Source organism: Pseudomonas sp. URMO17WK12:I12 (assembly GCF_000514395.1).
GTDB classification, from domain to species: Bacteria; Pseudomonadota; Gammaproteobacteria; order Pseudomonadales; family Pseudomonadaceae; genus Aquipseudomonas; species Aquipseudomonas mucoides.
The window spans coordinates 173,015-230,685 of the sequence record NZ_AZVV01000014.1 but is presented as its reverse complement, the minus strand read 5'-3'; the positions used below and the strand labels follow the sequence as shown (position 1 = coordinate 230,685).

The 57,671-nt window shown below is 58.5% G+C and carries 56 protein-coding genes and 1 pseudogene (2 of these 57 running past the window's edge); 14 read left to right on the top strand and 43 right to left on the bottom strand.

Features of this window, described 5'->3' with window-relative positions; translation table 11 throughout:
- From D882_RS0120820 to tsaA, 4 genes are all read left to right on the top strand, one after another.
- Positions 1-290, top strand: partial view of an rRNA pseudouridine synthase gene (locus tag D882_RS0120820; protein ID WP_027925014.1) — the end only. 421 nt of this gene lie to the left of the window's left edge; 290 of the gene's 711 nt are visible here — the last part of the coding sequence; the start codon falls outside the window, past its left edge; it ends in the stop codon at positions 288-290.
- Between the two features lie 76 nt (positions 291-366).
- Complete coding sequence (locus D882_RS0120815) at positions 367-837, top strand: DUF1456 family protein (RefSeq protein WP_008010137.1); 471 nt, start codon at positions 367-369, stop codon at positions 835-837.
- A gap of 193 nt (positions 838-1,030) precedes the next feature.
- Positions 1,031-1,801, top strand: a complete 771-nt coding sequence (locus tag D882_RS0120810) for an SDR family oxidoreductase (protein ID WP_027925013.1) — start codon at positions 1,031-1,033, stop codon at positions 1,799-1,801.
- A gap of 161 nt (positions 1,802-1,962) precedes the next feature.
- Positions 1,963-2,661: a tRNA (N6-threonylcarbamoyladenosine(37)-N6)-methyltransferase TrmO gene (gene tsaA, locus D882_RS0120805; RefSeq protein WP_027925012.1), complete on the top strand. Its 699-nt coding sequence runs from the start codon at positions 1,963-1,965 to the stop codon at positions 2,659-2,661.
- Between the two features lie 123 nt (positions 2,662-2,784).
- On the opposite strand, the gene fpr is transcribed toward tsaA, so the two are convergent.
- A complete protein-coding gene (gene fpr, locus D882_RS0120800; RefSeq protein WP_003443014.1) occupies positions 2,785-3,564 on the bottom strand; it encodes a ferredoxin-NADP reductase in 780 nt (259 codons plus the stop codon).
- A 122-nt stretch (positions 3,565-3,686) separates the two neighbouring features.
- Between fpr and D882_RS0120795 the strand changes: the two genes are divergently transcribed.
- Positions 3,687-4,613, top strand: coding sequence for a LysR family transcriptional regulator (locus D882_RS0120795; RefSeq protein ID WP_027925011.1), 927 nt, complete (start codon positions 3,687-3,689; stop codon positions 4,611-4,613).
- Here D882_RS0120795 and D882_RS0120790 read toward each other — a convergent pair.
- The 3 genes from D882_RS0120790 to D882_RS0120780 all read right to left on the bottom strand — a co-directional run bounded on the left by D882_RS0120790 (position 4,610) and on the right by D882_RS0120780 (position 6,653).
- Positions 4,610-4,972 (bottom strand): diacylglycerol kinase, encoded by a 363-nt coding sequence (locus tag D882_RS0120790; protein WP_008010143.1) that lies wholly within the window; start codon positions 4,970-4,972, stop codon positions 4,610-4,612. The genes D882_RS0120795 and D882_RS0120790 overlap by 4 nt on opposite strands.
- Before the next feature lie 75 nt (positions 4,973-5,047).
- Positions 5,048-5,698 carry a response regulator transcription factor ErdR gene (gene erdR, locus D882_RS0120785; protein WP_027925010.1) on the bottom strand — a complete coding sequence of 217 codons (651 nt, stop codon included), beginning with the start codon at positions 5,696-5,698 and terminating at the stop codon, positions 5,048-5,050.
- A 196-nt stretch (positions 5,699-5,894) separates the two neighbouring features.
- Entirely contained in the window at positions 5,895-6,653 is a 759-nt protein-coding gene (locus tag D882_RS0120780) for a tRNA-uridine aminocarboxypropyltransferase (protein ID WP_027925009.1), read from the bottom strand.
- Positions 6,654-6,842: 189 nt separating this feature from the next.
- Here D882_RS0120780 and D882_RS0120775 point away from each other — a divergent pair, with 189 nt between their 5' ends.
- On the top strand, positions 6,843-7,268 hold the full coding sequence (locus D882_RS0120775; RefSeq protein ID WP_027925008.1) for a PA3611 family quorum-sensing-regulated virulence factor: 426 nt from the start codon (positions 6,843-6,845) through the stop codon (positions 7,266-7,268).
- On the opposite strand, the gene D882_RS0120770 is transcribed toward D882_RS0120775, so the two are convergent.
- A complete protein-coding gene (locus D882_RS0120770; RefSeq protein ID WP_027925007.1) occupies positions 7,269-7,463 on the bottom strand; it encodes a hypothetical protein in 195 nt (64 codons plus the stop codon).
- Positions 7,464-7,834: 371 nt separating this feature from the next.
- Between D882_RS0120770 and D882_RS0120765 the strand changes: the two genes are divergently transcribed.
- A complete protein-coding gene (locus D882_RS0120765; RefSeq protein ID WP_027925006.1) occupies positions 7,835-8,953 on the top strand; it encodes a TIGR00730 family Rossman fold protein in 1,119 nt (372 codons plus the stop codon).
- Positions 8,954-8,997: 44 nt separating this feature from the next.
- On the opposite strand, the gene recX is transcribed toward D882_RS0120765, so the two are convergent.
- The 7 genes and pseudogenes from recX to D882_RS0120735 all read right to left on the bottom strand — a co-directional run bounded on the left by recX (position 8,998) and on the right by D882_RS0120735 (position 13,599).
- Positions 8,998-9,465 (bottom strand): recombination regulator RecX, encoded by a 468-nt coding sequence (gene recX / locus D882_RS0120760; RefSeq protein ID WP_027925005.1) that lies wholly within the window; start codon positions 9,463-9,465, stop codon positions 8,998-9,000.
- 8 nt (positions 9,466-9,473) lie between these two features.
- Complete coding sequence (recA, locus tag D882_RS0120755; protein WP_007907270.1) at positions 9,474-10,526, bottom strand: recombinase RecA; 1,053 nt, start codon at positions 10,524-10,526, stop codon at positions 9,474-9,476.
- 83 nt (positions 10,527-10,609) lie between these two features.
- Positions 10,610-11,110 (bottom strand): CinA family protein, encoded by a 501-nt coding sequence (locus D882_RS0120750; protein WP_027925004.1) that lies wholly within the window; start codon positions 11,108-11,110, stop codon positions 10,610-10,612.
- A gap of 74 nt (positions 11,111-11,184) precedes the next feature.
- Positions 11,185-11,309, bottom strand: a pseudogene (locus tag D882_RS1000000133235) (lysis protein); the annotation flags it as partial.
- Positions 11,310-11,327: 18 nt separating this feature from the next.
- Positions 11,328-11,891, bottom strand: a complete 564-nt coding sequence (locus D882_RS0120745; protein WP_027925003.1) for a glycoside hydrolase family 19 protein — start codon at positions 11,889-11,891, stop codon at positions 11,328-11,330.
- A 128-nt stretch (positions 11,892-12,019) separates the two neighbouring features.
- A complete protein-coding gene (locus D882_RS0120740; RefSeq protein WP_027925002.1) occupies positions 12,020-12,367 on the bottom strand; it encodes a phage holin family protein in 348 nt (115 codons plus the stop codon).
- A gap of 497 nt (positions 12,368-12,864) precedes the next feature.
- Positions 12,865-13,599: an XRE family transcriptional regulator gene (locus D882_RS0120735; RefSeq protein ID WP_027925001.1), complete on the bottom strand. Its 735-nt coding sequence runs from the start codon at positions 13,597-13,599 to the stop codon at positions 12,865-12,867.
- Between the two features lie 213 nt (positions 13,600-13,812).
- Between D882_RS0120735 and mutS the strand changes: the two genes are divergently transcribed.
- The gene (gene mutS / locus D882_RS0120730; RefSeq protein WP_172825953.1) at positions 13,813-16,380 is read left to right on the top strand and encodes a DNA mismatch repair protein MutS; all 2,568 of its coding nucleotides are present in this window, start codon (positions 13,813-13,815) and stop codon (positions 16,378-16,380) included.
- Between the two features lie 142 nt (positions 16,381-16,522).
- Positions 16,523-16,846 carry a ferredoxin FdxA gene (fdxA, locus tag D882_RS0120725; RefSeq protein ID WP_027924999.1) on the top strand — a complete coding sequence of 108 codons (324 nt, stop codon included), beginning with the start codon at positions 16,523-16,525 and terminating at the stop codon, positions 16,844-16,846.
- Between the two features lie 470 nt (positions 16,847-17,316).
- On the opposite strand, the gene rpoS is transcribed toward fdxA, so the two are convergent.
- From rpoS to D882_RS0120685, 8 genes are all read right to left on the bottom strand, one after another.
- Positions 17,317-18,324: an RNA polymerase sigma factor RpoS gene (gene rpoS, locus D882_RS0120720; protein ID WP_027924998.1), complete on the bottom strand. Its 1,008-nt coding sequence runs from the start codon at positions 18,322-18,324 to the stop codon at positions 17,317-17,319.
- 106 nt (positions 18,325-18,430) lie between these two features.
- Positions 18,431-19,288, bottom strand: a complete 858-nt coding sequence (locus tag D882_RS1000000132190; protein ID WP_027924997.1) for a peptidoglycan DD-metalloendopeptidase family protein — start codon at positions 19,286-19,288, stop codon at positions 18,431-18,433.
- 211 nt (positions 19,289-19,499) lie between these two features.
- Positions 19,500-20,135, bottom strand: a complete 636-nt coding sequence (locus tag D882_RS0120710) for a protein-L-isoaspartate(D-aspartate) O-methyltransferase (RefSeq protein WP_172825954.1) — start codon at positions 20,133-20,135, stop codon at positions 19,500-19,502.
- Between the two features lie 41 nt (positions 20,136-20,176).
- Complete coding sequence (gene surE, locus D882_RS0120705; protein ID WP_027924995.1) at positions 20,177-20,926, bottom strand: 5'/3'-nucleotidase SurE; 750 nt, start codon at positions 20,924-20,926, stop codon at positions 20,177-20,179.
- On the bottom strand, positions 20,914-21,972 hold the full coding sequence (gene truD, locus D882_RS0120700; protein WP_027924994.1) for a tRNA pseudouridine(13) synthase TruD: 1,059 nt from the start codon (positions 21,970-21,972) through the stop codon (positions 20,914-20,916). The genes surE and truD overlap by 13 nt, the downstream gene beginning before the upstream one ends.
- Positions 21,969-22,442 (bottom strand): 2-C-methyl-D-erythritol 2,4-cyclodiphosphate synthase, encoded by a 474-nt coding sequence (ispF, locus tag D882_RS0120695; RefSeq protein WP_027924993.1) that lies wholly within the window; start codon positions 22,440-22,442, stop codon positions 21,969-21,971. The genes truD and ispF overlap by 4 nt, the downstream gene beginning before the upstream one ends.
- Before the next feature lie 53 nt (positions 22,443-22,495).
- A complete protein-coding gene (gene fghA / locus D882_RS0120690; RefSeq protein WP_027924992.1) occupies positions 22,496-23,341 on the bottom strand; it encodes an S-formylglutathione hydrolase in 846 nt (281 codons plus the stop codon).
- A gap of 8 nt (positions 23,342-23,349) precedes the next feature.
- Positions 23,350-24,462: an S-(hydroxymethyl)glutathione dehydrogenase/class III alcohol dehydrogenase gene (locus D882_RS0120685; RefSeq protein ID WP_027924991.1), complete on the bottom strand. Its 1,113-nt coding sequence runs from the start codon at positions 24,460-24,462 to the stop codon at positions 23,350-23,352.
- A 107-nt stretch (positions 24,463-24,569) separates the two neighbouring features.
- On the opposite strand from D882_RS0120685, the gene D882_RS0120680 reads away from it, so the two are divergent.
- Positions 24,570-25,466, top strand: a complete 897-nt coding sequence (locus tag D882_RS0120680; protein WP_027924990.1) for a LysR substrate-binding domain-containing protein — start codon at positions 24,570-24,572, stop codon at positions 25,464-25,466.
- 70 nt (positions 25,467-25,536) lie between these two features.
- Here D882_RS0120680 and ispD read toward each other — a convergent pair whose 3' ends face one another.
- The 23 genes from ispD to rpsB form a co-directional block, all read right to left on the bottom strand.
- Positions 25,537-26,244, bottom strand: a complete 708-nt coding sequence (gene ispD / locus D882_RS0120675) for a 2-C-methyl-D-erythritol 4-phosphate cytidylyltransferase (RefSeq protein ID WP_027924989.1) — start codon at positions 26,242-26,244, stop codon at positions 25,537-25,539.
- Positions 26,241-26,519: a cell division protein FtsB gene (gene ftsB / locus D882_RS0120670; RefSeq protein ID WP_027924988.1), complete on the bottom strand. Its 279-nt coding sequence runs from the start codon at positions 26,517-26,519 to the stop codon at positions 26,241-26,243. The genes ispD and ftsB overlap by 4 nt, the downstream gene beginning before the upstream one ends.
- 328 nt (positions 26,520-26,847) lie before the next feature.
- The gene (gene eno, locus D882_RS0120665) at positions 26,848-28,137 is read right to left on the bottom strand and encodes a phosphopyruvate hydratase (RefSeq protein WP_027924987.1); all 1,290 of its coding nucleotides are present in this window, start codon (positions 28,135-28,137) and stop codon (positions 26,848-26,850) included.
- Between the two features lie 156 nt (positions 28,138-28,293).
- A complete protein-coding gene (gene kdsA / locus D882_RS0120660) occupies positions 28,294-29,139 on the bottom strand; it encodes a 3-deoxy-8-phosphooctulonate synthase (protein WP_007949350.1) in 846 nt (281 codons plus the stop codon).
- 5 nt (positions 29,140-29,144) lie between these two features.
- On the bottom strand, positions 29,145-30,776 hold the full coding sequence (locus D882_RS0120655) for a CTP synthase (RefSeq protein WP_027924986.1): 1,632 nt from the start codon (positions 30,774-30,776) through the stop codon (positions 29,145-29,147).
- 274 nt (positions 30,777-31,050) lie between these two features.
- On the bottom strand, positions 31,051-32,379 hold the full coding sequence (gene tilS / locus D882_RS0120645) for a tRNA lysidine(34) synthetase TilS (RefSeq protein WP_027924985.1): 1,329 nt from the start codon (positions 32,377-32,379) through the stop codon (positions 31,051-31,053).
- A 133-nt stretch (positions 32,380-32,512) separates the two neighbouring features.
- Positions 32,513-33,460, bottom strand: coding sequence for an acetyl-CoA carboxylase carboxyltransferase subunit alpha (locus D882_RS0120640; protein WP_027924984.1), 948 nt, complete (start codon positions 33,458-33,460; stop codon positions 32,513-32,515).
- Positions 33,461-33,611: 151 nt separating this feature from the next.
- The gene (dnaE, locus tag D882_RS0120635; RefSeq protein WP_027924983.1) at positions 33,612-37,133 is read right to left on the bottom strand and encodes a DNA polymerase III subunit alpha; all 3,522 of its coding nucleotides are present in this window, start codon (positions 37,131-37,133) and stop codon (positions 33,612-33,614) included.
- 76 nt (positions 37,134-37,209) lie between these two features.
- The gene (rnhB, locus tag D882_RS0120630; RefSeq protein ID WP_027924982.1) at positions 37,210-37,836 is read right to left on the bottom strand and encodes a ribonuclease HII; all 627 of its coding nucleotides are present in this window, start codon (positions 37,834-37,836) and stop codon (positions 37,210-37,212) included.
- Between the two features lie 11 nt (positions 37,837-37,847).
- Entirely contained in the window at positions 37,848-38,978 is a 1,131-nt protein-coding gene (gene lpxB / locus D882_RS0120625; protein ID WP_027924981.1) for a lipid-A-disaccharide synthase, read from the bottom strand.
- Positions 38,979-38,980: 2 nt separating this feature from the next.
- Positions 38,981-39,757: an acyl-ACP--UDP-N-acetylglucosamine O-acyltransferase gene (gene lpxA, locus D882_RS0120620; protein WP_027924980.1), complete on the bottom strand. Its 777-nt coding sequence runs from the start codon at positions 39,755-39,757 to the stop codon at positions 38,981-38,983.
- A complete protein-coding gene (gene fabZ, locus D882_RS0120615) occupies positions 39,754-40,194 on the bottom strand; it encodes a 3-hydroxyacyl-ACP dehydratase FabZ (protein WP_008154051.1) in 441 nt (146 codons plus the stop codon). Before fabZ ends, lpxA begins: the two co-directional genes overlap by 4 nt.
- Before the next feature lie 108 nt (positions 40,195-40,302).
- Positions 40,303-41,358 (bottom strand): UDP-3-O-(3-hydroxymyristoyl)glucosamine N-acyltransferase, encoded by a 1,056-nt coding sequence (gene lpxD / locus D882_RS0120610; RefSeq protein ID WP_027924979.1) that lies wholly within the window; start codon positions 41,356-41,358, stop codon positions 40,303-40,305.
- Between the two features lie 2 nt (positions 41,359-41,360).
- Positions 41,361-41,864 (bottom strand): OmpH family outer membrane protein, encoded by a 504-nt coding sequence (locus D882_RS0120605; RefSeq protein ID WP_010462812.1) that lies wholly within the window; start codon positions 41,862-41,864, stop codon positions 41,361-41,363.
- Between the two features lie 45 nt (positions 41,865-41,909).
- On the bottom strand, positions 41,910-44,300 hold the full coding sequence (gene bamA / locus D882_RS0120600) for an outer membrane protein assembly factor BamA (RefSeq protein WP_027924978.1): 2,391 nt from the start codon (positions 44,298-44,300) through the stop codon (positions 41,910-41,912).
- Positions 44,301-44,374: 74 nt separating this feature from the next.
- Positions 44,375-45,727, bottom strand: coding sequence for a sigma E protease regulator RseP (gene rseP, locus D882_RS0120595; protein WP_027924977.1), 1,353 nt, complete (start codon positions 45,725-45,727; stop codon positions 44,375-44,377).
- Positions 45,728-45,780: 53 nt separating this feature from the next.
- Positions 45,781-46,971: a 1-deoxy-D-xylulose-5-phosphate reductoisomerase gene (gene ispC, locus D882_RS0120590; protein ID WP_027924976.1), complete on the bottom strand. Its 1,191-nt coding sequence runs from the start codon at positions 46,969-46,971 to the stop codon at positions 45,781-45,783.
- Positions 46,968-47,774 (bottom strand): phosphatidate cytidylyltransferase, encoded by an 807-nt coding sequence (locus D882_RS0120585; RefSeq protein WP_027924975.1) that lies wholly within the window; start codon positions 47,772-47,774, stop codon positions 46,968-46,970. Before D882_RS0120585 ends, ispC begins: the two co-directional genes overlap by 4 nt.
- Positions 47,774-48,529, bottom strand: coding sequence for a polyprenyl diphosphate synthase (uppS, locus tag D882_RS0120580; protein ID WP_027924974.1), 756 nt, complete (start codon positions 48,527-48,529; stop codon positions 47,774-47,776). The genes D882_RS0120585 and uppS overlap by 1 nt, the downstream gene beginning before the upstream one ends.
- Before the next feature lie 13 nt (positions 48,530-48,542).
- Positions 48,543-49,100 (bottom strand): ribosome recycling factor, encoded by a 558-nt coding sequence (frr, locus tag D882_RS0120575; protein ID WP_007949335.1) that lies wholly within the window; start codon positions 49,098-49,100, stop codon positions 48,543-48,545.
- Entirely contained in the window at positions 49,097-49,840 is a 744-nt protein-coding gene (gene pyrH, locus D882_RS0120570; protein WP_003172271.1) for a UMP kinase, read from the bottom strand. Before pyrH ends, frr begins: the two co-directional genes overlap by 4 nt.
- Positions 49,841-50,051: 211 nt before the next feature.
- The gene (tsf, locus tag D882_RS0120565) at positions 50,052-50,915 is read right to left on the bottom strand and encodes a translation elongation factor Ts (protein ID WP_007949329.1); all 864 of its coding nucleotides are present in this window, start codon (positions 50,913-50,915) and stop codon (positions 50,052-50,054) included.
- 191 nt (positions 50,916-51,106) lie between these two features.
- A complete protein-coding gene (gene rpsB / locus D882_RS0120560; protein ID WP_003219330.1) occupies positions 51,107-51,844 on the bottom strand; it encodes a 30S ribosomal protein S2 in 738 nt (245 codons plus the stop codon).
- Between the two features lie 372 nt (positions 51,845-52,216).
- Here rpsB and map point away from each other — a divergent pair, with 372 nt between their 5' ends.
- From map to D882_RS0120540, 4 genes are all read left to right on the top strand, one after another.
- Positions 52,217-52,999 (top strand): type I methionyl aminopeptidase, encoded by a 783-nt coding sequence (gene map / locus D882_RS0120555; protein WP_027924973.1) that lies wholly within the window; start codon positions 52,217-52,219, stop codon positions 52,997-52,999.
- A 49-nt stretch (positions 53,000-53,048) separates the two neighbouring features.
- Complete coding sequence (locus D882_RS0120550; RefSeq protein ID WP_027924972.1) at positions 53,049-55,751, top strand: [protein-PII] uridylyltransferase; 2,703 nt, start codon at positions 53,049-53,051, stop codon at positions 55,749-55,751.
- A gap of 153 nt (positions 55,752-55,904) precedes the next feature.
- Positions 55,905-57,104 (top strand): succinyldiaminopimelate transaminase, encoded by a 1,200-nt coding sequence (gene dapC, locus D882_RS0120545; protein ID WP_027924971.1) that lies wholly within the window; start codon positions 55,905-55,907, stop codon positions 57,102-57,104.
- A 165-nt stretch (positions 57,105-57,269) separates the two neighbouring features.
- Positions 57,270-57,671, top strand: the 5' portion of a protein-coding gene (locus D882_RS0120540; RefSeq protein WP_027924970.1) for a M12 family metallopeptidase. 330 nt of this gene lie beyond the right edge of the window; the window shows 402 of its 732 coding nt (coding positions 1-402); its start codon is at positions 57,270-57,272; the stop codon falls past the right edge of the window.

Sequence of the window (57,671 nt, the reverse complement as noted above, 5' to 3'; positions counted from 1 at the left end):
AAGAGTATGTGGTCGAGGTTGAAGGCGACATGGTGGCTCACGGCCTTAACCGCCTGAACCACGGCCTGACGTACAAGGGCAAGGAACTGCCGCCGGTCAAGGCCAGCTGGCAGAACGAAAACCGCCTGCGCTTTGCGATGAAGAACCCGCAACCGGGCGTGATCGCCCTGTTTTGCCAGGCCGTCGGCCTGAAGGTCGTCGCCATCCGCCGCATCCGCATCGGCGGTGTGTCCATCGGCAAAGTGCCGCTGGGCCAATGGCGCTACCTGTCCGGCAAAGAGAAGTTCTAAGGCTTCTCCCGCCGCCACACATTCCGGCGCCGCTGTTTGCTGCGGCGCCCACTGCTGAATATCAGGATTGCACACCATGATTCATAACGACGTATTGCGCAGCGTTCGCTACATGCTGGACATCAGCGACAAGAAGGTCATCGAGATCATCAAGCTCGGCGGCATGGACGTGTCCATGGAAGACCTGCTGACTTACCTCGACAAGAAAGAAGAAGACGAAGAAGGCTTCGTCCGCTGCCCGGATGAAGTCATGGCGCACTTCCTCGATGGCCTGGTGATCTTCAAGCGCGGCAAGGACGAAAGCCGTCCACCGCAGCCGATCGAAGTCCCGGTGACCAACAACATCATCCTGAAAAAGCTGCGCGTGGCCTTCGAACTGAAAGAAGACGACATGCACGCGATCCTCAAGGCTGCCGAGTTTCCGGTGTCCAAGCCTGAGCTAAGCGCGCTGTTCCGCAAGTTCGGCCACACCAACTACCGCACCTGTGGCGACCAGTTGCTGCGCAACTTCCTCAAAGGCCTGACCCTGCGCGTTCGGCCGCAGTAAGCGCCTCGTCCCCTGTAGGAGCACAGCTTGCTGTGCGATAGCGATCTTCAAAACGCCATCGCCAGCAAGCTGTGTTCCTACAGAAGCGGACTCAGACTGGGCCGAATGGCCCCTCATTCCTCGCAAAAATAGTGGCTCCGCTGACGGCGACTGACGACTAGGGTGTACTGACCCTCAACGCTCAGGATTCGCCATGCACCCGTACTTTTCCCTGCAAGGCCGCACTGCACTGGTGACCGGTGGCACCCGTGGTATCGGCAAAATGATCGCCAAGGCTTATGTCGAAGCCGGCGCAACCGTGTACGTCTGCGCCCGGGATGCTGAAGCTTGCCGGCAAACGGCTGACGAGTTGAACGCATTCGGGCGCTGCCATGGCGTAGCGGCCAACCTGGCCACCGAAGAAGGTGTGCTTCAACTGGCTACGCGCCTGGGCGAGCAGATCACTCATCTGGATATTCTGGTGAACAACGCCGGCACAACGTGGGGCGCTCCGCTGGAGAGCTACCCGGTCAAGGGTTGGGAAAAGGTCATGCAGCTCAACGTGACGTCGGTGTTCAACTGCATTCAGCAGTTTTTGCCGCTGCTGCGCAAAGCCGGCTCCGAAGCCAATCCGGCGCGGATCATCAACATCGGCTCGGTGGCCGGGATTTCGTCCTTTGGTGAGCAGGCGTATGCCTACGGGCCAAGTAAAGCCGCCCTACATCAATTGTCGCGGATTCTGGCGCGGGAACTGGTGAGCCAGCACATCAACGTCAACGTGATCGCGCCGGGGCGTTTCCCGAGCAAGATGACCCAGCACATTGGCAATGATGAACAGGCGTTGGCCGAGGATACGGCGCTGATTCCGATGAAGCGTTGGGGCCGAGAGGAAGAGATGGCGGCGCTGGCGATCAGTCTGGCGAGTACGGCGGGGGCGTATATGACCGGGAATATTATTCCTTTGGATGGTGGGTTCAGTCTCTGAGATTGGCGGTGCGGCCATCGCGGGCAAGCCACGCGCCCACCGTTGGAATGCATTTCCCTGTGGGAGCGAGGCTTGCCCGCGATGACGGACTGACTGGCACCACCGATCCTGTGGCCGCTCGGGTTATCATGCCCGTCCTGACCCCGCCTCGACCCCAGATCATGACCTACAGCGTTTCCCCCATCGGCTTCGTGCGCTCCTGCTTCAAGGAGAAGTTCGCCATCCCGCGCCAACCGCAACTGGCCCCGGCCGCTCGCGGTGTACTGGAGTTGGTCGCGCCGTTCGATCAGGGCGATGCGGTGCAAGGCCTGGAACAGGTCAGTCACGTCTGGTTGCTGTTCCTGTTCCACCAGGCCCTGGAAGAAAAACCGCGCTTGAAAGTCCGCCCGCCTCGTCTAGGCGGCAACAAATCCATGGGCGTATTCGCCACCCGCGCTACGCATCGGCCCAACGGCATCGGTCAATCCGTGGTCAAGCTGGACAAGGTCGAAGCCAATCGCCTGTGGATATCCGGGATCGACTTGCTGGACGGCACGCCGATTCTCGACATCAAACCTTACGTGCCTTACGCCGACATCATCGACAGCGCCTCCAACAGCATCGCCAGCGCCGCGCCGCAGCTGATTCCCGTGCAGTGGACGGATGCCGCGCTGCAACAGGCTCATGGCCATGCTCAGCGCCTTGAAGAGCCCTTGGTGGCGTTGATCGAGCAATGCCTGGCACAAGACCCACGTCCGGCGTACCAGATTCCTACACCCGAGCGGGAATATGGCGCGCAGTTCTGGGACCTGGACGTGCGTTGGCATTATCCCGAGGCCGGGGTTATCCGCGTCCTGGAAGTCATCCCCGCGAAAATCTAAACACCAGAAACAACTGTGGGAGCGAGCTTGCTCGCGATGGCGGTGTGTCAGTCAATATTGATGTCGACTGACACTCCCCTATCGCGAGCAAGCTCGCTCCCACAGGTAAAACAACGCTGTTGCTTACTTCTCGACGAACGCTCGCTCGATCAGGTAATCACCCGGCTCGCGCATCCGCGGCGACACTTTCAGGCCGAAGCTGTTCAGCACTTCGCTGGTCTCGTCGAGCATGCTCGGGCTGCCGCACAGCATGGCGCGGTCGTCCTGCGGGTTGATCGGTGGCAGGCCGATGTCGCTGAACAGCTTACCGCTGCGCATCAGGTCGGTCAGGCGACCTTCGTTCTCGAACGGCTCGCGGGTCACGGTCGGGTAGTAGATCAACTTGTCACGCAGGGCCTCGCCGAAAAATTCGTTCTGCGGCAGGTGCTCGGTGATGAATTCGCGGTAAGCGACTTCGTTGACGTAACGTACGCCGTGGCACAGGATCACTTTTTCGAAACGCTCGTAGGTTTCCGGGTCCTGGATGACGCTCATGAACGGCGCCAGACCGGTACCGGTGCTGAGCAGGTACAAATGTTTGCCAGGCTTCAAGTCATCCAGCACCAGGGTGCCGGTAGGCTTCTTGCTGATGATGATCTCGTCGCCTTCCTTCAGATGCTGCAACTGGGAAGTCAGCGGGCCATCAGGCACTTTGATGCTGAAGAACTCGAGATGCTCTTCCCAGTTCGGGCTGGCAATCGAGTAAGCGCGCATAAGCGGGCGGCCGTTGGGCTGTTGCAGGCCGATCATCACGAACTGACCGTTCTCGAAGCGCAGACCCGGATCACGGGTGCACTTGAAGCTGAACAGAGTGTCGTTCCAGTGATGAACACTGAGGACACGCTCGTGGTTCATGTTGCTCATGTACGTGGGACTCCTGGAGATTTTGCCTGCGCCGATGATGTGCGCAATTGCATCGCATTCTAAAGGCAGAGACAATATCTGTTAAATGGATTATTAAGATAAGGGTTATCGGTTATATCGATATGCGATTTACTCTCCGTCAACTTCAAGTATTCGTCGCCGTCGCCCAGCAGGAAAGCGTATCCCGTGCTGCTGGCTTGCTCAACCTCTCGCAATCGGCGGCGAGCACCTCGATCACCGAACTGGAGCGCCAGTCCAGCTGCCAGCTGTTCGACCGCGCCGGCAAACGGCTGAGCCTCAATGCCCTCGGCAAACAGCTGCTGCCCCAAGCCGTGGCCCTGCTCGATCAGTCCAAGGAAATCGAAGACCTGCTCAACGGCAAGTCCGGTTTCGGCTCGCTGGCGGTCGGTGCGACCCTGACCATCGGCAACTACCTGGCCACCCTGCTGATCGGCAGCTTCATGCAGCGTCATCCGGAAAGCCAGGTGAAGCTGCACGTGCAGAACACTGCCAATATCGTGCAACAAGTCGCCCACTATGAAATTGATCTGGGTCTAATTGAAGGCGACTGCAGCCATCCGGACATCGAAGTGCAAAGCTGGGTCGAGGATGAGCTGGTGGTGTTCTGCGCACCGCAGCATCCATTGGCCAAACGCGGTATCGCGACCATGGAGGAGCTGAGTCACGAGGCATGGATATTGCGTGAGCAAGGCTCTGGCACACGACTGACCTTCGACCAGGCCATGCGTCACCATCGCAGCTCGCTGAATATCCGGCTCGAACTGGAACACACCGAAGCGATCAAGCGCGCAGTGGAATCGGGATTGGGGATTGGGTGTATCTCACGGCTGGCACTGCGCGATGCGTTCCGTCGTGGCAGCCTGGTTCCCGTGGAAACACCGGACCTGGACCTGGCGCGACAGTTCTACTTCATCTGGCACAAACAGAAATATCAGACATCGGCGATGCGCGAGTTCCTCGACCTGTGCCGCGCTTTCACCGCAGGGGTTCAGCGCAGCGACGAGATCGTTCTGCCGAATATCGCTTAAAGCAGAATCACCGCCCAGACCAGCGCGATCATGCTCAGCGCCACGAATTGAGCTGCGCTGCCCATGTCCTTGGCGTTCTTGGACAGCGGGTGCAATTCCAGGGAAATGCGATCGATGGCCGCTTCCACCGCTGAGTTCAGCAACTCGACGATCAGCGCCAACAGGCAGACGGCAATCAGCAGCGCCTGCTCGACACGGCTGACGTTCAAAAAGAACGACAGCGGAATCAGGATGACGTTGAGCAACACCAGTTGGCGAAAGGCCGCTTCGCCGGTGAAGGCTGCGCGCAGGCCATCCAGCGAATAGCCGGAGGCATTGAGGATACGCTTGAGGCCGGTTTGGCCTTTGAAAGGTGACATAGAGTGGGCAACTGACCAGATAGGAATGGGAACGCTAGATCAAGCAAAGTCAAAATAGCGTGAACATGGAGCTGTTTAGTGGCTTGGAATTGACTCAAGTTGTTGCAAGAGTAGTGCAGCCTGGGTCCGGGTCCGCACATTCAGCTTGCGGAAGATCGCCGTGACATGGGCTTTGATCGTTGCTTCCGAGACACTCAGCTCGTAAGCAATCTGTTTGTTCAGCAAACCTTCACAGACCATGGTCAACACCCGGAACTGTTGGGGTGTCAGGCTGGCAAGGCCTTCGCTGGCGGCCTTGGCTTCCTCGGAAACGTTGACCGCTTCAAACGCCTGCGGCGGCCAGAATACGTCGCCGTCCAGTACGGCACGCACGGCTTTCTGGATCACGCTCAGGTCGCTGGATTTTGGAATGAACCCACTGGCGCCGAACTCACGGGACTTGACCATGATCGACGCTTCTTCCTGCGCGGACACCATCACCACCGGAATTTGCGGGTACTGACCGCGCAACAGCACGAGCCCGGAAAAACCGTAGGCACCGGGCATGTTCAAGTCCAGCAGCACCAGATCCCAATCGGACTTTTCATCCAGGCGGGCTTCCAGCTCGGCAATGCTCGCCACTTCCACCAGACGAACATCCGGGCCCAGGCCCAGAGTCACGGCCTGATGCAGCGCGCTTCGAAACAGCGGGTGATCATCGGCAATCAGGATTTCGTATGTGGCCATTTTTCAAATGATCCTGTTTTTCAAACGACTCAAGGCACAGCCACGGAGCTGCACCAATGGGGCACGTTCAACGCCAATAACAGCTGAAAACGGCGTATCAAACCTGGCCGCGCCCCAATCGGCGCCAAGCATGCCCAGCCAAGACTGGGTGGTCAAGGTGCATGGGCGGTACAGTTCTTTGCAGTATGGGCGACAATCAGCAGATGGCTGGGGCCGAGCTTTGCACGAAGGGCATCAGCTCGGCATGAGCGGGCGTGGCGACGTTCATGTCCAGTTGCCGTTTCGCGTCCAGGTAATGCTGGCTGAACACGTCGAAATAAGCGTCCAGCGCCGAGGCCGCTGCGGTATCCCCGGCCAGATCAAGGCACAGTGCAGCCACTTCGGCGGTGCACAAATGCTCACTGCGGGTCGACCTGCGCAATCGGTATCGAGACAGCTTCTCGGGCAACAGGCTGAGGATCGGCAAGCGATCAAAGTAAGGGCTTTTGCGGAAAATCTTCCGGGCTTCTGTCCAGGTGGCGTCCAGCAGAATAAACAGCGGACGCTTCGAACTGTCCATGTCCACCGTGTTGGTGACACGCTCGGGCTCAACGTATTCCCCCGGAAACACCAGATAGGGCTGCCACTGCGGGTCGGCCAGCAACGCCAGCAATTGTTCATCAACCTCGGTGCGAGACCAGATAAACGCATGGTTGTCGCGTACCACATCGGCAATCAGCCAACCGGTGTTGCTCGGTTTGAACACTTCCTTGTTGGTCATGATCAGGCACACACCGGAGCGCGCCTCGACCTGCGGGCGCCAGGCGCACAGACAATGACTCTCGATCACCCGGCAGGAACGGCAACGCGGCGCCCTCCAGCCTCGGGCCTGAATCGGCTTGATCCCCTCTTCTTCTCGGGAATCGCGCAAGCGGGCCACGGCGTTGGCAGCAAAGGGCGGAATGGCAGGGTTCATCGCAGGCAGCGCCGGCAGAAGGAGGAAATCGACACGAAAAGCACTCGGCTGGGCAAAAAGTGCCACCAGTTTATCAGAGCAGCCAGCGCAAGCCTGTACCGTCCGGAGCGCGTCCCCTATAATTCGCCGCCACTGAACGCACAGTCATGTGACGGGTCGAAGCACCAGTCACTGAACCAGGAGAGTTTCATGCTGCGCCTTATCGTTCCCACCGCTGCCATTCTGCTGGCGTCGTCCTTCAGCGCTCAGGCTGCGTCCTTGAAAGACACGGAACTGAACAAAATGCTGCAAAACGTAGCCGCCCAAAGCAGCGTCGGCACGCCACGGGCGATCAACGAAGATATTCTCGATCAGGGTTATACCGTTGAAGGCACCGAGCTGATCAACCACCTCAGCGTCCAGAGCAGCCACGCTGACAAGATGCGCGCCGACCCCAAGGCTGTTTACTTCCAGCTGGGCTCTACCGTGTGCAACAACCCGGGCTTTCGCAAGCTGATGGCAAAGGGCGCGACCATGCGCTACGAGTTCACCGAGGTCAAAACCAACCGTCCGGTGGCCAGCGAGCGCTTCAAGGAGTCGGATTGCCTGCAACCGGCGGCCAAGAAGAAAAAGTAATCACCCGGATTTGGCGCGCCGTTGTTCATCCTCGGCGCGCAATTCTGCCAGCAACGCCTGCAAGTAATGTGACCGTCGCTCAGTTCCCTCCAGACGTCGGCAGCACTCCTCCTCGAGACTCACGTGATGGGTCTCGGCTGATGACTTGAGCAATCGATACAGTCGCGTATCGATCTCCAGAATCACTCTGGCCATAACATCCCGCCTCCCTGCTCCTCGCCCTGCTTGAGCGAAAATTCCTTCAACTTCTAGAACCGCGCGCCCTGCCTTTGACGCAAAGTTGTCGTGTCGCATCTGTAGCTTAGTAAATCAGAGCGCCCGACACTCGGCGTGCGTTCAGACGAGCGGTGAAATCACCTTGCAAATCGTCAATAAGCGGTTGCCAGGAAACACTTTGCGGCGCAATGATCAAGCCAGCATAAATCTCTGCGAGGGTCTAGATTCATAGTGATCCCATTCACTTTTCCGGGCTGGAAAGGGGCCGCCCGCGACACGTCTTGTTGTGCCAAGTGTGCGAATGTTTCCTGCTTCAAGGGAAAACACAGCCTGTATGGAAGGAGAAATTGATGCCTTACCAACCGAATGACCTGCTAAGCCGTCATTTTGAAGAAAGCGGCCACGACCTCACCAACAAGGTCGAAGAACAACTCAACCTGGTGTCACCCAACAGCCCCAACATCCCCATCTACCGCGACATGATCCTGACAGTGCTGCGCATGGCCCAGGAAGATCACAACCGCTGGAATGCCAAGATAACCCTTCAAACCCTGCGCGAACTGGAGCACGCCTTCCGTGTACTCGAGCAGTTCCGCAGCCGACGTAAAGTCACCGTGTTTGGCTCGGCCCGAACACCGATCGAACACCCACTGTATGGTCTGGCCCGAGAACTGGGCGCCGCGCTGGCGCGCTCGGACCTGATGGTCATCACTGGCGCTGGCGGCGGCATCATGGCGGCGGCGCACGAAGGGGCCGGCAGGGAGCACAGCCTGGGCTTTAACATCACCCTGCCGTTCGAACAACATGCCAACCCCACGGTGCAAGGCACCGCCAACCTGCTGCCCTTCCACTTCTTTTTCACCCGCAAGCTGTTCTTCGTCAAGGAAGCGGATGCACTGGTCCTGTGCCCAGGCGGTTTCGGCACCCTGGATGAGGCGCTGGAAGTACTGACACTGATTCAGACCGGCAAAAGCCCATTGGTGCCGGTGGTATTACTGGACGCACCGGGCGGCAAGTTCTGGCAAGGCGCGCTGGACTTCATTCACCATCAACTGGAGGAAAACCGCTACATCCTGCCGACCGACATGAAGCTTGTGAGCCTTGTCTACAGCGCTGAAGAAGCGGTGGAACAGATCAACCAGTTCTACAGCAACTTCCACTCCAGCCGCTGGCTCAAGCATCAGTTTGTGATTCGCATGAACCACACCCTCAGTGAGCAAACGCTTGACCACATGCAGGAAGCATTTGCCGACCTGTGCCTGAGCGATCGCTTCCATCAGCACGCCTACAGCGGCGAAGAGCACGATGAAGCGCAGTTCAGCCACTTGGCGCGACTGGCCTTCAACTTTAACGCGCGTGATCATGGTCGCCTGCGTGAACTGGTGGACTACATCAACCTGCCGCAAAACTGGGCGCAATCTACCCCCCAAACGCAGCAGCGCACGCGCGAGCCCTCCAAGGTTATGTGAGGCAAAAAAAATGGCCCGCTATCGAAATAGCGGGCCATTTTTTATCAATCATCCATTCCCCGGCCACTGAACAAGCGGCTGATCATCTCCATGGAGTATCCCCGATAACTCAGGAAGCGCCCTTGCTTGGCACGCTCCCGAGCATCTATCGGCAGATGCCCGGAAAATTTACGCCGCCAGGTATCCTCCAACTGCTCCTGCCAGTTGATACCGCTCTCGCGCAACGCGAGTTCGATATCGGCCCGTTGCAGACCGCGCTGGCCGAGCTCCTCGCGAATACGCAAAGGGCCATAACCGGAGCGGGCGCGGTAAGAAACAAAGCTTTCGAGGTAACGGGATTCGGACAGCAGGCCCTCTTCCGTCAAGCGGTCGAGTGCTGTGTCGATCATTTCAGGGAGGGCGCCTCGCTGACGCAGTTTACGCGTCAGCTCGACTCGACCGTGCTCGCGTCGAGCGAGCAGGTCCATTGCGGTTCGCCGCACCGCGACGAGTGTATCGAGTACGGCGGTCATCGGATCAATCAGATATCAGCGTCAGCCAGGTCATCAGCCGTCTCTTTGACTGGCGATGCTTTGACGTCCGGCGCCGGGGTCAGCAACTTGTCACGCAGTTGCTTCTCGAGCTTGGCGGCGATTTCCGGATTGTCTGCCAGGAACTTGGCCGAGTTGGCCTTGCCCTGACCGATCTTGGTGCCTTCATAGGCATACCAGGCGCCGGACTTCTCAACGAAACCGTGCAGAACACCCAGGTCGATCATCTCGCCATTGAGGTAGATGCCTTTGCCGTAAAGAATCTGGAACTCGGCCTGACGGAACGGCGAAGCCACTTTGTTCTTCACGACCTTGACGCGGGTTTCGCTACCGACGACTTCATCACCTTCTTTCACCGCGCCAGTACGACGGATGTCCAGACGAACCGACGCGTAGAACTTCAGCGCGTTACCACCGGTGGTGGTTTCCGGGCTGCCGAACATCACGCCGATTTTCATACGGATCTGGTTGATGAAGATCACCAGGCAGTTGGCGTTCTTGATGTTACCGGTGATTTTACGCAGCGCCTGGGACATCAGTCGGGCTTGCAAGCCGACGTGCATGTCGCCCATTTCGCCTTCGATTTCTGCCTTTGGCACCAGAGCGGCCACGGAGTCGACGATGATCACGTCAACGGCGTTGGAACGCACCAGCATGTCGGTGATTTCCAGGGCCTGCTCGCCGGTGTCCGGCTGCGAAACCAGCAGGTCGTCAACGTTGACGCCCAGTTTGCCGGCGTACTCAGGATCAAGGGCGTGTTCGGCATCGACGAATGCGCAGGTCGCGCCGGCTTTTTGAGCCTGGGCGATCACGGACAGTGTCAGTGTGGTTTTACCGGAGGATTCAGGACCGTAGATTTCAACGATACGGCCTTTTGGCAGGCCGCCAATGCCGAGCGCGATGTCCAGACCCAGAGAGCCAGTGGAGATAGCCGGGATCGCCTGACGGTCCTGATCGCCCATACGCATTACGGCACCCTTGCCGAATTGACGTTCGATCTGACCCAGGGCCGCAGCCAAGGCTTTCTTCTTGTTGTCGTCCATTAAAGTCCTCACGTAATCAATAAGGCCTGACGGCCAACACCTGTATAAGTAGCCAGTATTATTCCACAGCGATTCAGGATCGCCTACCCCTGATTTGAGATTTCTGTGGCGGCATGGCGCAGCAGCCCCTCTAGCGCGGCCTTCACCGTTTGTCGGCGGACTTCGTCGCGGTTGCCAGGGAAGTGCTGCACCTCGCTGAACACCTGCTCACCGACGCCCCAGGCCAGCCAGACCGTGCCCACCGGCTTGCTCGCAGAGCCGCCATCCGGCCCCGCCACACCGCTGACTGCCACGGCAAAATGCGCCCGGCTCTTTTCCTGGGCACCGCGAACCATTGCCTCGACCACCTCGCGACTGACCGCCCCCACCGTCGAAAACAACTCGACCGGCACGTTCAATTGCTGGGTTTTCTGTCGATTGGAGTAAGTGACATAGCCAGCCTCGAACCACGCCGAACTTCCCGGAATACGGGTGATCGCCTCGCTGATCCCCCCGCCCGTGCAAGATTCGGCGGCCGTGACATGGGCATTGAGCACCTGCAAGCGCCTGCCCAGTTCAGCGGCCAGTTGGGTGATTTCTTTCACGGTCATCTCCTGAGCGAACGGAAGCGGAATGAGAACTACCGTACACGAGCGTATCGCGCTTGCAAGGCGCAGGATCAATCAAAATGTGAGGGCGCAAGGGCTCTGATATAGGCCTGACAAGCTTGCAAGGCAATCAGTCCACGGTCCCCGGTGTCGGTGATGGCGACCATCGTTGAGCATGCGCCGGGTCAAGTCCCGCCAATAACCCGCCAAGAGATCAGACCGAAGACTGGCATAGCACCGCCCTCGCCCGCGCCCAGAGTTGCAGACGATCCTCCAGGCCGTTCAGCCCACCATTGATGCGACGAGTAATGCTGTTGAACTGGTCGTGATCGGCGAGTTCGTTAAGGCCGTTCTGCGCCCAGTACCAGGCCGCGGATTCAGCGGCCCATTGAGGTTTTTCCAACAGTTGCGGAATAAACAGCAAGCGATCATCACCGAACAATCCAAGACTGCATTGGCGATAGTTATCGCGGCCAGTGATCTGGATCAAGCCTCGGCCGCAGTACTTTTGACCATCACCATCCTGTGCAGGAGTGTTACCCAAGCGAGTAGCCAAGGCACCGGTGTCGTATTGGCTCAGATATTGTTCACTGCCGAGTTCACGTACGTATTGCAACTGCCCGGACTCATGGCCGACTTGAGCGAGAAAGACGGCGATACGTTTCGGGGTATTGATGTTGAAACGAGCCATGGCGGCATTGAGCGCAGAAATGAAAACGCCCGCTTGGACGCGGGCGTTGGGCATGATTTTTAGCAGTTGCCCATCGGTTAGCGGCATAAAAGGTCCTCGGTCAATAAACCGTTTATGGTGGGTTTGAATGAACGGCACTGGCCGTGGGAGACCTGCGTCCTTGCAGGCCGGATGCCGGTCGGCACCACTGCTCGCCAATCCATTGGTCTTGAGTTTCAACGATCCTGATGGGTGTCACGCGGGGGCACATCGCACACGTCCATGCGCTTCGCAGCCCAACGCTCATAAAGCCCGATGGACACGTCGGCCCCAGCCATTGCTGTCAGGCAGCCAAAGGCGCAGGCCGCCCAGATCGACACACCGGCGGCGTACAGCAGCATGATGGCCGAGACCCCACAGACCATGCAGGCCCCGGACCGCAAGGCCAGGCGTCGCAGCAGTGACCAGCCGCGAGCGCCGTCCTTGTCGGCGCGCCACATTTCGCCGGACACCCCGCCCACCAGGGCAAGGACGATGACGAGCCATATCGGCATGTCCAGCAACGCTAGTTGCTCGTTTGTCATGTCACGCCTCCGGGAGTGATTGATGAGTGGTTCTTTAAAACAGTGTTTTCTTGAGGTGCCTGATGGAAGGTAGGCATTCCAAAAAGCCCGGTGATTGCCGGGCTTTTCAGTAATGCGGTCCTGCATTGACCTTTCGGCGCTACTGACGCGGTACGAGTCCATTCATATTGTTTCGCCGACCGCGGTCCCTGCCCGCCGGATAACTGCTTCTGGTGCTTTACGCTGCACACCCGGGTCAGTTGCCAACCCTCTGAACCGTTGAGGCCGGTTCATCGCTGCCTTTGTGGTGGAACTAAAGAACTTCGTTTCGAGCTGCTTTGTTGAGCGGCTTGAGACAAAGAATATGCATGGATGCATATACAGTCAATGCGCTAATGCATTTATTTGCGTATTTAAAATGCACCACCGCATTGAAGCCCCACGGACAAAGGCTCAGCCGGTTTCGACAGGCGAAAAAAAACCCGCTCAATGGCGGGTTTTATCTGAAGGTGACGAGGTTAACGGGCGTACATGCCCCACCAGAAGACGTGACCGAGGATGACAATCTGCTCTTCCTGGATTTCCTGGAAGGTGTAGTCCTCGTCCGGGTGCTCATCACGATTGAAGCTGCGCAGGCGAATGCCGGTCGGCAGGCGATACAGCTGTTTTACCCGCAACTGGCCGTTATGGTTGATCGCATAAAGGTCGCCATCAACGATGTCGCCAATCCCGCACTTGCCGGCGTTCACGCCAACGGTGGCGCCATCGCGCAGCACCGGCAACATGCTGTTGCCGCGCACCGTCACGCATTTTGCCTGGTCGAACTGCACCCCGTTGTGACGCAAGCTGCGTTTGCCGAAGCGCAGGCTAGAGCGCTCGCTCTCTTCGATGACGAATCTTCCTGATCCAGCAGCCAATTCAACCTCGCGAAGAAAGGGAACCGACACCTCGTCGTCATCGACGGGCGTATCGTCGTCCCACAGACTTATGTCCTTGAGTTCGGAATGCACTTCATTGCGCGCGGCATGGGCGGCGGGCGCGACATCGGCGCGGCCACGCAACTGATCGGTGCTCACGGCGAAGTACTCGGCGATCTTCGAGATGTGTTTATCCGAAGGGTCGACGATCTTCCCGCTGAGAATCCGCGAGAGTGTGGATTGAGGCACGCCGGTGCGACGGTGCAGCTCCGTGGGGGAGATCCCGTGCTGATCGAGCAGTGCTCTTAAGACAGTAGAAACGTTGCGTTTTTGCATAACGCGCATAGTGCTTGTTCTTTTCGCCGAAGACAAATGCTGTTTTGCATAAATCGTGCATATTCAGTGTAAATGTGCCGTGGGGCTTTCATGCCTGCGTCGGGCGGACCGCCCATGGTAATCTTGCGCCCATCGCGGAAAAGCCGGGCCAATGCCCCTCCTTTTGCCCTACACCTTTCAACGAGTTTTCCTGAATTTCCGATGAATAAAGCCATCTCCGATCTGTCTTCCCACACGCCAATGATGCAGCAGTACTGGCGCCTGAAGAACCAGCACCCTGACCAGTTGATGTTCTACCGCATGGGCGACTTCTACGAGATCTTCTACGAAGACGCGAAGAAGGCCGCCAAGTTGCTGGACATCACCCTGACCGCCCGTGGGCAGTCGGCGGGTCAGGCGATTCCAATGTGTGGGATTCCTTACCACGCCGCGGAAGGTTACCTGGCGAAACTGGTCAAGCTCGGCGAATCGGTGGTGATTTGCGAGCAGGTCGGTGATCCGGCGACCAGCAAAGGGCCGGTGGATCGTCAGGTGGTGCGGATCATCACGCCGGGTACGGTCAGTGATGAAGCGCTGCTGGATGAGCGTCGGGACAACCTGATCGCGGCGGTGCTGGGTGACGAGCGCCTGTTCGGCCTGGCCGTGCTGGACATCACCAGCGGCAATTTCACGGTGCTGGAAATCAAGGGTTGGGAAAACCTGCTGGCGGAGCTGGAGCGGGTCAATCCGGTCGAGCTGATGATCCCGGACGATTGGCCAAAAGACCTGCCGGCGGAAAAACGTCGTGGGGTTCGTCGCCGTGCGCCGTGGGATTTCGAGCGCGACTCGGCGCTGAAAAGTCTGTGCCAGCAATTCTCTACTCAGGACCTTAAAGGTTTTGGTTGCGAGAACCTGACCCTGGCCATCGGCGCTGCCGGTTGCCTGCTCAGCTACGCCAAGGAAACCCAGCGCACCGCTCTGCCGCATTTACGCAGCCTGCGCCATGAACGCCTGGATGACACCGTGGTGCTGGACGGCGCGAGCCGTCGCAACCTGGAACTGGACACCAACCTGGCCGGTGGTCGCGACAACACCCTGCAATCGGTGGTCGATCGCTGCCAGACCGCCATGGGCAGCCGCTTGCTTACCCGTTGGTTGAACCGTCCGTTGCGGGACCTGACCGTGTTGCTGGCGCGTCAGACGTCGATCACGTGCCTGCTCGACGGCTACCGCTTCGAGAAACTGCAACCACAGCTCAAGGAAATCGGCGACATCGAGCGGATTCTGGCACGGATCGGCCTGCGTAATGCCCGCCCTCGCGACCTCGCTCGTCTGCGCGATGCACTGGGCGCGCTGCCCCAGTTGCAAGTGGCGATGACCGAGCTGGAAGCGCCGCACATCATTCAACTGGCCAAGACCACCAGCACCTATCCAGAACTGGCGGCGCTGCTGGAAAAAGCCATTATCGACAACCCGCCAGCGGTGATCCGTGACGGTGGCGTGTTGAAGACCGGTTACGACAGCGAACTCGACGATCTGCAATCGCTCAGCGAAAACGCCGGGCAGTTCCTGATCGATCTGGAAGCACGCGAGAAAGCCCGCACCGGTCTGTCGCACCTGAAAGTCGGTTACAACCGCATTCACGGCTACTTCATTGAGTTGCCGAGCAAACAGGCCGAGTCCGCGCCGGCCGACTACATCCGCCGCCAGACGTTGAAAGGTGCCGAGCGTTTCATTACCCCGGAACTCAAGGCGTTCGAGGACAAGGCCCTGTCGGCCAAGAGCCGTGCCCTGGCCCGCGAGAAAATGCTTTACGAAGCGCTGCTCGAAGACCTGATCGCCCAGTTGCCGCCACTGCAGGACACCGCCGCTGCGCTGGCCGAACTGGACGTGCTGAGCAACCTCGCCGAACGCGCGCTGAACCTCGACCTGAACTGCCCGCGTTTCGTCGACGAGCCCTGCATGCGCATCACCCAGGGTCGTCACCCAGTGGTCGAGCAAGTGCTGAGCACGCCGTTCGTGGCCAACGACCTGAGCCTCGACGACAACACGCGTATGCTGGTAATCACCGGTCCGAACATGGGCGGTAAATCCACCTACATGCGTCAGACCGCGTTGATCGTGTTGCTCGCGCACATCGGCAGCTTCGTGCCGGCGGCCAGTTGCGAACTGTCCTTGGTGGACCGGATTTTCACCCGGATCGGTTCCAGCGATGACCTCGCGGGCGGCCGCTCGACCTTCATGGTTGAAATGAGCGAAACCGCGAACATTTTGCACAACGCCACCGAACGTAGCCTGGTGCTGATGGACGAAGTCGGTCGCGGCACCAGCACCTTCGACGGCTTGTCCCTGGCTTGGGCGGCTGCCGAGCGACTGGCCCATCTGCGCGCTTACACCCTGTTTGCCACCCACTATTTTGAGTTGACGGTGCTACCGGAGGCGCAACCGCTGGTGGCCAACGTTCACCTCAATGCCACCGAGCACAACGAACGCATCGTGTTCCTCCACCACGTGTTGCCCGGGCCTGCCAGCCAGAGTTACGGCCTGGCCGTGGCGCAACTGGCCGGCGTGCCGAGCGAAGTGATTGTGCGTGCTCGCGAGCACTTGGGTCGCCTGGAAGCCACCGCCCTGCCCCATGAAATTCCTGCACCTGCCAAGGGCAAACCGGCCGCGCCGCAGCAAAGCGACATGTTCGCCAGCCTGCCGCACCCGGTGCTGGATGAATTGACCAAGCTCAATCTGGATGACATGACGCCGCGCCGTGCGCTCGAAATGCTCTATACACTAAAGAACCGGATCTAACGCACTTGCCTGCAAGCTGTTAGAATCTCGCGCGGTTTGGGATGCTGCTGGCTAATAGCCTGGCCAGCAGACTATCGCTCCCGAACCTGGCGACCCCAACGTGAAGGGGCTCCGCTGCCGCCGCCTGAGGAGAAAATTAGAAATGACCTTCGTCGTCACCGACAACTGCATCAAGTGCAAGTACACCGACTGCGTAGAAGTGTGTCCGGTGGACTGCTTTTACGAAGGCCCGAACTTCCTGGTGATTCACCCGGATGAGTGCATCGACTGCGCACTGTGCGAACCAGAATGCCCTGCCGTGGCCATCTTCTCCGAAGATGAAGTGCCAGTAGAAATGCAGGAATTCATTCAGTTGAACGTTGAGCTGGCCGAAATCTGGCCGAACATCACCGAGAAGAAAGAATCGATGCCCGACGCTGAAGAGTGGGATGGCGTCAAAGGCAAGATCAAAGACCTCGAACGCTGATTCCCGCGCGTTCCCGAAAAGGCCCCTAGCGGGCCTTTTTGCTTTTCTACAGGCAAAAAAAGGGGCGGTTTGACCCGCCCACATTTTTCCCTATTCCCTGTATTCCTTTTCATCGTCCTGATGAACCGCTTCCTGCGATGTCCGTTCCCCTCTTCCTTGAAGGGCGTGTCTGTCCGTCGACACAGTTCAGATACTAGAGGGTTCTCTGCCTGGTGCAATTGAGCGGGATCGTCAAAAACGTTTGTCATATGCTCTTAACAAAAACAAATATCCATATAAATCAAAAAGATAGGAATGCGTGCTTAGGAATATGGACGAGTACTGCCTTTTAAAAATAACGAACACTTACGAAAGAGTAAGCAAAGACTTACAGCGCAAGACTACAAACCTGCGGCAATCCCCGCCCATCTTGCAGGCAATAAAAAACCCCGAGTCAGTCGGGGTCTTTTATGGCCGGTTGAGCCGATCGCTTATTGGAACAGCGACTCGCTCGACAGGCCGTTTTTCTCGAGAATCTCCCGAAGGCGCTTCAGGCCCTCGACCTGAATCTGTCTGACCCGTTCCCGAGTCAGGCCAATCTCCAGGCCTACGTCTTCAAGCGTGCTGCTCTCGTGACCGCGCAAGCCGAAGCGACGTACCACCACTTCGCGTTGCTTGTCGGTCAGCTCCGACAGCCATTGATCGATGCTTTGGGACAGATCATCGTCCTGCAGCAGCTCACAAGGGTCGGTTGGACGGTCATCAGTCAGGGTGTCCAGCAGGGTTTTATCCGAATCCGGACCCAGCGAGACGTCGACCGAAGAAACCCGCTCGTTCAAGCCGAGCATGCGCTTGACCTCGCCCACTGGTTTTTCCAGCAGGTTGGCGATTTCTTCGGGTGAGGGTTCGTGATCGAGTTTTTGCGTCAGCTCCCGTGCGGCCCGCAGGTACACGTTCAGCTCTTTGACCACATGGATCGGCAACCGGATAGTCCGGGTCTGATTCATGATCGCGCGCTCGATGGTCTGACGAATCCACCAGGTTGCGTAGGTCGAAAAACGGAAGCCGCGTTCGGGGTCGAACTTCTCCACTGCCCGGATCAGGCCGAGGTTGCCCTCTTCGATCAGGTCCAGTAGCGACAGCCCACGATTGACGTAACGCCGGGCGATTTTAACCACCAGCCGCAGGTTGCTTTCAATCATGCGCTTGCGCCCGGCCGGATCGCCACTTTGCGACAAGCGCGCAAAATGAACTTCTTCTTCCGGGGAGAGCAACGGGGAAAAGCCGATTTCATTGAGATACAGCTGCGTGGCATCAAGTGCCCGCGTGTAATCAATGTACTTGTGCTGTTTTAACGAAGCGGAGTGTTTGGATTTAGCACGAACGGAAGGTGGAGCTGCCCCTTCATCATTCGACATCGAATCCGTGGCGATGCCGGTCTCCATCAGGAGAACCTCATCGTCGATGTCAAACTCCGGCACTTCTTTACTGAGAGCCATTGTTATAGTCCTTTGGTGAGTTCGACCTCAAGCTCAAGCGGCGCCTTTATCCTTGGCAACGCTGGAGCCTGTTCCCTCTACGTGACGGAACAGGCTGGCTAACAAATCAACGACGTGGCAGGAATTGCAGCGGATCTACAGGTTTACCTTGGCGGCGAATCTCAAAATGCAGTTTCACCCGGTCTGTACCCGTTGACCCCATTTCGGCAATTGTCTGTCCGACTTTGACCTGCTGCCCCTCCCGTACCAACAGCCTGCGGTTATGTCCGTAGGCACTGACGTAGGTTTCACTGTGTTTGATGATGACTAATTCGCCGTAGCCCCTTAAGCCACTCCCGGCGTATACCACCGTCCCATCAGACGCAGCTAAAACAGGCTGTCCCAAATCTCCGGCGATATCAATTCCTTTATTCAAACTACCGTTTGAGGAGAATTTACCAATCAGAATGCCATTAGATGGCCATCCCCAGCCGGTCGGGGCCGGGCCGGCTGGCGGCAATGGAGCGGGTGCAGGTTTGTTGGCGACGGACGGTGCAACCACCGTAGTACTGGTGGTTGCGCCATTCGGCTGGCGCCGGATTACCGTGGTTTTCAGCGACGACGAAGGCGCGGAATCGCTCGTACTGGCAACCGCTGTCGGCGTTGATCCGGTGCGACCATCGAAGCGAATTATCTGACCCGGATGGATCGTATAGGGCGTAGGAATATTGTTCCGCGCTGCGAGGGCTTTGTAGTCCCAGCCGTAGCGAAAAGCGATCGAGAACAGGGTGTCTTTTGGTCGAACGACATACTGGCCCGTCGTCGTTGCCGGACGTTGGGGGGCCGCGTTGTTGCGATCGACGACGCCGACGTTACTCGATTTGGTGCTGGAGCAACCGACCAGCAAGGTGCTCAAGACAAGGCCAGTCACCAGGCGCTGAAAGCTCGTTGTACTCATACGCTGCGCAATGACTGTGAGACTCACCCGCCGCTCCCTTTGTGGTGGCTGAAATTGTGGATTGCCGTGTTCCGGCTCGAGATGTCGCAAGTATAACGGGCCGGACAGGCTTTACCTTTAATGAAGCGAATTCGCTTCGCGCACACGTTTGCTGACTGACGATAAATACCGTTTAACCAATCGATGCCGCTGTAAGACACGGCCAATCGAAGAGAATTCAGCGCGCCAAAACAAATGCTCAGGCCAGTGGCCCGTTGAGCAATGGCACGAATCGCACTGCCCCCAGAACACGTCGGGAAAAGCCGTTTTCTTCGCGGATGATCAGCATCAATTGCTGCACCTCGCCGGAGCCGACAGGGATGACCAGGCGCCCACCCGGTGCCAACTGATCGAGCAAGGCCTGCGGCACATCAGTGGCCACTGCCGTGACGATAATGCCGTTGTAAGGCGCCAGTGCCGGCCAGCCCTCCCAACCATCGCCCCACCGAAACACCACGTTTCGCAGGTTCAGCTCCACCAGGCGTTCCTTGGCCCGGTCCTGCAACACCTTGATGCGCTCCACGGAGAACACCCGCTCGACCAGCTGCGACAGGACAGCCGTTTGGTAGCCCGACCCGGTACCGATCTCCATCACCTTGTCCAAAGGACCTGCCTCCAGCAGCAACTCGCTCATGCGAGCCACCATGTAGGGCTGGGAGATGGTCTGGTTATGCCCGATCGGCAGCGCCGTGTCTTCGTAAGCCCGGTGGGCCAGCGCTTCGTCGACGAACAGGTGACGGGGTGTGCGGCGAATGACTTCCAACACTTTGGCGTTGGAAACGCCCTCTTCGTACAGGCGCTGGATAAGGCGTTCGCGGGTCCGCTGAGAAGTCATGCCGATGCCGCGGCGCAGCATATCGTCTTGTTCACGAGACATTAGCGCAGTCCCTCCAGCCAGCCATCGAGACTTCTGAAGGCATCGTTGAAGGTGCGATCCAGTTGCAGCGGGGTGATCGAAACATAGCCCTGCATCACCGCATGGAAATCGGTGCCTGGGCCGCCATCTTCAGCATCCCCGGCGGCGGCGATCCAGTAACCGGACTTGCCCCGCGGATCGACCACTTTCATCGGCGCCGCAGCACGTGCGCGATGCCCGAGGCGGGTCAGCTGAATACCGCGGATATGGTCCAGCGGCAGGTTGGGAATGTTCACATTCAGTACCGTGCGCGGTGGCAGGTCGAGATCGCCATGGGCTTCAACCAACTTGCGCGCAAAGTAAGCGGCGGTAGCAAGGTTCTCTATTTGTCGCGAGACAAATGAAAAGGCAAACGAAGGACGCTCAAGAAAACGCCCTTCAAGGGCCGCCGCCACCGTACCGGAATACAACACGTCATCGCCCAGATTGGCGCCGAGGTTGATCCCCGAAACGACCATGTCCGGTTGCTGCTCCAACAGGCCGTTAAGGCCCAGGTGCACGCAATCGGTGGGGGTGCCGTTCACGCTGATGAAGCCGTTGGCCAGGGTTTGCGGGTGCAACGGACGGTCGAGCGTCAGCGAACTGCTGGCGCCGCTTTTGTCCTGGTCCGGGGCGATAACCACGCATTCGGTGTAATCCGCCAGCGCAGCATAAAGCGCGGCGAGACCGGGTGCGGCTACCCCATCGTCGTTAGAAATCAGAATACGCATGGGCTGTCCGTCTGCCCCACCGGCACCAGATCAACAAGCTCGCGCACCAATACGGTGGCAAAGCATCCGGCCGGAAGGACGAATTCCAGTTGCAGAATGTCAGGCTCGGGATAATGCCACGTCAACCCGCCAATGGGCAGCCGCAGGATGCGACGTTCGTGGCTCATTCCGGCGTTAATCAACCAATCGCGCAGCTCCGCTTCGCGCGCGGCGATTGCCTGCTCCAGTTCATGGACAACGCCTGACGCCGGCGAGTCACCTTCGCCCCACTGCGGGCCGGTCGGGTGCAAGTCGAGAATCGCCAGTCGCGGGTCGCTGCACTCCGCTTCACCGGCCGGAAAGAAGCTGCGGCTGTCGGTGAAGGCCAGCAGATCGCCGACCAAGGCTTGCTGCCAGGTACCGTCGGCAACACGCGCCGCCAACACCTGATTGAACAGGAAACTGCGCGCCGTCGAGAGCAGGCGCGAACGCACGTTGCGCTGCTCCGGCAACGCCTTGCGCGCGGCCCAGGCACGGGCATCGACCACGTTGCCGCCGTCAAAGCCGAAACGCTGGGCGCCGAAATAATTGGGAATACCTTGCTTGGCAATCAGCTGCAGTCGTTCTTCAATCGCGGCTTTGTCGCCAGCGAATTGCGTCAGGCGCAACGTGAAGCCATTGGCCGAGTGAGCGCCACGTTGCAGCTTGCGTTTGTGCCGACCGGTCTTGAGGATTTTCAGCGTGTCGTTTTCTGCTGCCGACAAATCCGGATCAGCCTTGCCGGGCAGCTGTACGCTGAACCATTGGCGCGTCAGCGCCTGACGGTCCTTGAGCCCGGCATAACTGACGGTGCGCAATGGCACGCCCGCTGCCTTGGCGATTCGCCGTGCCGCTTCTTCGGTATTCAGCCCGCGCTTTTCCACCCAGATCCACAAATGCTCGCCATCACCACTGAGGGGGATGTTGAGCACTTCATCGACCTGGAAATCGTCTGCCGTGGCTTTCAGAACAGCGGTGCCGAGAGCGTCACCATAGGCCCGTGGGCCAAGCAATTGCGATTCGTTCATGCGAGCAGCAACAAGGCAACGGCGTGCACGGCAATGCCTTCTTCGCGACCGACAAAGCCAAGCTTTTCGGTGGTGGTAGCTTTCACGTTCACTTGATCCAACTCAACTTGAAGATCCGCGGCAATCAGCGCGCGCATCGATTCGATATGCGGGGCCATTTTCGGCGCCTGGGCAACGATGGTGTTATCGACGTTGCCGACTTTCCAGCCCTTGGCGTGGATCAGCGAGACGACGTGACGCAACAGCACACGGCTGTCGGCGCCCTTGTAGGTCGGGTCAGTGTCCGGGAAATGTTTGCCGATATCACCCAGCGCAGCGGCGCCGAGCAAGGCATCGCTCAAGGCGTGCAGCAGGACGTCACCGTCGGAGTGAGCGAGCAGCCCGAAGCCGTGTGCAATGCGCACGCCGCCCAGAGTAATGAAATCGCCTTCAGCGAAACGGTGCACATCATAGCCGTGGCCAATACGCATAAAAAAACGCCCCGATTTTTGTCAGGGCGTGATTCTACCTGCTTTGTCGAACATTAGGCGCCTAGAGCGCGCGCATGATGTTGCAAGTGGTCGTCGATGAAACTGGCGATGAAGAAATAGCTATGGTCATAGCCGGGTTGCAGGCGCAACGTCAGCGGATGACCGGCCAGTTTGGCGGCCTGTTGCAAGGCTTCAGGCTTGAGCTGGGTGGCGAGGAAATCGTCGCGATCACCTTGATCGACCAACAGCGGCAGCTTCTCGTCAGCCTCGGCGATCAGGGTGCACGCATCCCATTCGCGCCACTTCGAACGGTCTTCGCCGAGATAACGGGAGAAGGCCTTCTGACCCCACGGACAGTCCATCGGATTGTTGATCGGCGAGAACGCCGACACCGACTGATAACGCCCCGTATTACGCAACGCACAAACCAGCGCACCGTGGCCGCCCATGGAGTGACCGCTGATGCCACGTTTGTCCGACGCCGGGAAATGAGCTTCGACCAATGCCGGCAATTCCTGCACGACATAGTCATGCATCCGATAGTGTCGCGACCACGGCTCTTGGGTTGCATTCAGGTAAAAACCGGCACCGAGGCCGAAGTCCCAGGCGCCGTCCGGATCACCCGGCACATCAGGACCGCGCGGACTGGTGTCCGGCGCGACGATGATCAACCCCAGCTCGGCAGCCATGCGCAGGGCGCCGGCCTTGTGCATGAAGTTTTCGTCGGTGCAGGTCAGGCCGGACAACCAGTACAGCACCGGAAGCTTGCCGCCCTGCTCCGCTTGAGGCGGCAGGTATACGGCAAACACCATCTCGCAGCCGAGCACGTCTGACCGGTGCCGGTAACGTTTGTGCCAGCCGCAGAAGCTTTTCTGGCAGGAGATATTTTCCAGGCTCATGACCGACCTCAGAAGTGGATGACGGAACGGATGCTCTTGCCTTCATGCATCAGGTCGAACGCCTTGTTGATATCTTCCAGGCCCATGGTGTGGGTGATGAACGTGTCCAGCGGGATTTCGCCGGTCTCGGCCATTTCGACGTAGCTTGGCAACTCGGTACGGCCGCGCACGCCGCCGAACGCAGAACCGCGCCAGACGCGACCGGTGACCAGCTGAAATGGACGGGTGGAGATTTCCTGACCGGCACCGGCGACACCGATGATCACCGACTCGCCCCAGCCTTTATGGCAGCACTCAAGGGCGGCGCGCATCAATTGCACATTGCCGATGCACTCGAAGGAGAAGTCGACGCCGCCATCAGTCATGTCGACGATGACTTCCTGGATCGGACGGTCGAAGTCTTTCGGGTTCACGCAGTCGGTTGCACCCAACTGCTTGGCGATCTCGAATTTGGCCGGGTTGATGTCGATGGCGATGATGCGTGCAGCCTTGGCTTTTACCGCGCCAATCACCGCCGACAGACCAATGCCGCCGAGGCCGAAAATGGCCACGGTATCACCCGGTTTCACCTTGGCCGTATTCAGTACCGCGCCGATGCCGGTGGTGACACCGCAACCCAGCAGGCAGACTTTTTCCAGTGGCGCTTCTTTAGCAATCTTGGCGACCGAGATTTCCGGCAACACGGTGTATTCAGAAAACGTCGACGTGCCCATGTAGTGGAAAATCGGCTGACCCTTGTAGGAAAAGCGCGAAGTGCCATCCGGCATCAGGCCTTTGCCCTGGGTCGCGCGAATCGCCTGACACAGGTTGGTTTTGCCCGACAGACAGAATTTGCACTGGCGGCATTCCGGGGTGTACAGCGGGATCACATGATCGCCCACCGCAACCGAGGTCACGCCCTCGCCGATCGCTTCAACCACCGCGCCACCTTCGTGACCGAGGATCGACGGGAAGATACCTTCCGGATCCGCGCCGGACAGCGTGTAGGCATCGGTATGGCAGACGCCGGAGGCAACCACACGCAACAGAACTTCGCCGGCCTTGGGCATGGCGACATCGACTTCGACGATCTCGAGGGGTTTCTTGGCCTCGAAGGCAACGGCAGCGCGCGACTTGATCATGTGGATTCTCCAGCGAATAAAAACGAGACAGGAAGTGTAATACACGGCCTTACGGTGAATAATCAGGACAAAAGCAAAACATTATTGCCATGCAGGGATAATCAACGATGGCCGAAAGCCGCTGGGAAGGGATCGACGAGTTCGTCGCCGTGGCTGAATGCAGCCAATTTACGGCCGCAGCGGAACGTCTTGGGGTTTCTTCCTCCCATATCAGTCGACAAATCGTACGCCTGGAAGAGCGCCTGCAAACTCGTTTGCTGTACCGCAGCACGCGCCGGGTCACGCTGACCGAAGCCGGGCAAACCTTCCTGCAACATTGCCAGCGCCTGCAAGACGGTCGCGAAGAAGCCCTGCGCGCAGTGGGCGACTTGACCAGCGAACCCAAAGGCATGCTGCGCATGACCTGTGCCGTGGCGTACGGAGAGCGCTTCATCGTGCCGCTGGTGACGCGCTTCATGGGGCTTTACCCACAGCTGCGTGTCGATATCGAACTGAGCAACCGCCCGCTCGATCTGGTGCACGAAGGTCTGGATTTGGCGATTCGTCTTGGACGCCTACAGGATTCGCGATTGGTCGCTACACGTCTGGCACCACGACGCATGTACCTGTGCGCATCGCCCTCCTATCTGGAACGCTATGGCCGCCCGCACAGCTTGTCGGAACTGAGCCGCCACAACTGCCTCATTGGCAGCTCGGACATGTGGCAACTGGAACAGAACGGGCGGGAATTTTCGCAGCGGGTCCAGGGAAACTGGCGCTGCAACAGTGGGCAAGCGGTGCTGGATGCGGCGCTACAGGGCGTGGGGTTGTGTCAGTTGCCGGACTATTACGTGCTGGAACATTTGAAAAGCGGCGAATTGATTTCACTGCTGGATGCGCATCAACCGCCTAACACGGCGGTATGGGCGCTTTATCCGCAGCAGCGGCATCTGTCGCCGAAGGTGCGCAAGTTGGTGGATTATTTGAAGGAAGGGTTGGCTGAGCGGCCGGAGTATCGGAGCTAAGTTATTTGTTGCCTGTGCCTGACCTATCGCGAGCTTGCTCGCGATGGCGGTTGAACAGCCAGCGAAGAATTCAGCGGCGATTAGCCCAACGCTGACGAAGCCATTCGAGATCTTCAGGACGCGTAACTTTGAGGTTATCGGACCGGCCTTCAATCAGACGCGGCGCCAAACCAGCCCACTCCATCGCCGACGCTTCATCAGTGATTACCGCATCCGCCACCAGACTGTCAGCCAGCGCCCGATGCAAGGCACCCAGGCGAAACATCTGCGGCGTATAAGCCTGCCAAATCACGCTGCGATCCACGGTTTCAACCACACGCCCATGTTTGTCGACCCGCTTGAGGGTGTCGCGCGCCGGAACCGCCAGCAACCCGCCAACCGGATCATTTGCCAGCTCACCCAGCAACTTGTCCAGATCGTCACGACTCAGATTCGGCCGCGCAGCATCGTGCACCAACACCCAGTCTTCATCATCAGCACCCAACGCATGCAAATGCAGCAACGCATTCAGCACCGACCCGGAACGCTCGGCACCGCCGTCAACCCGCTGAATTCGCGAGTCGCCAGCACAGGCCAGGTTTGGCCAATAAGGATCATCAACAGCAAGACTGACCACCAACCCCTTCAGAGACGGGTGATCAAGGAAACAGCCGAGGCTGTGTTCGAGAATAGTGCGCCCGCCCAGTTGCAAGTATTGCTTGGGACGGTCTGCGGCCATACGGGCACCGACGCCCGCGGCAGGAATCACGGCCCAGAAGGCCGGTAATGGGGAATTCATCGAGCCAGCTGGTAAAGGGTTTCACCGTCCTTGACCATGCCCAACTCATGGCGAGCCCGTTCTTCGACGGTCTCCATGCCTTTTTTCAACTCACCGACTTCGGCGTCCATGACCCGATTGCGCTCCAGCAATCCTTCGTTCTCAGCCTGTTGATCCTTGATCTGCTGAGTCAGCTCTGCCACTTGCGCCAGACTGCCATTACCCACCCACAGGCGGTATTGCAGGCCAGCCAGCAACAAGAGCAAGACAAGGAACAACCAATTGGGACTGCGCATCGAATATCAGGTTTCCAGTGAAAAAAGACAGCCATGCAAAAACATTGAAGCTTCTGATAGCACGAAGCCTGGAAAATCCAGGCTTGTGCTTATAAGGCATCAGATTAGTGGCAAAAACGTCGCTGTAGCGATTTTTCCGACACAATCCGGTGTCTTTTTACCATGCAGTGCCGTGCCTCACCAATACGCGCCTTTTTGACGAGTGACTGTTGTTGTCAGACAAGGCGCCGCGACGAGTCATAGCTGGCTATGGCGAGGAGCGGCAACGCAGTATGACGACAAAAGGCACCGTCAAAAAGGCGCAGTATTGGCGAGGCACGGCACTCTATCAACCGCGGAACTCGGCACGACCGTTGTACTTGGCTTTGCCATTCAACTGCTCTTCGATACGCAGCAGTTGGTTGTACTTGGATACGCGGTCGGAACGGCACAGGGAACCGGTCTTGATCTGGCCAGCCGAGGTGCCCACAGCCAGGTCGGCGATGGTCGAATCTTCGGTTTCGCCGGAGCGGTGCGAGATCACGGCGGTGTAACCAGCGGCCTTGGCCATCTGGATGGCTTCCAGGGTTTCGGTCAGGGTGCCGATCTGGTTGAACTTGATCAGGATCGAGTTGGCGATCTTTTTATCGATGCCTTCTTTCAGGATCTTGGTGTTGGTCACGAACAGGTCGTCGCCTACCAGCTGGGTCTTCTCGCCGATCTTGTCGGTGAGGATTTTCCAGCCAGCCCAGTCGGACTCGTCCAGGCCGTCTTCGATCGAGATGATCGGATAGCGCTCGGTCAGGCCTTTGAGGTAATCAGCGAAACCTTCAGCGGTGAACACCTGGCCTTCGCCGGACAGGTTGTATTTACCGTCTTCGTAGAACTCGCTCGCCGCGCAGTCCAGAGCCAGGGTCACGTCGGTGCCCAGCTTGTAACCGGCGTTGGCCACGGCTTCGGAGATCACTTTCAAAGCGTCTTCGTTGGAAGCCAGGTTCGGTGCGAAACCACCTTCGTCACCGACAGCAGTGCTCAGGCCACGTGCCTTCAGCACAGCTTTGAGGTGATGGAAAATTTCGGTGCCCATGCGCAGGCCTTCCGAGAAAGACTTGGCGCCAACCGGCTGAACCATGAATTCCTGGATGTCGACGTTGTTATCGGCGTGCTCGCCACCGTTGATGATGTTCATCATCGGTACCGGCATCGAATAAACACCCGGGGTGCCGTTCAGGTTGGCAATGTGAGCGTACAGCGGCAGATCCTGGTCCTGTGCTGCTGCCTTGGCCGCAGCCAGGGAAACGGCGAGGATCGCGTTGGCGCCCAGGGAACCTTTGTTTTCGGTACCGTCGAGCTTGATCATCGCGTGATCCAGCGCTTTCTGGTCGCTTGGGTCCATGCCTTTCAACAGGTCACGGATCGGACCGTTGATGTTGGCCACGGCCTTCAGAACGCCTTTGCCCAGGTAACGGCTCTTGTCGCCATCACGCAGCTCGAGTGCTTCACGCGAGCCAGTGGAAGCACCGGACGGCGCGCAGGCGCTGCCGATGATGCCGTTATCGAGAAGCACGTCCGCTTCCACGGTGGGATTGCCACGGGAGTCGAGAACTTCACGACCTTTGATGTCGACGATTTTTGCCATTGTTGTAAACACTCCAAAGTTGACGAAAACGACGCAGCTAGAGGAAATCTTTTACCGTCGGCAAGTGAGGTGCAGCGGGCAGACTTGCGGACGATAAGGCTCAGGCCCGAGGGCCTGAGCAACAAATCGTGCGGTACTTTACCGGAGAATTGAGGTTTACGCGGTTTCTACCGTCGGAAAACTCTTCACCAGTTCGTCCAACGCTTTGAGCTGGGCCAGGAATGGCTCCAGTTTGTCCAGACGCAAGGCGCAAGGGCCGTCGCATTTGGCGTTGTCCGGGTCCGGGTGGGCTTCGAGGAACAGGCCGGCCAGCGACTGGCTCATGCCTGCCTTGGCCAGATCCGTCACCTGGGCACGGCGACCACCGGCGGAATCGGAGCGACCACCGGGCATTTGCAACGCGTGGGTCACGTCGAAGAACACCGGGTATTCGAACTGCTTCATGATGCCGAAGCCGAGCATGTCGACAACCAGGTTGTTGTAGCCGAAGCTCGAACCGCGTTCGCAGAGGATCAACTGATCGTTGCCCGCTTCCACGCACTTGCTCAGGATGTGTTTCATCTCGTGCGGTGCCAGGAACTGGGCTTTCTTGATGTTGATCACCGCGCCTGTCTTGGCCATCGCGACCACGAGGTCGGTCTGGCGCGACAGGAAGGCCGGCAATTGAATGATGTCGCAGACTTCAGCGACGACCGCGGCCTGGTCAGGCTCGTGGACGTCGGTGATGATCGGCACGCCGAAGGCTTGCTTGATGTCCTGGAAAATCCGCATGCCTTCTTCCAGGCCGGGGCCACGGTAAGAGGTCACGGAGGAACGGTTGGCCTTGTCGAAGCTGGCCTTGAACACATAAGGGATGCCGAGTTTCTCGGTAACCTTCACATACTCTTCGCAGACCTGCATCGCCATGTCGCGGCTTTCCAGCACGTTCATGCCACCGAAAAGCACCATTGGCTTGTCGTTGGCAATCTCGATATCGCCTACGCGGATGATCTTCTGCGCCATCAGATTTATGCCTTCTTCTGGTGTTGAATCAATGCTGCTTTAACGAAACCGCTGAACAACGGGTGACCGTCGCGTGGCGTCGAGGTGAACTCAGGGTGGAACTGGCAAGCAACGAACCATGGATGATCCGGGGCTTCGACCACTTCAACCAGCGCGCCGTCACCGGAACGACCGGTGATTTTCAGACCGGCTTCCATAATCTGCGGCAGCAGGTTGTTGTTCACTTCGTAGCGGTGACGGTGACGCTCGACGATGACGTCTTTGGCGTAGCAGTCGTGCACCAGCGAACCCGGCTCCAGCAGGCACTCCTGAGCACCGAGGCGCATGGTGCCGCCCAGGTCAGACGATTCGGTACGGGTTTCCACCGCGCCGGTAGCATCTTCCCACTCGGTGATCAGACCCACGACCGGATGGCCGCTGGCACGATCGAACTCGGTGGAGTTGGCATCTTTCCAGCCCAGCACGTTACGAGCGAACTCGATCACGGCCACTTGCATGCCCAGGCAGATGCCGAGGTACGGAACCTTGTTTTCGCGAGCGTATTGAACGGCGGTGATCTTGCCTTCCACGCCACGCAGACCGAAGCCGCCAGGTACGAGGATCGCGTCAACACCTTCCAGAAGCGCGGTGCCCTGGTTTTCGATGTCTTCGGAATCGATGTAGCGCAGGTTGACCTTGGTGCGGTTGCTGATGCCGGCGTGACTCATCGCTTCGATCAGCGACTTGTAGGCGTCCAGCAGTTCCATGTACTTGCCGACCATCGCGATGGTCACTTCGTGTTCCGGGTTCAGCTTGGCATCAACCACCGCTTCCCACTCGGAGAGGTCAGCGCTGCCGCATTGCAGGCCGAAACGCTCGACGACGAAATCATCCAGGCCCTGGGAATGCAGGATGCCCGGGATCTTGTAGATGGTGTCGGCGTCTTCCAGCGCGATCACTGCACGCTCTTCAACGTTGGTGAACTGCGCGATCTTGCGGCGCGAAGAGATGTCGATCGGGTGATCGGAACGGCAAACCAGCACATCCGGCTGCAGGCCAATGGAACGCAGTTCCTTGACCGAATGCTGGGTCGGCTTGGTTTTGGTTTCGCCGGCCGTGGCGATGTACGGCACCAGTGTCAGGTGCATCAGCATTGCGCGCTTGGCGCCGACTTCGAAACGCAATTGGCGGATCGCTTCCAGGAACGGTTGCGACTCGATGTCACCCACGGTGCCACCGATCTCGACCATCGCCACGTCGGCATCGCCGGCGCCCTTGATGATCCGGCGCTTGATTTCGTCAGTGATGTGCGGGATCACCTGGATGGTTGCGCCCAGGTAATCACCACGGCGCTCTTTGCGCAGCACGTGCTCGTAGACACGGCCGGTGGTGAAGTTGTTGTTCTGGGTCATGGTCGTGCGGATGAACCGCTCGTAGTGGCCCAGGTCCAGGTCGGTCTCGGCGCCGTCATGGGTGACGAACACTTCACCGTGCTGGAACGGGCTCATGGTGCCCGGGTCAACGTTGATGTACGGGTCCAGCTTCAGCATGGTGACCTTAAGTCCCCGCGCCTCCAGGATGGCCGCCAATGAAGCCGATGCGATGCCTTTCCCCAATGAAGAAACAACACCGCCCGTGACGAATATGTAGCGCGTCATGAAAAACCCTAGAAGTCTGCGTTAAAGCGGTCCGAGCCGCCGGGGAAAGCGAAGGAAGGCCGAAGCCCCCGATCACCTGCATTAATCACAGTGCACCTTTCAAAAAAACCGCCGCGTTGGGACAGACCGGCAGATAAAACACCGGTGCGTTGCTCGCTACACATTTTTTGGAATCGCCCAGCAAAGACTGCTTGGTAATCGGCAACTCCTGCAATTCAGGCGAATCCACAGAAGTTGTATCAAGAAGGGAGCGTAGTCTACCGGAAAGCCCCTTTCAGCTCAAACCTTGATCTTCGCCAGGTGGCCGCCAATGCAAAAGCCAGCCGTCCTGCCCACTGCCATTCAAGCCCTGTACGCTGCCCACTGCCAGCAATTGCTCGTCGCGACAGAGCAGCGGCAATCTGCCACGGGCGAAGGCCGGAACCCCACGCTCATTGAGCAAACGCTTGAGGTCGCGGTGGCCGCGATCAGCTAAATGCATGACCTCACCTCCCTCACGATAGCGGATTTGCAGCGGGCCATCGGGGATTTGCCCGGTGAGCGTGAGCAGACCATTTTCCGGCAACGCCAGCGACTTCGAAGGATCGGTCCAATGCACGGCAGGCGGCGGATTGCGCAGCCAACAGCCCGACAGCCACCAGATACGCCCGGCCGACCGATGCAGCTCGCCATCCGCCAGCCGCCAGACCGGACGCGCATCACCCGTAGCGTCGCGCACATCTTCCCAACCCGACCAATGGTCGCTGTCCGGCAATCGAGTCAGCGCTGCGAGCCAATGGCTTAGCGCATTGCGTTGACGAGCGGCGGAGAGTCGTAAAAGAGGAGCGAGCGCCAATGAGGGCACGCCCAGCCAGTCAAAATCATTGACCGTCGTCGCTTCGGCCAGATCGATTTGCGCCAGCTCATCCAGCAATGCCTGTGCTTCGCTCAAGTGCGCGGCGCTGCGAGCCATGGTCGCCATCGCTTGCGGCCAGCGCTCGGTCAATACCGGGAACACCTGATGCCGCAGATAGTTGCGCGAAAACTGCCGATCCTGGTTCGAAGGGTCTTCGATCCAGTGCAGTTGATGCTCCGTTGCATACGCTTCGAGTTCGGCGCGACTGACATCCAGCAAGGGTCGCAGCAGATAACCCCGCCCCAACGGACGCGCGCTCGGCATCCCCGACAGACCTCTCACCCCCGCCCCGCGCAACAGTCGAAACAACAGGGTTTCCGCCTGATCGTCACGGTGCTGAGCAGTCAGCAGCAGTTCATTGGCCTGAGTGGCTTCAACGAATGCGCCATAGCGCGCATCCCGGGCGGCACGCTCGAGGCTGGCGCCGGATTGAACCTGAACATGAACGACGTGTAGCGGCACACTCAAGGCATTACAGACGGATTGGCAATGTGCCGGCCACGCATCAGCCGCGACCTGAAGGCCGTGATGGACATGGATAGCGCTGAGCGCAGGCAGGGATTCGGTTTTTGCCAGGTGGGCGAGCAAGTGCAGGAGGACGGTGGAATCGAGCCCACCACTAAAGGCGATGCGCCAGGCCGTAGCATTGCGCCACGGTTTCAAATTCTGCAAAAGCCTGGCAGGCAGATCAATCATTGGCCGACTCATGGCGTTCCCTTTGCACAAAACAAATGTGGGAGCGAGCCTGCTCGCGATAGCGGTCTAACAGCCAACAGATTAGTTGAATGTTAAGCCGCCATCGCGAGCAGGCTCGCTCCCACATGGGAAAAGCGAGGTCAGATCAGAGACCGTAGCTCATCAGTCGCGCGTAACGACGGGCCAGCAGCGCGTCGTTGTCGAACTTCTTCAGCATCGCCAGTTGTGAGCTCAGTTCGGCACGGATCGAGGCGGCCGCAGCGGCAGGGTCACGGTGTGCACCGCCCAATGGCTCGCTGATGACCTTGTCCACGATACCCAGGCCTTTCAGGCGCTCGGCGGTGATGCCCATGGCTTCAGCGGCGTCCGGGGCCTTCTCGGCGGTTTTCCACAGAATCGAGGCGCAACCTTCCGGCGAAATCACCGCGTAGGTCGAGTACTGCAGCATGTTCAACTGATCGCAAACGCCGATCGCCAACGCACCACCGGAACCGCCTTCACCAATTACGGTGGCGATGATTGGGGTTTTCAGGCGCGACATGACACGCAGGTTCCAGGCGATCGCTTCACTCTGGTTACGCTCTTCAGCGTCGATACCAGGGTAAGCACCCGGGGTGTCGATGAAGGTCAGGATCGGCATCTTGAAGCGTTCGGCCATTTCCATCAGGCGGCACGCCTTGCGGTAGCCTTCCGGACGCGGCATGCCGAAGTTGCGGCGAACCTTCTCGCGCACTTCACGGCCTTTCTGGTGACCGATGATCATCACTGGCTGGTCGTCCAGACGGGCGATACCACCCACGATGGCAGCGTCATCGGAGAAGTGACGGTCACCGTGCAGCTCGTCGAACTCGGTGAAGATGTGTTCGATGTAGTCCAGGGTATAAGGGCGTTTCGGATGACGCGCCAGACGTGCGATCTGCCAGCTGGTCAGCTTGCCGAAGATGTCTTCGGTCAGCGTGCTGCTTTTGTCCTGCAGGCGGGAGATCTCATCGCCGATATTCAGCGAATTGTCGTTACCGACCAAGCGCAACTCTTCGATCTTGGCTTGCAGGTCGGCGATCGGCTGTTCGAAATCTAGAAAATTCGGGTTCATAGGCGTCCGTCTTGGGTCGACGTCCAAGAGAGCTTGGGCCGGCCGGTTGTCTATTCGCGCCCTACCTTAAGGGACAGGCGCGTTCAGGTCGAGATTAAAAATTGGGTCGAGATCAGGGGCAGCTCTGAATCACAAGGATGTCACCTGACCGTCAACGGTATTGGAGGAAGACGTTGTCTCGCCCGAACTGGTCACGCAAGGCTTGAATCAACGCATCCGCCGGATCGATTCGCCAGGTCTCGCCAAACTGCAGCAAGGCCTTTGCATCGGGGCTCGTGTACTCCATGGTGATCGGACATGCGCCGCGATGCCGCTTGAACAACTCACCCAGCCAGCGTAGCTGATCACCCTTCAAATCCTTGGTCTGTAACTTCAGGCGCAGGCTCTCGGCAAGGTTGGTGCGCGCATCTTCCATGCTCATTACGCGCTTGACCCGCAGCTTCAGGCCGCCGGAGAAGTCGTCATTGCTGACTTCACCTTCGACCACCACCATCGCATCCGTCTGCAACAGCGACTGCGCGGTATGGAACGCCTCGGCAAACAGCGACGCCTCGATCCGTCCGGAGCGGTCATCGAGGGTGATGAAGCCCATCTTGTCGCCCTTTTTGTTCTTCATCACCCGCAGGGCGATGATCATGCCGGCGACGGTCTGGGTATCGCGGGCCGGTTTCAAATCGATGATGCGTTGACGGGCAAAGCGACGGATTTCACCTTCGTATTCGTCAATCGGGTGACCGGTCAGGTACAGGCCCAGGGTGTCTTTCTCCCCTTTCAGCCGTTCCTTGAGCGTCAGTTCCTTGGCCTTGCGGTGGCTGGCGTAGACGTCGGCGTCTTCTTCGACAAACAGCCCGCCGAACAGGTCGGCATGGCCGCTGTCCTGGGTGCGAGCAGTTTGCTCGGCAGCTTTGATCGCCCCTTCCATCGCCGCCAGCAGCACCGCGCGATTCTGGTCGATGCTCGCTTGATAAGCTTTCGGCTCGTCATGGAAATAAGGCCCCAGACGATCCAGCGCACCGCTGCGGATCAAACCGTCGAGGGTACGTTTGTTGATCCGCTTGAGATCGACACGGGCGCAGAAATCGAACAGGTCCTTGAACGGACCGTCCTGGCGCGCCTCGGTGATCGCCTCTACCGGACCTTCGCCCACACCCTTGATCGCACCGAGGCCGTAAATGATCCGGCCTTCGTCATTCACTGTGAACTTGAACTCGGAGGCATTCACATCCGGCGCGTCGAGGCGCAGCTTCATGCTGCGAATTTCCTCGATCAAGGTCACGACCTTGTCGGTGTTGTGCATGTCCGCCGACAGCACCGCCGCCATGAACGGTGCCGGGTAATGGGTTTTCAGCCACGCGGTCTGGTACGACACCAGGCCATACGCCGCGGAGTGGGATTTGTTGAAGCCGTAACCGGCGAACTTCTCTACCAGGTCGAAAATGTTACCGGCAAGGTCCGCATCGATGTTGTTGGTCGCGCAGCCCTCAATGAAACCGCCGCGCTGCTTGGCCATTTCTTCGGGCTTTTTCTTACCCATGGCCCGACGCAGCATGTCCGCACCACCGAGGGTGTAACCGGCCATGACCTGGGCAATCTGCATCACCTGTTCTTGATACAGGATGATGCCGTAAGTCGGTGCCAGTACCGGTTTGAGGCCTTCGTACTGGTAATCCGAGTGCGGGTACGCGAGTTCGGCGCGACCGTGCTTACGGTTGATGAAGTCGTCCACCATGCCCGATTGCAACGGGCCCGGACGGAACAAGGCCACCAGTGCGATCAAGTCTTCCAGGCAGTCGGGCTTGAGCTTCTTGATCAGCTCCTTCATGCCGCGGGATTCGAGCTGGAACACCGCCGTGGTTTCGGCTTTTTGCAGCAGCGTGTAAGTCGGCTTGTCGTCCAGCGGAATGAACGCAATGTCCAGCGGCGGCTGATCGACCTTGGCGCGGTCGCGGTTGATGGTTTTCAGCGCCCAGTCGATAACCGTCAGGGTCCGCAGACCGAGGAAGTCGAACTTCACCAGACCGGCGGCTTCAACGTCATCCTTGTCGAACTGGGTTACCAGGCCGTCACCGGCTTCATCGCAATAGATCGGCGAGAAGTCGGTCAGTTTGGTCGGCGCAATCACTACACCACCGGCGTGTTTACCGACGTTACGCACAACGCCTTCAAGCTTGCGGGCCATCTCCCAGATTTCGGCGGCTTCTTCATCGACCTTGATGAAGTCACGCAGGATCTCTTCCTGCTCATAGGCCTTTTCCAGGGTCATACCGACTTCGAACGGAATCATCTTCGACAGACGATCCGCCAAACCATAGGACTTGCCCTGCACCCGCGCCACGTCCCGGACCACAGCCTTGGCCGCCATGGAACCGAAGGTGATGATCTGGCTCACCGCGTTGCGACCGTATTTCTCGGCCACGTATTCAATTACCCGATCGCGACCGTCCATGCAGAAGTCGACGTCGAAGTCGGGCATCGATACCCGTTCCGGGTTGAGGAAACGTTCGAACAGCAGGTCGTATTCCAGCGGGTCGAGGTCGGTGATCTTCTGTACATAGGCCACCAGCGACCCGGCGCCCGACCCCCGGCCCGGACCTACCGGCACGCCGTTGCTCTTGGCCCACTGAATAAAGTCCATCACGATCAGGAAGTAACCGGGGAACCCCATCTGGATGATGATATCCAGCTCGAAATTCAACCGGTCGACATAGACCTGACGCTTGGCCTCGTAGTCTTCCGTGGTGTCTTTGGGCAGCAGAACGGTCAGGCGCTCTTCCAGGCCATCGAACGACACTTTGCGGAAATACTCGTCGATGGTCATGCCATCGGGAATCGGGAAGTTGGGCAGGAAGTGCTTGCCCAGTTTCACTTCGATGTTGCAGCGCTTGGCAATTTCGACGGTGTTTTCCAACGCCTCGGGCAGGTCACTGAACAGCTCGGCCATTTCCTCGGCGCTTTTGAGGTATTGCTGATCACTGTAGTTCTTCGAACGCCGCGGATCGTCGAGGGCGCGGCCCTCACCGATGCAAACGCGGGTTTCGTGGGCGGCGAAGTCTTCCTGCTTGATGAAGCGCACATCGTTGGTTGCGACCAGTGGCGCGCCGATTTTCTCGGCCAGGGCCACGGCACCGTGCAACTGCTCTTCGTCGTTGGGGCGGTTGGTGCGCTGGATTTCCAGGTAGAAACGATCCGGGAACACCGCCATCCATTCGCGCGCGAGGTTTTCCGCTTCAGCCGGGTTGCCACTGAGCATGGCCAGACCGATTTCGCCCTCTTTCGCCGCCGACAGCATGATCAGGCCTTCGCTGGCTTCGGCGACCCATTCGCGCTCGATGATCACCGAGCCGTTGCGCTGGCCGTCGATGAAGCCACGGGAAATCAGTTCGGTCAGGTTGCGATAGCCGACCGCGTTCATGGCCAGCAGGCTGATCCGGCTCAGGGCGTTGTCCGGGTCCTTGTTCGACAACCACAAGTCGGCACCGCAGATCGGCTTGATCCCGGCGCCCATGGCGGCTTTGTAGAATTTGACCAGGGAACACATGTTGTTCTGGTCGGTGACCGCTACGGCAGGCATGTTCATGCCGACCAGGGTCTTGACCAGCGGTTTGATCCGCACCAGACCGTCGACCAGGGAATATTCAGTGTGCAGGCGTAGATGAACGAATGAAGCCGGCATAGTGATCCTGTCTAGAAACGTGAAGACAACAAGGCCCGGATTGTACCGGGCCTTGAGTAAAACATCAGCCTTGCGACTAACTCTCGATCAGACTTTCCCGCGCCTCGTACGCCAGGCGCACCGGGGCGAACGAGCGGCGGTGAATCGGCGTCGGGCCAAGGCGGGCCAGCGCTTCCAGATGAACGGGCGTCGGGTAGCCTTTGTGCCCGCCGATGCCGTAACCGGGGTAAATCAGTTCGAATGCCGCCATCTCGCGGTCGCGGCTGACCTTGGCCAGAATCGATGCCGCGGCAATGGCCGGAACCTTGCCGTCGCCCTGCACCACCGCTTCCGCGCGCATGGACAGTTTCGGGCAACGATTGCCGTCGATCATCGCCAGTTTCGGCTGGATGTGCAGCCCTTCGACCGCGCGCTGCATCGCCAGCATGGTGGCGTGCAGGATGTTCAGTTCGTCGATCTCTTCCACTTCGGCCCGAGCGATGCACCAGCTCAGGGCCTTTTCGCAGATTTCGTCGTAGAGCTTTTCGCGGCGGGCTTCGGTGAGCTTCTTCGAATCGTTGAGGCCTAGGATCGGCCGACTCGGATCAAGGATCACCGCAGCCGTCACCACGGCACCGCAGAGTGGACCGCGACCGACTTCGTCAACACCGGCAACCAATTCCTCGACTTCAGCGACCAAGGTGAAATCCAGCCCCATTTGCATGCTTGTTTTACTCATTGTACTTGGCCGATCAGCTTCAGCACTGCATCCGCAGCCTGGTTGGAGGCGTCCAGACGCAAGGTCCGGTGAATTTCGTCGAAGCCGCGAGTCTGTTCTTCACCACCCTCGATCAGTGGCGATAGCGTCTGAGCCAAGGCTTCGACCGTTGCATCGTCCTGCAGCAACTCGGGCACTAACAGACGCTGTGCCAGCAAGTTCGGCAAGGACACGTAAGGGCTTTTCACCATGCGCTTGAGAATCCAGAACGTCAGGGGCGCCAGTCGATACGCCACCACCATCGGCCGCTTGTACAGCAATGCTTCAAGGGTCGCCGTACCGGAAGCGATCAGAACCGCATCACAGGCGGCCAGCGCCAGATGGGATTTGCCATCGAGCAAGGTCAGCGGCAGATCGCGGCCGGCCAACAATTCTTCAAGCTGCGCACGGCGCTCCGGGTTGGCGCACGGCATGACGAAACGCACGCCAGGGCGCAGGGCTCGCAAACGCTGAGCGGTGTCAAGGAACAACGCACCAAGGCGCCCCACTTCGCCGCCGCGACTGCCGGGCATCAGCGCAACCAGCGGACCGTCCGGTAAATCAAGTTCGGCACGCGCCGCGGCCCGATCAGCCTCAAGCGGGATCGCATCGGCCAGGGAGTGCCCGACGAACCGCACCGGCACGCCCTTCTCTTCATAGAATTTTGCTTCGAACGGGAACAGCGTCAGCATCAGGTCGCAGCCTTCGCGAATCTTCAGCACACGCTTCTGCCGCCACGCCCATACCGACGGGCTGACGTAATGCACGGTCTTGATCCCGGCCTGACGCAGCTTGAGTTCGATATTGAGGTTGAAGTCCGGGGCATCGATACCGATGAACACGTCCGGTTTCTCGGCGATCAGGTCGGCGATCAGCTTCTTGCGCCGCGCCATCAGTTCGCGCAATCGGCCCAGCACTTCCACCAGGCCCATGACCGAAAGACGTTCCATCGGGAAATACGAGGTCAGGCCCTCGGCTTGCATCAACGGACCACCGACACCGATGAACTCCACCGCAGAATGCTGAGCCTTGAGTGCGCGCATGAGACCCGCGCCCAGAATGTCACCGGAAGCCTCACCCGCTACCAGCGCGATACGCAGATTAGCCATGATTAACGGGTGATGCCGCGAGTCGAAGACTGGATGGAATCACGGAACACCGCGACTTCCGGGAACTGATCCGAGGGCTCGGCCAGTTCGGTGAGTGCTTGCTCGACGGTCAGGCCCTGGCGGTAAACAACCTTGTAGGCACGACGCAGCGCGTGGATTGCGTCTTCGCTGAAGCCACGACGACGCATGCCCTCGAAGTTCATGCTGCGCGCTTCGGCAGGGTTGCCAAACACGGTGACGTACGCTGGAACGTCCTTGCCAATGGCCGTGCCCATGCCGGAAAAGCTGTGGGCGCCAATGTGGCAATACTGATGAACCAGGGTAAAACCGGAGAGGATCGCCCAGTCTTCAACGTGCACATGGCCGGCCAACGCCGTGTTGTTGACCAGGATGCAGTGGTTGCCGATGACGCTGTCGTGACCGATGTGGGCATAGGCCATGATCAGGTTGTGATCGCCCAGGGTCGTTTCCGAACGGTCCTGAACGGTCCCGCGGTGAATCGTCACGCCTTCCCGGATGACGTTGTGGTCACCGATGACCAGACGGGTTTCTTCGCCTTTGTATTTCAGATCGGGCGTGTCCTCACCTACCGACGAAAACTGGTAGATGCGGTTGTGCTTACCGATTCGGGTCGGGCCTTTGAGAATCACGTGCGGCCCGATCACTGTTCCCTCGCCGATTTCCACACCTGCGCCGACGATCGACCACGGGCCGACCTCGACGTCGTCGGCCAGAATGGCCGTCGGATCGATGATTGCGCGAGGGTCAATCAAACTCATAGTTTGCGTTCCGCACAGATGATTTCAGCGGAGCAGACTGGCTTGCCGTCGACCGAAGCCTGGCATTCGAACTTCCAGATCTGACGCTTGCAGCTGATGAAGCGGGCCTCGAGGATCAACTGATCGCCTGGGGTGACAGGCTGGCGAAAACGCAGCTTGTCGGAGCCGACGAAGTAGTAGAGCGTGCCGTCGGCAGGCTTCACGTCGAGCATTTTGAAGCCAAGAATGCCGGCAGCCTGAGCCATCGCTTCGATGATCAGTACGCCCGGCATGATTGGATGCGCAGGGAAGTGACCATTGAAAAACGGTTCGTTGATGCTGACATTCTTGTAGGCGCGAATGCGCTTGCCTTCCACATCCAGATCCACGACCCGGTCCACCAGCAGGAACGGGTAACGGTGAGGCAGGTATTCGCGAATCTCGTTGATGTCCATCATTTCGGGGGGAAGCCTATGTAAAGATTGGGAGCGTGCGACTGACGCGCGCCCCTCTAGCAAATCAAGCAGGCAGTCTAACGGCTGTGCACACTTGATATGGAAATGGTATCAGCCATCTGATGAAGCATTACCGTCAGGGGTCACTTCCCCTACACGCTTTTCCAGCTGTCGCAGACGTCGCGCGATGTCATCGAGCTGACGGATGCGAGCCGCGCTTTTGCGCCATTCGGCTGCTGGCTGCATGGCCGTACCGGAAGAATAGGCGCCCTTTTCGGTAATCGAGTGGGTCACCATGGTCATCCCAGTGATGAAAACGTTGTCGCAAATTTCGATATGACCTACCAGCCCGACACCGCCAGCGAGCATGCAATGCTTGCCGATTTTGGTGCTGCCGGAGATCCCGACACAGGCGGCCATGGCGGTGTGATCACCGACCTGCACGTTGTGGGCGATCTGGATCTGGTTGTCGAGCTTCACGCCATTACCGAGAACGGTATCGGCCAATGCGCCGCGGTCGATAGCGGTATTCACGCCAATCTCCACATCATCGCCGACCAACACGCCACCGATCTGGGCGATTTTCTGCCAGACACCTTTCTCGTTGGCAAAGCCGAAGCCTTCGCCGCCGAGTACGGCACCTGACTGAATCACCACACGCTTACCGATGCGCACATCGTGGTACAGCGTGACCCGCGGGGCGAGCCAGCCACCTTCGCCAATTTCGCAACGGGCACCGATGAAGCAATGCGCGCCGATAGTCACGCCGGCAGCAATACGTGCCGCGCTTTCGATCACCGCAAAGGCACCAATACTCGCGGCCGGGTCAACCACCGCGTCCTCGGCCACAACGGCTGTCGGATGAATTCCGGCAGCCGCTTTCGGTTTTGGATCGAAGAGGTGGGAAATACGCGCGTAGGCCAGATACGGGTCAGGCACCACCAGCGCATTACCGGCAAAACCTTCGGCATCAGCGGCCTTCAGCAACAGCGCTGCGGCCCGGCTGTCTGCCAGGTATTTACGGTATTGAGGGTTTGCGAGAAAGCTCAACTGAGCTGGGCCAGCCTCTTGCAAAGTGGCTAGCCCAGTAATTGCTTTCTCCGGGTCGCCACGTAGCGTGGCGCCGAGGAACTCGGCCAATTGGCCAAGCTTTATAGTCGCAGTCATAGTTACTTCAGCTGATTCATGCGCTCGATAACCTGGCGAGTGATGTCGTACTGAGGTTTGACATCAATCACTGCGCCACGCTCGAAGACCAGGTCAAAAGCACCTTTCTTGATGACTTCTTCCACAGCACTGTCCAGTTTCGGCTTCAGCTGCTTCAGCATTTCACGGTCGGCAACGGCTTTGGCTTCATTCAGCTCCTTGGACTGGAACTGGAAGTCACGGGCCTTTTGCTTGAACTCGAGCTCAAGGCGTTCACGCTCGCCTTGCTGCATCTTGTCGCCACCAGCCATCAGACGGTCCTGAATGCCTTTGGCGCTGCTTTCCAGCGTCTTGAGCTTGCTCAGTTGCGGACCAAATTTCTTCTCGGCATCCACGGCGTATTTCTTGGCCGCGTCGGATTCCAGCAGTGCCATCTGATAGTTCAGAACGGCGATTTTCATGTCGGCAAAAGCCGGGCCTGCTACCAGTACGGTGGCGAGGAGAACCAATTGAGTCAACTTACGCACGATGCACCCCTACAAAATCCATTGTCATTATTTTGGGGCAGACGCTTAGAACGTCTGACCAAGAGAGAATTGGAACACTTGAGTTTCAGCGTTATCCGGTTCTTTTACTGGCATTGCCAGCGCGAAACTCAGCGGACCCAGCGCAGTGACCCATGTCACACCTACACCGACGGAACTGGCCATGTTGCTGAGGCTGATGTCGTTGCACTGCGTATTGGACTTCGACGCAGGATTAGTGTTGGTCGTCTGCTCGCACTTGGAGTCGAACACGTTACCCACATCCCAGAATACCGAGGTACGCAGGGAACGTTGATCCTTGACGAACGGCAGCGGGAACAGAATCTCCGCACCACCTTGAATCAGGACGTTACCACCGAATGGCAGTGGATCCTGATCCGGGTCAGCCAGCGTGCCCGGGTTACCGGTAGATCCTTGACCACGGCTCGGCGTACTGCGCGGACCCAATGTACTGTCCTTGAAGCCACGAACCGAGTTGAAACCACCAGCATAGTAGTTTTCATAGAATGGCAAGCCATCGGTCGAACCGTAACCATCGCCATAACCCAATTCAGTGTGCAGGCGCATGGTGTAGTTCTCAGACAATGGCTGGAACAACTGGCCACGGTAATCGAGCTTGAAGAACGACAGGTCGCTACCTGGTGTAGTGACTTCCGCCGTCAGGCTTTGAGAATGACCACGGGTCGCCAATACGCCTTTGTTCAGGGTGGACTCGGACCAGCCGGCCGACGCCTTGAAGTTCAGGTACTGATCGCCTTCACGGTTAACAAAGTCGAAGATTTCGTCGACGGTGTATTGACCGGTCTTGATCTTGTCTTGCTGTGCCGTCAGGCCGAAGGTCAGACGCGACGTCTCGCTGATCGGGTAACCGACGCTCACGCCAGCACCCAGGCTGTCTACGGCATAGCTGGCTACGTCGACGTCGAGGTCTTTGTAGTCGGTGGTGCGATAGAAAGCGTTGTAGCCCAGGCTCACACCGTCTGCAGTCCAGTACGGGTCGACATAACCGAAGTTATAGCGGCTCTGGTATTCGCTTTTGGTCAAGCCGATGCTGACCTTGTTACCAGTACCCAGGAAGTTGTTCTGGGTGATCGAGCCACCGAGGATCAGGCCGGCACTTTGCGCGAAACCGATACTCGCAGTGATCGAACCGGAAGCTTGTTCTTCAACGCTGTAGTTCACGTCAACCTGGTCATCGACGCCCGGTACAGCCGGGGTTTCGACGTTCACTTCTTTAAAGAAGCCCAGACGCTCAAGACGGGTCTTGGATTGATCGATCAGGTAGGTCGAAGCCCAGCCACCTTCCATCTGACGCATTTCACGGCGCAGCACTTCGTCTTCGGACTTGGTGTTGCCACGGAAGTTGATGCGGTTAACGTAGGCACGCTTGCCCGGATCGACAGCGAAGGTGATGTCGACAGTGTGGTCTTCATCGTGAGGCTGAGGCACGCCGCTGACGTTGGCGAAGGTGTAACCCTCGTTACCGAGGCGGCGAGTGATCAGTTCCGAGGTGGTGGTCATCAGCTTGCGCGAGAACACCTGGCCTTTCTGAACCAGTAGCAGGGACTTGACCTGATCTTCAGGGACTTTCAGGTCACCGCTCAGCTTGACGTCACGAACGGTGTACTTCTCGCCTTCGTTGACGTTGACAGTGATATAGACGTGTTTCTTGTCCGGGGTAATCGATACCTGGGTCGAAGCGATATCCATATTGATATAGCCACGGTCCAGGTAGTAGGAGCGCAGACGCTCCAGGTCACCGGAGAGTTTTTCACGGGCGTACTTGTCGTCGTTCTTGAAAAAGGACAACCAGTTGGTGGTCTTCAGTTCGAACAGGTCGATCAGGTCTTCGTCAGGGAAGACCGTGTTACCCACCACGTTGATGTGCTGGATAGCCGCGACGGTGCCTTCGTTGATGTTGACCTTCAAGCCGACGCGGTTACGTGGCTGCGGTACCACTTCGGTGTCGACGGTGGCCGAGTAGCGACCCTGAGCGACGTATTGACGCTGCAGTTCGTTACGCACACCTTCGAGCGTGGCACGCTGGAAGATCTCGCCTTCGGCCAGACCGGATTGTTTGAGGCCCTTCATCAGGTCTTCAGTGGAGATCGCCTTGTTACCCTCGATCTCGATACTCGCGACCGATGGGCGCTCGACTACCGTGATGACCAGGACGTTGCCATCGCGGCCCAGCTGGATATCTTGAAAGAACCCGGTTTTGAACAAAGCACGAGTGGATTCCACCAGGCGACGATCGTCCGCCTGTTCGCCGACGTTTAACGGCAAAGCACCAAAGACGCTACCCGCGGAGACCCGCTGGAGGCCATTGACGCGAATATCAGAGATAGTGAAGGACTCGGCGTGAACTTCGGCGATCATCAATACGGTGAGAACCGCAGTTAGCAGCAGACGTTTCATGAAGTCCTTTCTTATTCCAACTGGCAATAAACAAACTGCCGCAAAATGCGGCAGATTCGCAATTCAGCGAAGTGTTACAGACGGCCCAAATCATTGACCAGAGCAAGCAACATCACCCCGACCACCAAACTGATACCGATCTGCATCCCCCAACCCTGCACCCGATCCGACAAGGGACGACCACGCGCCCACTCGATCAGATAAAACAACAAATGCCCCCCATCCAGTACAGGAATAGGCAACAAATTCAGAACTCCCAGGCTAATACTCAGATAAGCAAGGAAATTCAGGAAATCAGCAACGCCCGACTGGGCAGAAGCGCCCGCCACTTTAGCAATGGTTATCGGTCCACTCAAGTTTTTTACCGAGAGCTCACCGAACAACATTTTCTTGAGCGAATCGAGGGTCAGTACACTCATGGTCCAGGTGCGTCGAGCACCCTCTCCAATCGCGGCCACAGGACCGTAACTGACTTCGCGAATCATCTCTGGTGGCCAATCGACCGCTTTCACCCCGGCTCCCATGTAACCGGTAGGCGCCTTGCTCTCGCCGCGAGCGGCCAGCGTCACAGGGACATCGATTTGAGCACCATCGCGCTCGACGCGCAGCATGATTTTGGTATCCGGATGCATACGGACGGTGTCGACCACTTGTTGCCAGTCGTCCAGCACCTTGCCATCCAGAGCCAGCAAGCGATCGCCGGTCTTCAGGCCAGCAGCCTGCGCCGGCCCTTTAGGGTCAAGTTCGGCCAACACGGGCGGCAACGCCGGACGCCAAGGACGGATACCCAGTGAACGGATCGGATCCGGTTCGTCAGCACCCTTGAGCCACTTATCCAGCATCAGCTCGCGAGGAGAGTCCGCAGTGGAACCCTGCTCACGCACCAACAATTGAAGTGAACCGCTCTCGCCAAGACGGCGAACCAGCTGCAGATTCACCGAAGCCCAGCCGGTCGTTGGCTCGCCATCGATGGCAACTATTTCCTGACCCGCAGTCAAACCGGCCTTGGCGGCAATACTGCCGGATTCGACCGCACCGATAACCGGCCGTACCTGCTCGCTGCCGAGCATTGCCAAGACCCAGAAAAAAACCATGGCCAGCAGAAAGTTGGCAATCGGGCCGGCAGCCACGATTGCGATACGCTGGCCGACAGATTTGCGATTGAAAGAATGTTCGAGCTGATCGGCCGGCACTTCGCCTTCACGCTCATCGAGCATTTTCACGTAGCCGCCCAACGGGATGGCAGCCACTACGAACTCAGTGCCTTTCTTGTCGTGCCAGCGCAGCAACGGCATGCCGAAGCCTACGGAGAAACGCAGCACTTTGACCCCACAGCGACGTGCGACCCAGAAATGGCCGAATTCGTGGAAGGTAACCAGCACACCCAAAGCCACCAGGGTGCCGACAATCATATAGAGCGCGCTCATCTATTTTCTCCGCAATCCTATCCGGTGCTGCATGGACCAACGTATTGCAGCACTTACCGCCCGTGACGACTCAACCATTGCCCGGCCAGTACTCGCGCTTTCGCGTCAGCCGTGAACACGGCCTCGAGATCATCCACCGCCACTACAGGCTCGAGGTTCAACACTTCCTCGATGATACTCGCGATTTCCGGGTAGCGAACCCGCCCGTCGAGAAACGCCGCCACAGCCACTTCATTCGCCGCATTCAGCATCGCCGGTGCGCTATTACCAGCCTCGGCAGCCTGACGCGCCAGGCGCAGGCAAGGGAAACGCTCTTCATCGGGCGCATGGAAGTCCAGACGCGCAATGGCAAACAGGTCCAGCGGCGCCACACCCGAGTCGATACGCTCCGGCCAGGCCAGGGCATTGGCGATCGGTGTTCGCATGTCCGGATTACCCAACTGCGCGAGCACCGAACCATCGACGTAGTCGACCAGAGAATGAATCACGCTCTGAGGGTGAATCACCACTTCGACCTGGGACGGTTTGGCATCGAACAGCCAGCAGGCCTCGATCAGCTCGAGCCCTTTGTTCATCATGCTGGCCGAATCGACCGAAATCTTGCGCCCCATGGACCAGTTTGGATGAGCGCACGCTTGGTCGGGGGTAACATGCGTCAGTTCAGACAAAGGTGTCTGTCGGAACGGACCGCCAGAGGCCGTCAGAAGAATCCGACGCACGCCAACCACACCCAGCCCACGGGCGAAATCCTGCGGCATGCACTGGAAAATCGCGTTGTGTTCACTGTCGATCGGCAGCAGCACCGAGCCGCTTTTGCGCACGGCCTGCATGAAAAGGGCGCCGGACATGACCAGCGCCTCCTTGTTCGCCAGCAGAATCTTTTTGCCCGCCTCGACCGCCGCCAGGGTCGGACGCAAGCCCGCCGCGCCAACGATGGCCGCCATGACGGCATCGACTTCAGGATCGGAAGCAACCTGACACAGCCCCTCCTCCCCTACCAGCACACGGGTCGACAGGCCGGCCGCGCGCAAATCGTCCTGCAGGGTTCGGGCAGCATCGGCTTGCGGCACGACCGCAAACCGCGGCGTATGACGCACACACAGGGCCAACAGCTCACTCAAGCGAGTGAACCCGCTCAAGGCGAACACCTGATAACGCGCAGGATGACGAGCAATCACGTCGAGGGTGCTCAGACCAATCGAACCGGTCGCCCCCAGCACAGTAATCTGTTGAGGGCGGCTCACGGTGCAGCCATCCACAACAGCACGGCAAATACCGGGATCGCAGCCGTCAGGCTGTCGATTCGATCAAGCACACCACCATGCCCCGGCAGCAGGTTACTGCTGTCCTTGATGCCTGATTGACGCTTGAACATGCTTTCGGTGAGGTCACCCACCACCGAAATGAAGACAATCACTGCCGCGCCGATCAACCCCATCAGCATCTGGGCGAAACTCCAGTCGCGCACCAGGCCGACGATTGCGGTGATGACCAGGCTCAGCACCAGGCCTCCGTAAACGCCTTCCCAGCTCTTGCCGGGGCTGACCTGTGGCGCCAGTTTACGCTTGCCGAAGGCACGACCGGAAAAGTACGCGCCGATATCGGCACCCCAGACCAGCACCATCACCGCCATGATCAACCAATTCCCCAAGGGCTCCTGTTTGATCTGGACCAGACCTTGCCAGGCCGGCAACAGAATCAGCAAACCAATCATCAGCTTGCAGGCGGCACTGGCCCAATGTTCGCTGGAACGCGGATAGGTCAGCACCAGATACGTCGCCACCGCCCACCAGAGCACCGAAGCGCCCAGTACCCAGGGCGCAAGCCCCGGCAGGATGTGCATGACAAACAGCATCAACGCGACCACTGCAGCATAGGCAATGCGAATCGGCTGGGCGGTAAAACCGGCCAGCCGCGCCCATTCCCAGGCACCAAGCGTCACGACCAGCCCGATGAACAGCGCAAAACCGGACCCTTCGAGCAGGAAAAACCCGCACAAAGCGATCGGTAGCAGGATCAGTGCGGTGATGATTCGTTGTTTAAGCATTAAACCCGGGCTCCAGCCTCGACCTGCTCGCTCGTTTTACCGAAGCGGCGCTGGCGAGAAGCGAAATCGGCCAGCGCACTTCGCATGGCATCGTGTTTGAAGTCCGGCCAGAACAGGTCGGAGAAGTACAACTCGGCATAAGCCAGCTGCCACAGCAGGAAGTTGCTGATGCGGTGTTCGCCACCTGTACGGATGCACAAATCTGGCAACGGCAGATCGCCCGTGGCCAGACAGGTTTGCAGCAATTCCGGAGTGATGTCTTCCGGGCGCAAATGCCCGGCCTGAACTTCCCGCGCCAAACGCTGAGCGGCTTGCGCAATGTCCCACTGACCGCCGTAGTTGGCGGCGATCTGCAGGACAAAACGGTTGGCACCGACGGTCATCGCTTCGGCTTCACGCATGGCAGCTTGAAGCTCGGGGTGAAAGCGCGAGCGATCACCGATGATGCGCAGACTGATGTTGTTGTCATTGAGGCGCTTGGCCTCGCGACGCAATGCCTTGAAGAACAGATCCATCAAGGCACTGACTTCATCTGCAGGGCGCTGCCAGTTTTCACTGGAGAAAGCGAACAGGGTCAGCACCTCGACCTTGGCCTCGGCGCACACCTCGATTACCGCACGAACCGCATCCACGCCCGCTTTATGCCCGGCGACACCCGGCATAAAGCGCTTCTTCGCCCAGCGATTATTACCATCCATGATGATCGCGACATGGCGCGGCACCGCGGACGGCGCAGTCTGCTTGGTCTTATCCATGAAAACGCGACCCTTATACGGCCATCAGGTCGGCTTCTTTCTGCTTGGTGGCCGCATCGATGTCAGCCTCAGCCTTGTCGGTCAGCTTCTGGATATCGGCAGCGGCACGACGTTCTTCGTCTTCGCTGATTTCCTTGTCCTTGACCAGCTTCTTAAGGTCACCCAAGGCATCGCGACGAATGTTGCGCACGGCAACACGAGCATCTTCAGCGGCACTGCGCGCCTGTTTGGTGAAGCCCTTGCGGGTTTCTTCAGTCAGGGCAGGCATGGAGATCAGCAGCAACTCGCCCAGGTTGGTCGGGTTGAGGTTCAGGCCAGCACTCTGGATCGCCTTGTCGACGGCCGCGAGCATGTTGCGCTCAAACGCGACGACCTGCAGGGTGCGGGAGTCTTTTACCGTGATGTTGGCCACTTGGGTAATGGACGTGTCTGTGCCGTAGTACGGCACCATCACGCTACCCAGGATGCTTGGGTGAGCCTTGCCGGTACGAATCTGACCAAATGCATGGTTCAGAGAGTCCAGGGATTTCTGCATGCGCTCTTGAGCGTCTTTCTTGATTTCATTGATCATTGTTGGCCTTCCTCGATCAGGGTCCCTTCAGCGCCACCATGCACGATATTCAGCAGGGCGCCGGGCTTGTTCATGTTAAAGACGCGCAATGGCATCTTGTGGTCGCGGCACAGGCAAATGGCCGTCAGATCCATCACGCCCAGCTTGCGATCCAGCACTTCATCGTAAGTCAGATGATCGAACTTCTCGGCATGCGGGTCTTTGAATGGGTCAGCGGTGTAGACGCCATCGACCTTGGTCGCCTTGAGCACGACATCGGCATCGATTTCGATTGCACGCAAGCAGGCCGCCGAGTCCGTGGTGAAGAATGGATTACCGGTACCCGCCGCGAAAATCACGACTTCCTTGGCGTTCAGGTGGCGCATGGCTTTGCGGCGATCATAGTGATCGGTCACGCCCACCATGGAAATAGCCGACATCACGATGGCCGAGATATTGGCACGTTCCAGCGCATCGCGCATGGCCAGGGCGTTCATCACAGTGGCCAGCATGCCCATGTGGTCGCCCGTCACCCGATCCATGCCGGCCGCGCTCAGCGCTGCACCGCGGAACAGGTTGCCACCACCGATCACCAGACCGACCTGAACGCCGATACCGACCAGCTGGCCGACTTCCAGCGCCATGCGATCCAGAACTTTCGGATCGATCCCGAACTCTTCCGAGCCCATCAGGGCCTCGCCGCTAAGCTTGAGTAGAATGCGTTTATAGCGAGCCTGATAACCACTGCCCTGCTGAGCCATTGCGAATCTCTCCTGCGGCGTATTTTAAAAAATTCTTTGCGAGCTGTTTACAGCTGCGTTCACTCTAGCTTGGCGCTGCTTCAGCGCCATCGGAACATGGCTTTGTAAGCCAGTTCCAACGGGAAACCAATTAAAAATTGGCGGCCCATCTGAAAAGAGGCTGCGCGCGTAAGCGGGCAGCCTCTTCAGGGCGACAGTTTAAAAAACCGTCTTACGACTTGGCAGCAGCCAGCTGGGCAGCAACTTCTTCAGCGAAGTTGTCGACTGGCTTCTCGATGCCTTCGCCTACTTTGAAGTAGGTGAAAGAAACGATTTCAGCACCGGCTTTCTTGGCCAGTTCGCCAACCTTGATTTCAGGGTTCTTGACGAACGCCTGCTCAACCAGGCTTGCTTCAGCCAGGAACTTGCTGATACGGCCTTTGACCATATTTTCAACAATGTTTTCTGGCTTGCCTTTGATTTTTTCTTCGTTCAGCTGCAGGAACACAGCTTTTTCACGCTCGATTGCTTCGGCAGAAACTTCCGAAGGCAGCAGGAACTCTGGGTTGCTGGCCGCTACGTGCATAGCGATGTCTTTGGCCAGTTCAACGTTGCCGCCTTTCAGGACAACTGCAACACCGATCTTGTTGCCGTGCAGGTAACCACCAACAACATCACCTTCAACGCGTACCAGGCGACGGATGTTGACGTTTTCGCCAACCTTGCCAACCAGTACCAGGCGATCAGCCTCTTGAGCGGCGATCAGCGGAGCGACGTCGGTCAGTTTGTCAGCGAACGCTTTTTCAACGCTAGCAGCAACAAATGCCTTGAAGTCGTCCTGCAGGGCCAGGAAGTCAGTCTGCGAGTTCACTTCCAGCAGAACAGCAGATTTGCCGTCTTCTTTCAGAGCGATAGCGCCTTCTGCAGCCACGTTGCCTGCTTTCTTGGCAGCCTTGATTGCGCCGGAAGCACGCATGTCATCAATGGCTTTTTCGATGTCGCCGTCAGCCTTTTCCAGGGCTTTCTTGCAATCCATCATGCCTTCGCCGGTACGCTCACGCAGTTCTTTAACCAACGCTGCAGTAATTGCTGCCATTTTCAAAATCCTCTTGGATAGGTTTTCAACCATTCCACCCGATCGAACGGGCGATCAATTCTTCCCGAACCACCGTTGTAAGCCGCTGCACGTTACAGCTCTGCAAGTGCGGGGCCGACAAACGGTTTTCGAGGTGGCAAAAAGGGGGCCAAGCCCCCTTTTTGCTTACTGAGTCAACGCCAAGGCGTCAATTACTCAGCTGCTGCTACCGGAGCTTCTTCAACGAACTGCTCGGTGCCGCCAGCAACGTGGTTGCGACCGCGGATCACAGCGTCAGCCATCGAACCCATGTACAGCTGGATAGCGCGGATTGCGTCATCGTTGCCTGGGATGATGTAGTCAACGCCTTCCGGGCTGCTGTTGGTATCGACTACGCCGATAACCGGGATGCCCAGCTTGTTGGCTTCGGTGATCGCGATGCGCTCGTGATCAACGTCGATAACGAACAGAGCGTCTGGCAGACCGCCCATGTCCTTGATACCACCCAGGGAACGATCGAGCTTTTCCAGGTCGCGAGTGCGCATCAGCGCCTCTTTCTTGGTCAGCTTGGCGAAAGTACCGTCTTCGGCTTGCACTTCAAGGTCACGCAGACGCTTGATGGAAGCACGGATGGTTTTGAAGTTGGTCAGCATGCCGCCCAACCAGCGGTGATCGACGTACGGCGAACCGCAACGTGCTGCTTCTTCAGCAACGATCTTGCCAGCGGAACGCTTGGTGCCGACGAACAGAATCTTGTTTTTGCCCTGGGCCAGACGCTCTACGAAAGTCAGAGCTTCGTTGAACATTGGCAGGGTTTTTTCAAGGTTGATGATGTGAATCTTGTTACGCGCGCCGAAAATGTACTTACCCATTTTCGGGTTCCAGTAACGGGTTTGGTGACCGAAGTGCACACCGGCCTTCAGCATATCGCGCATGTTGACTTGGGACATGATAGTTCCTTAATAAGTCGGGTTTGGCCTCCACGTATCCCAATGACCAACCAGCAGCATCAGCTGAAGGCACCCAGGTCATCGTGTCGACACGTGTGTGGATTTAAGCCTTTCGGGGTATCCCCGGAAAGCGGCGCATTTTATACCACAAGGCTGAAAAAAACGGAACCCGGATTCTCAAATCCTGATGCGCACCCTTAATAGACCCGTGGAATCGTTCAAGAATGCGCCTATCTATAGAGAGATGCGACGCACGAAGGCTCAGATTTGCACTGATCGTCTGATAGAATCAGGTTTTTCAGGGCCGCGAAGATCGATCGCACACCGCCCATTTCGTTTTGACAAGCGCCATCGAGCGCAGAGAGAGCCTGTATGACCGTCACCCTCAAAACCCCAGAGGACATCGCAAAAATGCGCATCGCCGGCAAACTGGCCGCCGATGTGCTGGAAATGATTGCCGAACATGTCAAACCGGGCATCACCACCGATGAGCTGGACCGCATCTGCCACGACTACATCGTCAACGAGCAGAAAGCCATTCCCGCGCCGCTCAACTATAAAGGCTACCCGAAGTCGATCTGCACCTCGATCAACCACGTGGTCTGCCACGGTATTCCGAACGAGAAGCCGTTGAAGGATGGCGACACCCTGAACATCGACGTCACCGTCATCAAGGACGGTTACCACGGCGACACCAGCCGCATGTTCCACGTCGGCACCGTGCCGGTCTGGGCCGAGCGCCTGTCGCAAGTGACCCAGGAATGCATGTACAAGGCGATTGAAATCGTCAAACCCGGCTGCCGCCTCGGCGACATCGGCGAAATCATCCAGAAGCACGCCGAAAAGAACGGTTTTTCAGTGGTTCGCGAATTCTGTGGTCACGGAATCGGCAAAGTGTTCCACGAAGAGCCGCAAATCCTGCATTACGGCCGTGCCGGCACCGGCATGGAACTGAAAGCGGGCATGACCTTCACCATCGAGCCTATGATCAACCAGGGCAAGGCCGACACCAAGGTGTTGGGCGATGGCTGGACCGCGATCACCAAGGACCGCAAGCTGTCGGCCCAGTGGGAGCACACCCTGCTGGTCACCGAAACCGGTTACGAGATCTTCACCCTGCGCGCCGACGACACCATCGCGCGCGTTTCGGCCTGATCCGGACCGCAACGCTCTCAGCCTTATAGATAGACAGGAAAGCCAATCGATGCCGCAGGTGGATCCCGAACTCTTCGACCGCGGCCAGTTCCAGGCTGAACTGGCCCTGAAGGCAAGCCCGATTGCCGCCTTCAAGAAGGCGATCCGCCAGGCCCGCGAGGTTCTCGACGGGCGCTTTCGCAGCGGCCGCGACATTCGCCGGCTGATCGAGGATCGCGCCTGGTTCGTCGATAACATCCTGCAAAAGGCCTGGGAGCAGTTCAACTGGAGTGAAGACGCCGACATCGCGCTGGTCGCGGTCGGCGGTTATGGTCGCGGTGAACTGCACCCGTATTCCGACATCGATCTGCTGATCCTTCTGGACAGCGCCGACCACGAGGTTTTCCGCGATTCCATTGAGCGTTTTCTGACGCTCTTGTGGGACATCGGCCTGGAAGTCGGTCAGAGTGTTCGTTCGGTGGATGAATGCGCCGTTGAAGCCCGCGCGGACCTGACGGTGGTCACCAACCTGATGGAAAGTCGCACTATTTGCGGCCCCGAGCGCCTGCGCCAGCGCATGCTGGATGTCACCAGCACCGCGCACATGTGGCCAAGCAAGGACTTCTTTCTGGCCAAGCGTGCCGAACAGAAAGCCCGTCATCACAAATACAACGACACCGAATATAATCTGGAACCCAACGTCAAAGGTTCGCCCGGCGGCCTGCGGGATATCCAGACGATTCTGTGGGTGGCCCGTCGTGAATACGGCACCCTGAACCTGCGTGCACTGGCCGGCGAAGGTTTTCTGGTAGAGAGCGAAAACGCCCTGCTGGCCTCGTCCCAGGAATTTCTCTGGAAAGTCCGTTACGCGCTGCACATGCTCGCCGGTCGCTCCGAAGATCGCTTGCTGTTCGATCACCAGCGCTCGATTGCCGGGCTGCTGGGCTTCGTCGGTGATGACGCCAAGCAAGCCATCGAAAACTTCATGCAGCAGTATTACCGGGTGGTCATGAGCATTGCCCAGCTCAGCGACCTGATCATCCAGCACTTCGAAGAAGTCATCCTCGCCCCGGAAGACGAAGCGCCACCGCAGCCGATCAACTCGCGGTTCCAGTTGCACGACGGCTACATCGAGGCGCGCAACGACAACGTGTTCCGGCGCACGCCGTTTGCCATGCTCGAAATCTTCGTGCTGATGGCCCAGCAGCCGGAAATCAAAGGTGTTCGCGCCGATACCATCCGTCTCCTGCGCGAACATCGGCACCTGATCGACGACGACTTCCGTAACGATATTCGTAACACCAGCCTGTTTATCGAGCTGTTCAAGTGCAAGATCGGCATTCACCGCAACCTGCGCCGGATGAACCGTTACGGCATCCTCGGGCGCTATTTGCCGGAGTTCGGCTTCATCGTCGGCCAGATGCAACACGACCTGTTCCACATCTATACGGTCGATGCACACACCCTGAACCTGATCAAACACCTGCGTAAGCTGCAGTACTCACAAGTGTCGGAAAAATTCCCGCTGGCCGCCAAGCTCATGGGTAAGCTGCCCAAGCCCGAGCTGATCTATATGGCCGGGCTTTACCACGACATCGGCAAGGGCCGGCATGGCGACCACTCGGAAATCGGCGCGGTGGATGCCGAAGCCTTTTGCCAGCGCCATCAGTTGCCGGTGTGGGACAGCCGTCTGATCGTCTGGCTGGTGCAAAACCACCTGGTGATGTCGACCACGGCACAGCGCAAGGACTTGTCCGACCCGCAGGTGATCCACGATTTCGCACAGATTGTCGGCGATGAAACCCGCCTCGATTATCTGTACGTGCTGACGGTCGCCGACATCAACGCCACCAACCCGACCCTGTGGAATTCCTGGCGTGCCAGCCTGTTGCGCCAGCTCTACACCGAGACCAAGCGCGCCTTGCGCCGCGGCCTGGAGAATCCGGTCGATCGCGAAGAGCAGATCCGCCAGACCCAGAGCGCGGCACTGGACATCCTCGTGCGCGGCGGTACCGACCCGGACGACGTCGAGCAACTGTGGGCGCAGCTCGGCGATGACTACTTCCTGCGTCACACCGCCGGCGACGTGGCCTGGCACAGCGACGCGATTCTCCAGCAGCCGGCCGACGGCGGCCCCCTGGTGCTGATCAAGGAAACCACTCAGCGCGAGTTCGAGGGCGGCACGCAGATCTTTATTTATGCGCCGGACCAGCATGACTTCTTCGCCGTGACCGTGGCCGCGATGGACCAGCTCAACCTGAACATTCATGACGCCCGCGTCATCACCTCCAGCAGCCAGTTCACTCTCGACACCTACATCGTGCTCGACACCGACGGCGACTCGATTGGCGACAACCCGGCGCGGGTCAAGCAGATCCGTGACGGCCTGACCGAAGCCCTGCGCAATCCGGACGATTACCCGACCATCATCCAGCGCCGGGTGCCGCGCCAGCTCAAACATTTCGCCTTTGCGCCACAGGTGACGATCCACAACGACGCCCAGCGTCCGGTCACGGTCCTGGAACTCACGGCGCCCGACCGTCCAGGCCTGCTGGCGCGAATCGGCACGATCTTCCTGGAGTTCGACCTGTCGCTGCAAAATGCCAAGATTGCCACGCTGGGCGAGCGGGTGGAGGACGTGTTTTTCATTACCGACGCGAACAACCAGCAATTGTCGGACCCGTTGCTGTGCAGCCGCTTGCAGGATGCAATCGTTGAACAGCTGAGCGTCAGCCACGAACCCGATATCAAGCTTTCCCGCATCAGCATCTGAAAAAACCAACTTTCCCTGTGGGAAAGCGCTTATGCAGGAGCCGGGCTTGCCCGCGATAGCATCACCTCGGTGCACTGACAAACCGAGGCGCCTGCATCGCGGGCAAGCCTGGCGCCTACAAAAGCCAGCCCCCACACCGAACGAGATCTACCGATGAACAACGCTCTGAACCAGTTGCAGCCCTACCCCTTCGAGAAGCTCCGCGCCCTGCTCGGCAGCGTGACGCCAAACCCGGACAAACGCCCTGTCGCGCTGTCCATCGGCGAGCCGAAACACCGCTCGCCAAGTTTCGTGGCCGAAGCCCTGGCCAGCAATCTGGATCAGATGGCCGTGTACCCGACCACCCTCGGCATCCCGGCCCTGCGTGAAGCCATCGCCGCCTGGTGCGAACGCCGTTTCAGCGTTCCGAACGGCTGGCTCGACCCGGCGCGTAACGTGCTGCCGGTCAACGGTACTCGCGAAGCGCTGTTCGCCTTCACGCAGACCGTGGTCAACCGTGGCGACGATGCGTTGGTAGTCAGCCCGAACCCGTTCTATCAAATCTACGAAGGCGCGGCGTTTCTCGCCGGGGCCAAGCCGCACTACCTGCCGTGCCTGGACGAAAACGGCTTCAATCCGGACTTCGATGCCGTTTCGCCAGACATCTGGAAACGCTGCCAGATCCTGTTCCTGTGCTCGCCAGGCAATCCGACCGGTGCACTGATCCCGGTCGACACTCTGAAAAAGCTGATCGCCCTGGCGGATGAATACGACTTCGTGATCGCCGCCGACGAGTGCTACAGCGAACTGTACTTCGACGAACAAACCCCGCCAGCCGGCCTGCTCAGCGCCTGCGTGGCGCTGGGTCGCAAAGACTTCAAACGTTGCGTGGTCTTCCACAGCTTGTCCAAGCGTTCCAACCTGCCGGGCCTGCGCTCGGGTTTTGTGGCCGGTGACGCAGACATTCTCAAGGGCTTCCTGCTGTATCGCACCTACCACGGCTGCGCGATGCCGGTTCAGACCCAACTGGCCAGCGTGGTCGCATGGAATGACGAAGTGCATGTGCGCGCCAACCGTGCGCTGTACCGCGAGAAGTACGACGCGGTGCTGGAAATCCTCAGCCCGGTGATGGACGTGCAGCGTCCGGATGGCGGTTTTTACTTGTGGCCCAATGTTGCAGGCGACGATGAAGCATTCTGCCGTGACCTGTTTATTGAAGAACACGTGACGGTAGTGCCGGGTTCCTATTTGTCCCGTGAAGTTGACGGCGCTAATCCGGGAGCTGGTCGCGTGCGCATGGCACTCGTCGCACCGTTGGACGAATGCGTAGAAGCGGCGAAGCGAATTCGCGACTTCATTACTCGTAATAAGTAAGTATCCGGCCCGCACTGTGCAACGCAGCGCGGGCCTCTCATACAGCAAGTTACACTTCTGCCAAAATTAAAGTTCACTGAACTGCAGCCGCCCCTTACTCTCATGTAGCGCATTGCTGTGCGCACTCACACGACTTTTACTCTAACTTCATGGAAGAAGTAGCCAATGAACAGTATTGAAGACTGCAACCTCATCCAGTGGCCCGATGATCAACAATCCTACGACGCTGCTGTTAACGAGAACCCTGATAACGCAGGTTCCGCAACCGGCACCCGGCGCAAACGCTCGCTGATCAATTACTCGAAACTCTGGGCAAACGGACGCACGCTCAAAATCGCTTTTATCGATGGCCCCGACGATGAGCACAAACAGAAAATCATCGACGCCGCTAGCCAATGGCTGCCGTATATCAATCTCAAGTTTGAGTTCGTCGATGATATGCAGGGCGAGATTCGGATCGCTACCAGGAACAATGAAAACAGCTCAATGCTGGGCACCGACGCGCTGTTGATTCATCCCGACTGGCCGACCATGAACCTGGGAGTCAAACCTGACCATGAAGATTTC

Coding starts and splice junctions, on each gene's coding strand:
- D882_RS0120640 (WP_027924984.1), bottom strand. CDS start 33,460: ATGAACCCGAATTTTCTAGATTTCGAACAGCCGATCGCCGACCTGCAA.
- D882_RS0120585 (WP_027924975.1), bottom strand. CDS start 47,774: ATGCTTAAACAACGAATCATCACCGCACTGATCCTGCTACCGATCGCT.
- eno (WP_027924987.1), bottom strand. CDS start 28,137: ATGGCAAAAATCGTCGACATCAAAGGTCGTGAAGTTCTCGACTCCCGT.
- uppS (WP_027924974.1), bottom strand. CDS start 48,529: ATGGATAAGACCAAGCAGACTGCGCCGTCCGCGGTGCCGCGCCATGTC.
- D882_RS0120550 (WP_027924972.1), top strand. CDS start 53,049: ATGCCGCAGGTGGATCCCGAACTCTTCGACCGCGGCCAGTTCCAGGCT.
- D882_RS0120765 (WP_027925006.1), top strand. CDS start 7,835: ATGCCTTACCAACCGAATGACCTGCTAAGCCGTCATTTTGAAGAAAGC.
- D882_RS0120745 (WP_027925003.1), bottom strand. CDS start 11,891: ATGCCGCTAACCGATGGGCAACTGCTAAAAATCATGCCCAACGCCCGC.
- lpxA (WP_027924980.1), bottom strand. CDS start 39,757: ATGAGTTTGATTGACCCTCGCGCAATCATCGATCCGACGGCCATTCTG.
- D882_RS0120685 (WP_027924991.1), bottom strand. CDS start 24,462: ATGATCAAGTCGCGCGCTGCCGTTGCCTTCGAGGCCAAGAAACCCCTC.
- fpr (WP_003443014.1), bottom strand. CDS start 3,564: ATGAGCAACATGAACCACGAGCGTGTCCTCAGTGTTCATCACTGGAAC.
- D882_RS0120795 (WP_027925011.1), top strand. CDS start 3,687: ATGCGATTTACTCTCCGTCAACTTCAAGTATTCGTCGCCGTCGCCCAG.
- D882_RS0120790 (WP_008010143.1), bottom strand. CDS start 4,972: ATGTCACCTTTCAAAGGCCAAACCGGCCTCAAGCGTATCCTCAATGCC.
- D882_RS0120680 (WP_027924990.1), top strand. CDS start 24,570: ATGGCCGAAAGCCGCTGGGAAGGGATCGACGAGTTCGTCGCCGTGGCT.
- tsaA (WP_027925012.1), top strand. CDS start 1,963: ATGACCTACAGCGTTTCCCCCATCGGCTTCGTGCGCTCCTGCTTCAAG.
- D882_RS0120735 (WP_027925001.1), bottom strand. CDS start 13,599: ATGCAAAAACGCAACGTTTCTACTGTCTTAAGAGCACTGCTCGATCAG.
- D882_RS0120710 (WP_172825954.1), bottom strand. CDS start 20,135: ATGACTTCTCAGCGGACCCGCGAACGCCTTATCCAGCGCCTGTACGAA.
- tilS (WP_027924985.1), bottom strand. CDS start 32,379: ATGAGTCGGCCAATGATTGATCTGCCTGCCAGGCTTTTGCAGAATTTG.
- map (WP_027924973.1), top strand. CDS start 52,217: ATGACCGTCACCCTCAAAACCCCAGAGGACATCGCAAAAATGCGCATC.
- rpoS (WP_027924998.1), bottom strand. CDS start 18,324: ATGGCTCTCAGTAAAGAAGTGCCGGAGTTTGACATCGACGATGAGGTT.
- D882_RS0120810 (WP_027925013.1), top strand. CDS start 1,031: ATGCACCCGTACTTTTCCCTGCAAGGCCGCACTGCACTGGTGACCGGT.
- D882_RS0120740 (WP_027925002.1), bottom strand. CDS start 12,367: ATGACAAACGAGCAACTAGCGTTGCTGGACATGCCGATATGGCTCGTC.
- ispD (WP_027924989.1), bottom strand. CDS start 26,244: ATGAATTCCCCATTACCGGCCTTCTGGGCCGTGATTCCTGCCGCGGGC.
- kdsA (WP_007949350.1), bottom strand. CDS start 29,139: ATGGCGCAGAAGATCATCCGCGTAGGCGATATCGAGATTGCCAACGAC.
- fabZ (WP_008154051.1), bottom strand. CDS start 40,194: ATGATGGACATCAACGAGATTCGCGAATACCTGCCTCACCGTTACCCG.
- D882_RS0120815 (WP_008010137.1), top strand. CDS start 367: ATGATTCATAACGACGTATTGCGCAGCGTTCGCTACATGCTGGACATC.
- recA (WP_007907270.1), bottom strand. CDS start 10,526: ATGGACGACAACAAGAAGAAAGCCTTGGCTGCGGCCCTGGGTCAGATC.
- tsf (WP_007949329.1), bottom strand. CDS start 50,915: ATGGCAGCAATTACTGCAGCGTTGGTTAAAGAACTGCGTGAGCGTACC.
- erdR (WP_027925010.1), bottom strand. CDS start 5,698: ATGGCCACATACGAAATCCTGATTGCCGATGATCACCCGCTGTTTCGA.
- lpxD (WP_027924979.1), bottom strand. CDS start 41,358: ATGACTGCGACTATAAAGCTTGGCCAATTGGCCGAGTTCCTCGGCGCC.
- recX (WP_027925005.1), bottom strand. CDS start 9,465: ATGACCGCCGTACTCGATACACTCGTCGCGGTGCGGCGAACCGCAATG.
- ftsB (WP_027924988.1), bottom strand. CDS start 26,519: ATGCGCAGTCCCAATTGGTTGTTCCTTGTCTTGCTCTTGTTGCTGGCT.
- frr (WP_007949335.1), bottom strand. CDS start 49,100: ATGATCAATGAAATCAAGAAAGACGCTCAAGAGCGCATGCAGAAATCC.
- surE (WP_027924995.1), bottom strand. CDS start 20,926: ATGCGTATTCTGATTTCTAACGACGATGGGGTAGCCGCACCCGGTCTC.
- D882_RS0120775 (WP_027925008.1), top strand. CDS start 6,843: ATGCTGCGCCTTATCGTTCCCACCGCTGCCATTCTGCTGGCGTCGTCC.
- rpsB (WP_003219330.1), bottom strand. CDS start 51,844: ATGTCCCAAGTCAACATGCGCGATATGCTGAAGGCCGGTGTGCACTTC.
- D882_RS0120770 (WP_027925007.1), bottom strand. CDS start 7,463: ATGGCCAGAGTGATTCTGGAGATCGATACGCGACTGTATCGATTGCTC.
- lpxB (WP_027924981.1), bottom strand. CDS start 38,978: ATGGCTAATCTGCGTATCGCGCTGGTAGCGGGTGAGGCTTCCGGTGAC.
- dapC (WP_027924971.1), top strand. CDS start 55,905: ATGAACAACGCTCTGAACCAGTTGCAGCCCTACCCCTTCGAGAAGCTC.
- fghA (WP_027924992.1), bottom strand. CDS start 23,341: ATGAGCCTGGAAAATATCTCCTGCCAGAAAAGCTTCTGCGGCTGGCAC.
- pyrH (WP_003172271.1), bottom strand. CDS start 49,840: ATGGCTCAGCAGGGCAGTGGTTATCAGGCTCGCTATAAACGCATTCTA.
- fdxA (WP_027924999.1), top strand. CDS start 16,523: ATGACCTTCGTCGTCACCGACAACTGCATCAAGTGCAAGTACACCGAC.
- rseP (WP_027924977.1), bottom strand. CDS start 45,727: ATGAGCGCGCTCTATATGATTGTCGGCACCCTGGTGGCTTTGGGTGTG.
- ispF (WP_027924993.1), bottom strand. CDS start 22,442: ATGCGTATTGGCCACGGCTATGATGTGCACCGTTTCGCTGAAGGCGAT.
- D882_RS0120655 (WP_027924986.1), bottom strand. CDS start 30,776: ATGACGCGCTACATATTCGTCACGGGCGGTGTTGTTTCTTCATTGGGG.
- truD (WP_027924994.1), bottom strand. CDS start 21,972: ATGAACGAATCGCAATTGCTTGGCCCACGGGCCTATGGTGACGCTCTC.
- rnhB (WP_027924982.1), bottom strand. CDS start 37,836: ATGCAAATGGGGCTGGATTTCACCTTGGTCGCTGAAGTCGAGGAATTG.
- dnaE (WP_027924983.1), bottom strand. CDS start 37,133: ATGCCGGCTTCATTCGTTCATCTACGCCTGCACACTGAATATTCCCTG.
- bamA (WP_027924978.1), bottom strand. CDS start 44,300: ATGAAACGTCTGCTGCTAACTGCGGTTCTCACCGTATTGATGATCGCC.
- D882_RS0120780 (WP_027925009.1), bottom strand. CDS start 6,653: ATGAACCCTGCCATTCCGCCCTTTGCTGCCAACGCCGTGGCCCGCTTG.